This window comes from Chryseobacterium sp. GTID13 (assembly GCF_056172655.1).
Map to the genome: position 1 here is coordinate 461,374 of NZ_JAOCMB010000002.1, position 57,671 is coordinate 519,044.

Consider the following 57,671-nt stretch of genomic DNA (forward strand, 5'->3'; position numbering starts at 1 on the left):
CTCTATCAAAGATATCAAAGCAGCCAATCCTTCCGAAGGAATTGTAAGCATTGCACCGCCATCTCCCAACAGTATGGGAAGTGTTACAACAAACTTTCCAATCAAACTTCCTGCCGGTAGAGCAGGAATGCAGCCTTCTTTAGGGGTAAGCTACAGCAGTGAAGGAGGAAATGGCTGGATGGGACTAGGTTGGGATATGTCTATCCCATCAGTAAATATTGATACAAGATGGGGGGTACCAACATATGGAGATTTTGATGGAGATACTGTTGATGATGGAATAGAAACAGAAATCTATTCATTAGGAGGCGAGCAGCTTACTTTTGAAGTAAGTCCGGGTGTTTTTGCCATGCCAAACAGAAATGAAGGATTTAATAAACCAAGGCAACCGAACAGACAGTTTTATCCTAGAATAGAAGGCTCTTATAATAAGATAATAAGAGAAGGCGCTACTTCAGATAGGTATGTTTGGGTAGTTACCTCAAAAGACGGGACCAAATCTTATTTTGGAGGAGATGAAACGGGAGTAAAAGATAATGCAGTATTAAGAGATATCAATGGAAATATTGGGCATTGGGCTTTATATAAAACAATTGATACGAATGGGAACTATGTGTTATACACTTATGATAAATCAACATATTCGGGAAATCCCGGAACTGGTGGTCAGGAATTGCACATCTCTGAAATAGATTATACATTACATACCTCACAGAACCCGGCAAAAAAGTATAAAGTTTTATTCACAACAACTTCCGGAAGAGAGGATGTTCAGATTAATGGACGACTGGGATTTCTTCAGATAGAATCAAAAAGATTAAGCAAAATAGAAGTTAAATATGGTGATGAAAATGTAAGAAGCTATGAGTTTGAATACAAAAATGATGATAAAACCTTCAAAAAGTCACTGTTAAAAAGTATAACGGAGAAAGATGCGGCAGGTGCTGTTTTCTATACTAATAAGATAGAATATAATGAAGCTCCTGATGCTGCAAATATGTTTGGTGCACCTATAAACTGGGGAGCTCCGGATCATGCCAGCTTTCCCGGCTTGCTTTCTTCAGGGCAGTTATTCCAGGGGTATACCATGCTTTCCGGAAGTCTCGGAAAATCTACAGGAACAAACTTTGGAATCAGTGTTGGGGCATATAATTTATCTTCTCCTCCCACAAGTGATACCAGCTTATTTAGTTTCAGAAAAGGAACGGTAGGAGCTCATGGATCTATTACGAATTCGTCCTCAGAAAATCAGATTACTTTAATAGATATAGATGGGGATAACCTGGCAGACAGAGTATATCAGAATAACGGGGTTATTTCTTATTCTAAAAATTTATCAACGGCAACAAACGGGGTTCAGGCATTTGGACCTGTGGTAAATGTTGGAAATCTACAGGATATAGGAAAGTCCAAGAACTCATCGTGGGGAGTAGGAATTGATGCTAATTTTGGAGGGGCAAGCCTTGGGTTCGATTACTCCAATAGCACCAATACCACCTCATCCTATTTTATGGATTTCAATAACGATGGGCTGGTAGATTTTGTTAAAAATGGAAAAGTATACTTTAACAGGCTTGTAGGAAATGTTCCTTCATTTGACCCGAATAGTGGTTTGACGCCATATCCTATTAATGTTACAGCGACCGGTGTGCAGCCTTCAGTCTCATTATTTGATGATCAGGATAAAGCAGAGAAAAAGATGATGCTGGAACAAAATCCACTGCACGATGTCGTTCGTGTATGGGTTGCTCCAAAATCCGGAACGATTACAGTTAAAAATGCTTTCAAACTGAATCAGATATCGTGTAATCCGGAAGAAGACTGCAGTAAAGCAGATGGAGTTGCAGTCTCTTTTCAGTATAAAGATAATGATCCGCTGGTTAATAATATTAATGCAGGAGATTATAGTTTACATTCTTTTGGAGATCAGGTAATAAATATTGGAAAAGGAGAAAAATTATATTTCAGAGTCTCTTCTAAATATGACGGGACAATGGATCAGGTTACATGGAATCCTGAAATCACCTATTCAACCCCAAATATTCCAGCTGTTGATAGTGATAACAGAGACTTGTCAACCTATAAATCACAAGAAGATTTTGTAAACTCCGGGACCAGCTCTTTCATGGTAGGAAATGCCGGGACATTAAATTTATATTTAAACAAGACAATCCCGCTGTCAGATGATGCTAAAATATTTCTGACAATCAATGATGTGGATTATCCTCAGTTCCCGATGACCATTGCCTCCGGTTCTACTTATAACAATAGTGTTATTGGTTCACAGGTGAATTTGAATCCTAATGATAAAGTATCTGTAAAAGTATATACTGATACCCAGATCGATTGGTCAAACTTTAAATTAATTCCTGAGTTTACCGAAACTTCAACCGGTGAAAAGACCTATTTGCAGGTAGAGTACAGCATGTATAATGATAGAGGAAATTTTGTAACCTATACAACCCAATCGGGAGATATCGGGAAAAAGATTTCTGTAAAAGCATCATCCCTTCCTAATTTTAATGGTAAAAGCGGAAAAGTTGTTATCTCGGCAAAAATTAAAAATAAATTATTAACCAAGACAGTTTATAATGTTGTTAATGGTAATGTAACTCCGGCTTTTGGAACACCATATACTATAGTTTCTCAGGATTTGAATGAGAATATATACCTGGAAACAACAGTAAGTAGTGACGACAGAGACTTTATCAATAATATAACAAGCATTAGCGGTACCCTGATCAACAATGGTCTCAATTATATAGACAATCCGAATAATTTATCGGTACAGTTATCCGGTTCAAATACCGTACAGCAAACAGGAACAATTGTAATCAGTCAGGCTACAATGCTGAAATTTGAATTAGGAAATTATGTTGCTGCAACATCAGCAACCCTTGGTATAAATACCTTTTTCCCTAACGGAACTTTATCCGGGCAATCAGGAATGCCTGTATATTCGGAAACAATGCTTAATCCGGGGACTTATACCTATACGCTGACATTTTCTCCTGGTGGAGCACCTTCAGCATTTACAAAATTATATATTGAAAATCCGGGAAGTGAAACTACCATCACCAGTTTTACAAATTCACCGCCGCATAAACCAATTTGGGGGCCGCAAACACCAACATCCGCATTAAACTCAAATGAATGTGACAGCAGATTTGGTATATTATATCGCGGTTGGGGTGGATTTATCCTGAATGGTAATAATTTAAGCAAGAATACAGTTGTAGAAGCATATGACATTAACAATAACTATGCTAATGGAGGCACTGTTGCAGAAATGAAAGTGGATGAGACGCGCCTGAAACTAAGCAATGCTTATGGTACAGATCCGGGTACAAACCCTACAATTAATAATCCTACGGTAGATCCTAACGGAAATGTTACAATCGTAGATAATGACGGAGCACTATCAAAGAACTATTTCCTGACGATCAATTCAAATATTAATAATACTGATAAAGGGAGATTGATAGATGTAGATCCAAGCATATATATTGCTCAAAATACAATCAATGCTTCCCGTTTAGGAGTACATAATATAGATTCTAACTTTAATAATAATTCATTAAGCCAGGCTGTCGGGTCTGAGCTGAACGCGCCAAATATCCAGCTTAAAAATCAAAGTGTAAGTGTTGGGGCTGGAGTAAGTCCGGGCTTCGCCGGAGTGAACTTTTCACAAACTCTTTTTTCTGAAGCCAAATCGATCCGAAATGTTTTAGATTATAATGGAGACGGATTCCCGGATGATTTTAATAAAACCAATGTCAAAATAACGTATCCGGTAGGGTTTTTATCAGGAAATTCTTTAAACGTTGGAAGCCAGTCAATTTCAAAAGCCAGCTCTACAGGTCTTTCATCAAGTTATTCATTTGTACATGGTGAATCTACCAGAATGGCTTTTATACAGACGACAGGGGAGAAATCAAAAAGCAGAGCATTTAATGATAACTTAATCAAGAGTTCAGTTGACAGTAAAGTAGCTGCTACTAAATTATCTGTCAGTGCAAATGGAGAAACTTCTACTGAACATTCAAAACAAACATTCCTGGATATTAATGGAGATGGCCTACCGGATAAGTTTAATACAAATAATTTTGAACTGAATATAGGGAACGGGTTTGCAGGAAATGATTCCTGGGGATCAGATATTAAGCCGGAGGGTGTAGGAAATGGATTTGGATTGGGAGGAGGAATCAGCTTATTCAGAGGAAGTTTTGAGTTCGGGGTTAATTTTAGCTCTAATACAAGTAACACCACTAAAGAGCTGGTTGATATTAATGGTGATGGATTGGCAGATAAGGTTATATATTCGGGAAATACAGCGACAGTATATCTTAATTTAGGAGATAGAATGTCCACCACTCCGCTAAATTTAAGTTTCCAGAATGTGAATGATGTTCATAAAGATGCATCGATCAGTGTTGGAGGAAATGCTGCGGGAACTATTTTAATCCCTATTCCTATTGTTGCAGGAGTAAGCGGGCTAAAGCTAAACGTAACTCTTGGAGTTTCAAAAGGAGCTTCTACTTCAAGAACTCACGCTACATTCAAAGACATGAATGGAGATGGATATCCGGATTTTGTAAAGTCAGATGATACAGATAATGTTACTGTACAGCTGAGCCAGATTGGTATTACAAACCTTCTTAAAAAGGTAACTACACCAATGGGAGGTTCCTGGGAAGTTTCTTATGAAAGAGTAGGGAATACTTATAATATGCCTCAAAGTAAATATGTATTAAAAAGTGTAATTACGAATGATGGATTTACAGGAGATAGTGCTTACAGCCCGGATGTAACTAAAGTGACTGTAGATTATCAGAATCCATATTATAGCCGTTGGGAAAGAACGTTCTATGGTTTCAGTCAGGTAAAAACCAATCAGATTGATACTAAGCAGGGAGGTATTGCTTCTAATGTGATCTATAGAAAAACAATACAGGATTTTAATAATCAAAGTTATTACCTTAGGGGGCTTTGCTAAATGAAAAATTATTGGATGCCAATGATATATTATGGACAGAGAAAAGCAATACATATAGCCTTAGAAGAATTAGTAATACGAACTTAATACAAACTCTGCTTTTAGGAGAAAATGAAAAAAATATAAATAATCATGCTGGTTTTATTGCTTTAACTATAACAGCTTCAAGGTTCTATGAAGGAATAGATAGTGATCCTGGTACTCCTGCTGTACAAGATTATGGTAAAGAAACTTATACAAGAATATACCAATATGATCAGTGGGGGAATGGCACCAGTGCAACTGATTATGGAGATACTAATATTGGTGCTTCAGAGACTTTAATAAGTACGGTAGTTTATACATTAGTTAACCCATCTGCTTACATCATCATGCCAACATCTGTAAAAAATACGGCAAGCGGTGTAACCAGAGAGAAAAAAGCAGAATATAATACTAATGGTGATCTTTTGAAGATGAAAATTCTTAATCAGGGAACCGATTATTCAGTTTATGACTTTGAATATGATATTTATGGGAATTTAACCAAATCTACAGGGCCTGCCAATGCACAGAACCAAAGATTCTTCCATCAATATACTTATGATGAAAATGTAAAAACCTATCAGATAAAAGTTCAGGACGCATTTGGATACAGCAGCAAAACTCAGTATGATTTCCGTTTCGGAGTGCCTACATATACTGAAGATAGAAACCTGCAGCCAATGAAGTATGTATATGATGCCAAAGCAAGAACTACGGAGATTACAGGACCATACGAATTATTTAATAATATTCCTTGGACTATAAAATTTGAGTACAATCCGATTACAGATGCTCCACTTAATGCTACCAACGCACAATCTTTTGCAGTAACGAAGCATTATGACCCGGAATATACAGACAGCACCATTAATACCATTACCATTGCAGATGGTTTAGGAGGAGCAGTTCAGGTAAAGAAGACAGGAGATATCTATAATGAAGGGGTAAAATATATTGTAGCAGGTAAAGTAGAAGAAGATGCCTTTGGAAGAGCTTTAAAAACCTACTATCCGACAGTTGAAAGTGTTAGTTCAAATAATACACAATATAACGCCGCTGTAGATACTATTGAGCCAACAATCAGTCAATATGATATATTAGACAGAGTGGTTTATACTAAATTACCGGGAGAAAACCTGTTCTCAACTATTACTTACGATTTTGAAACGGATGTACAGGGAAGGAAGATGTTTGAAACAATTTTCAAAGATGAATTAGGAGGTGTAAAGAAAACATATACAGACATCAAAGGAAGAACAACTTCTGTTCATGAAGTATCAAATACTGGTGATATCAAAACCCAGTTTACCCATGATGCCATTGGCGAAATTCTTCAAGCAAAAGATGTAAATGGTAATATTACAACATCAGTTTACGATGATTTGGGAAGACGGATTTCTTATACTCATCCGGACAGTGGAGTGACTACTTATAAATATGACCCGGCAAATAACATGACTTCCAAAACCAATGCAGCTAATGAAACGATAGAATATAAATATGATTATTCAAGGCTGAAAGAAATTAAATATCCTTTATATCCTGAAAATAACGTAAAATATTACTACGGAAATGCATTAGACGCTGCAGCAATGGATAATAATGCAGTAGGAAGATTATGGTACCAGACAGATGCTACAGGAACGCAATATCTGAAATATGGAAGATTGGGTGAGCTTACTTACCAAAGACGTTCAGTAGCTGTTCCGGGAGCGCAGGTTTACTGGTTCGGAACAGAATGGCAGTACGATACATGGAACCGTGTGAAAACCATTACGTATCCGGATGGAGAAAAATTAACGTATAAGTATAATAGAGCAGGGAACTTAAATAATGTAGCTTCTGTAAAAGATGGCAATCTTTATAAAATGATCAATAATATTGGTTATGATAAATTTGAACAGAGAATAGCATTATATAATGGAAATGGTACAGAAACAACATACGAGTATGAAACCAACCGTAGAAGACTGTTAAAGATGTACGCCAAAAATGCGAATAGATTCTTCATGCAGAATGTGTATCAGTATGATGTGGTATCTAATGTAATGCAGGTTCACAACAATGCCCCTGTTGTAGACGGTATAGGTGGAGGAACAAATTATGCCTTCGGATATGATGATCTTTACCGTCTGACTTCTGCTTCAGGAAACTGGAGAGGGATCAACACTCAGGCCGAAGAAGAACGTCACCGTTACACTGTTGCTATGTCTTATGATAATATGCACAATATCATGAGCAAAACTCAGAAGCATGAATGGGCAACCGGAGCGTCTAGCAACAACTGGGCAGCAATGGAGCCAACATCTTACAGACTGAACTATAAGTATGAAAATGCTGCACACCCACATGCACCGACAACAATTGTAGATGAGCCTAATTTGGTACCATCATCCACATGTTGTAATCCTGATGATCCGGGAGTGAAATTCCAGCATTATAAATACGATGCAAAAGGAAATCCATTGACTATTGAACAGGAGTCGTGTACTTATACTGAAGCAAAAGCAGTATACCAATGGGATGAAGAAAACCGTCTTCGTTTTGTAGATACCAATCCTTCTACACCAGAAGTTGACGGTGCGGCAATCTACACCTATGATGCGGGAGGTGAAAGAATTATTAAAGATGTAATGTACTCAGGAATGTTGTTCAGAACAAGAGGAGAGCAGACCAACACCTGGCCGCAGACAATTCTAACCTCTCACTCAGCAACCATTTATCCAAATGGATTGTTGACAATGAGTTTGTCTTTTGATAGCCTTGGTGGGGTATCACTTCCACGCTATACAAAACATTATTATGCAGGAAGTCAGAGAATTGTAACTAAAAATGGAACTAGTGATAATATTGGAGTATTTGATTGTAACTGGTTGATCATTCCGTTTGCAGGAAGTACGCCACCGATTAACCCTGTTAACGCTTCGAACACGATTCTGCAGACAGCTACTCAAACCACTATGACGGTAATGCAGCAAAATAATATCACACCGCCTCCTAACTATGGGCAAAATGCCGGATATAATGGAGCTTGTGTTAATGATTATACAGGTGATAGAGAAAAAGAAATCTATTGGTTCCATCCGGATCATTTAGGATCCAGCAGCTATATTACAGGAGCAGATGGAGAAGTAACTCAGAATATAGAATACTTCCCAAGCGGTGAAGTCTTTGTAGAAAATCATAGAAACAGTAATTATAGCCCTTATAAGTTTAATGGCAAGGAACTTGATGCTGAAACAGGGTATTATTATTATGGAGCAAGGTATTATAATCCTAGAATCTCTCTTTGGCTGAATGTGGATCCGTTAGCTGAGAAATATCCTAGCTGGAGCCCATATAATTATACTTTTAATAATCCAGTAAAGTTTATAGACCCAGATGGAAGAGACCCTATAACAGGATTAATTGATGCTTTGTCTAGTTTTGCTTTAGATGTAGGGATGGACTTCTTTGGAGGTATGTTGATTGAAGGTAAATCTGCACAAGATTCTTATAATGATATAGGTTGGTGGTCGGCCGGATTAAATGCAGCTGGTGCCTATGCTGTGTCATCGGTAACTATAACTGGTACAGCAACAACTTTAAAAATTGGAAGGCTACTGGCAAATAAAAAAGTAAGAGAAACAGCAAAAGTTGTAGTTGCAATTGTAACTAAAATGACAACGAAGGCCATTGATAAATATAGTCAAGGAAAATATGACGACAAAAATGGAGAGTTTGATTTTGATAATGTTAAAATTAAAGAATTGTTCTGGGAATCAGCTATAGAAGTTCTACTTGAAAAAGGATTTGGTGGTAAGGCAGATGAGCTTATGGAAACAATTGGAAAACAAGAAAAAACAATAGCAAGAAAGATGAGAACATTGGAAAGACAAGTAGCAAATGGGGCATCTCAAAGAAGGACCAGAGCTTTGGCTAATGATATTAAGAGGCTTCAAAAAGAAACTTCTAAAACATTCCAGAAACAAATGAAAACTAAAGTTGGTGAAAAGATTATTATTGGAGGGGCATCGAAAAGGCTGAACTCGGAAACTAATCCTTATAGTAAATGATAAGTAACTTATTATCCAAAAATGGATATATATAATAATGGCATGTTTATTAGCCTTTTTTCTCAGAGAAGATAAAATGATTTTAGGCATGCCCGTTATTATAAGTATTGTGTTGTTTTTTATTCCTTTTCTAATCATATTTTTTTATTCATATTCAAAGGATAGTAAAAATGAGGAATTTCGTATTATTATAAGTTTACTGAATTCAACTGTAATCTCTTTCTTTATATTTGTTATATTAAAAATGGGAGTGAACTTTTATATTAAGAAATATTCTGAAACACAGAATATGAAAACGACAGTTATTCCTATAAACAATTTTATATCTGGCCGATTAGATTTTATTTATTTTAATTTTAACAAAAAGGAATACAGCTTAAGATATACCAATAGTAAGCACTTGAAAAAGAATGAAATAATCAATAATTATAGCCTGAAATTGGATTATAGCAGATCAATTTTTGGAACTTATGTAATTAAAAACTATTATGTAGTAGATAAATAATTTAAAAAATGAGAAACTTTATTTTTATATTAATCTGCTTAATGTTTTGTAAGATCAATTCTCAATCGTTCGAAGGCAGATTAGAGTATCTTGTGAGTAGCGAGATTGTTGGAGATAGTATTGTTGGGGGCTTAAAGAAGAAAGATTTGATAGATAAATTAATAACAGATGGAAAAATTTCTAATGATACATTAACTTATTTTTATTCCAAATCGGGGAATTTTTTGTCAATGTCTAATAAAGATGGTATTGATTTTATTACAACTTACTTACAAAAGAATAATTTGATATATCAGTTTACAGGGGAATCAAATTTTGTTTCGGTAATTAATGCTTCTATTGATTTAGGAGAACAGTTAGGTACCCCTCCAGAAATAAAAGTTTTAGAGGGAAAAGAAAAAATAGGAGATTTTGATTGTTCAATTGTAGAAGTTAGGTGGAAATCAGGAGTATATAAATATTATTATTCCGATAATATTCTTAGAATAAACCCTGAGCTATATAAAAAGTATAACTATGATCAATTCTATAGTTTTTTAAAGATTTCTAATTCCCTGCCCTTAAAAATAGAAAAGCAAATTAATAACTTTTACAAAACTACTTATGTTTTATACTCCTATACTGATGAGATAGTAAACGAAAAAATTTTTAATATTCCTAAAATGAAGGAAAATAAAGAATTAAGTAAAGTATTCCCTAATAAGAAAATCTTTGTGATCGAGGAATAAAATTACTTTCAATATTAAATATTATTGAATCTGTTAATTTGAAAACCCCCGCTCCCGCACGATTTCATCGTGTGGCAGATAATAAGACCCCTTGTACTAGACGTACCAAAAGTTTAGACAAAATTAAACAATATTTTATTGTAAAGAATTCGTATTATACCGGACTCTTTCCTTTTAGACTTAATTTTATTATTTCATTATTATAATAATTGATACATTCTTTTATTTCTTTTTAAGCTTTTCAATGGTTGCGAACTTTTATGATGTAAAACATTTCAGACTTTAGTGTTCCAAAGAAATTTTCGATCACAGCATTATCCAGGTGTAATCTCAGCAGCTATATTACAGGTGCAGACAGAGAGGTAACCCACAACCATAGAATACTTCTCAAGTGGTAAAAACCTTTGTGGAAAACTACAGAAATAGTAACTATAGTCCATACAAATTTAATGGTAAGGAACTTGATGCAGAAACTTGGAGCAAGGTATTATAATCCAAGAGTTTCCCTTCAGTTAATGTGCATTCGTCTACGGAAAATAGCTCATGGCTCTCTCCATTGGATTAGGGAATAGTATAAATAAACTAACAACTAAGCCAGTTGAGAAAATGGAAGTAGTTGTAATAAAAACAGCAAATTATAAGCTCTAGACCCAGCAAGAGATCTTGAGATTCAGCGGATGAGGCAAAGAGAAGCTGAAAAGCAAAGACAGATAGAACGAAAAAATTAGATGAAGCAATTAGATTAGAAACAGGTAAATAAGCTATGGATTATTATTTAAAAGAACATTTTGTTGTTAAGTTTTTTTTATTTTTATTACTTGGATTTGGTATATTAATATTTTCATATAGAATCTTCAAATCTTACAAAAAGGAAGATTTAGAACCAATAAAAGAGAATACCTACAGCCGGATGATTTATTGGCGTTCAATAGGAGGAATGCTTTTAGGGGTGTTCATTATTGGCATGTCACTATATATGTTGTTTGAAGATTTAACTAAACCTATAGAAGATAACGGTAATAAATTTGAAAAAGTTTATGTCAAATAACTAACAGAAAAGAACCGCCACAACATTGTAGCGGTTCTTTTCATAAAGCAAATAATTCTCTACATTTATCATTCAAAAATAAAAATACCTCCATCAGAAAAATATCCCGTTCATCATTACCTCCAAACAGTTTCAGCTGATGACTGGAACACGGGATTCTCGTATTCAGGTAGAACCAAATATTTTACAGTGGCAAAAGATGCGGTTTTATATGGTAATTTCCAGATGATAAAACATTTTTAGAAATCAGAACAAAAATAAAAATGTGAATAAATGAATAAAAAAATAATACTATTCATCAATATAATTATATTGGTATTGATGTCTTTGATTTCTCTTTTATGCTATAGGGAAGAAACGATAAAGAAACAAAATTTACCTATTGTTTGTTCAGTAGTTCAAATGGATTGTGCCGGTTCATCAAGAAATCATCCAAAAGTATATATACAATATAATCAAAAGAGAGAATCTGTGGATGTAACGAATTGTAATAATTTAAAGGTAGGGCTAAATAAAAGAGATTTTTTTATGATAAACTGTTGGATAGAGTATTTTATATAAATTCAGGAATAAAAAAAGGATGGTTTGTTGCATTGGGAGTTTTCATATTTTCTCTGTTATTTTGGATTATTCCTAAAAATCGCCTTTGATCAGTTAAATTAATACATTGTAGAAATACAATACATATTTAATCTGGATGATGGTAGTGGATAATTAAGTAGTAATAAACTAATTAGAATAAGAAAATTAGATGAAGCAACGATTAAATAAATTATGGGATCGTTATTTGAAAAAAACCTTAACCTGAATAAATGAAAGCTGATAAGAATTTAATTAAAAAAATATTGTTAACTATATCAATAGTATTCGCTTTATACTATTTTATAAGTTTAATAATTTTTAGAGGAAACTTCATTGTCGAACATTATTATTCTTTTAATTCTAAAGAAGATAGTAGAAAAAATGGGGTCTTACTTTCAGATAATCTTGATCTGAAAATTAAGGGAGATTCTTTAATGAAAATTCCCAACTTAGATCAGAAATTTTATTCTAATAAATCAACATATCAAAAATTTTATGGCTTTTTGATTTGTATAAATAATGAAGATACTGAATATCGTAGAATAGCTTGGGAAGAACCAATAGAAATGTCTGAAAATAGAAATTGGATAATTAAAAATAATGGAGTGTATAAAGGAGAAGCTTTCTATGTTGGGCATTGTGATGCAAAAATTGGAAGTACTATTATTTTATCTGTAGAAAATCCTAAAACAAGCAATAAAATTGGTTTTATTGAAATTAAAATTCATTAATTAAGATTCCTAATTTTTTCCTTTTAAAGTGCCATTACAATGTTTTGGATCGTCCTTTTATAAGTGAAAATTCTCTACATTTATCATTCAAAAACAAAAATGGCTCCATCAGAAAAAAACATCCCTACCCATCACCTCATCACCGAACAGTTTCAGTTGATGACTCTGGACACGGGTCATCCGGAGAATTTTAATGATATTCACCGGCATAATTTCTTTGAGATCATATGGTTTCAGAAAGTGAAAGAAAACAGCAGCCTGGAATTGGATTTTGAAAGTTATAGCCTCGAAAATAACCAGATCTGTATCATTGCACCCGGCCAGGTATTCAATATGAAGCTGAGAGGAGAAAAGGGGTATGTAATTGCCGTTAGCAGAGAAATATTTAAAGAAGCGTGTGATATTGAATCCATCTTGGCGGGAGGAACAATTCCTTTCTTATTGGATGTAGAAAATGAGACAACCTGTAGTATGGTTATTTCGCTTATAGAGAAAGAATATAATGGTATGTCGAGGATCGGTTTATTAAAAACTTATCTGAGAGCATTCTGTATTATTATTACAGAACAGATCAGCTTGCAGGATCCATCAATTAATGACAGACAGCGTATCTATCAGCTGGTAAGCCTGATCGAAGAACATTATACAGCTGAAAAAGATACTCGTTTCTACGCAGATCAAATCAAAATAAGCACACATCATCTCAATGATATTGTCCGCCGTTCAAGAGGAACTACCGTGAAAAGAATGATTGCCCAGCGTCTTTTGCTGGAAGCTAAAAGGGAACTGAGCTTTGGAGCATTAACTATTAAAGAAATTGCTTTTAAACTTGGATTCAGCGATGCTTCCTATTTTTCCCGCTTTTTCAGAAAACAGACAGGTCAGAATCCTGAAGGATTTAGAGTGGAAAAGGATCAAGGAAAATGAACGGTCAATTCTACTGCGTAGGTGAAATGTGAATCCCTGCAACCCTAAAGCCTGCACCCCGAATCCCGGAACTCATACCTCGAACCCACATCCTCAGTTTGTACCGGTATTCCTTCAGTTCCTGTATTGAGTGGCTTTACTTTTTAAGGAATTTTGCCGGCAGAAAAACCGCCTTTGCGGATTGTTTTTACTGACTTACCCTTTATGAGAAACTTAAGTATCGTAGTGTTTATTCTGGCACTGCTCAACACCCTTGAATCACTGAGTATTGATCTTTATCTCCCTGCTTTTCCAAGTATGGCGCAGATATTTCAGACTGATATCGGGCATATCCAGATTTCAATTTCCGTATTCTTTGCAGGATTTGCTTTCGGGCAGCTTCTTTGGGGACCTTTATCGGACAAAACCGGACGAAAACCAATGCTGTACTGCGGACTTTTACTGTTTATCGCAGGAGCCACTGCCATCTTCTTTACAGAAAATATTTACGTATTGTGGGCCATGCGTTTTTTGCAGGCATTCGGAGGAAGTGCAGGAATTGTAATAGGCCGGGCCATTGTTATTGACCTGTACGACCGGCAGAAATCTGTAGCCATCTTTTCCCAACAGTCCCAGATAAGCGGTATTGCTCCCATTATTGCTCCATTACTAGGAAGTGTTTTTCTTAAATTCTGGGGATGGAACAGCTCCTTTGCTTTTTTAACTATTCTTGGACTGATCACCCTGTTTATGGTGTTTAAATTTGTTCCTGAAACCAATTCGAAGAAGCCCCTTTCCGATCATTCAGAAGATGAAAAAAGTTAAAAGACCATCTTAAAACCATCATATCCAACAAAGAATTCATCAGCAGTACCATGATTGGAAGTATCGCATTTGCTTCCCTTATTATTTATATTTCCAATGCCCCGTTTTTATTTATGAAGCTTCACGGATTCTCCAGCGGTGTTTTTAGTCTGATATTTGGATTCAATTCATTAGCCCTGATAACAGCCGCCTACCTCACCCCTAAGTTAATAAAGAGAATAAGCGATACAAAGCTTTTATTAACGGCTACCCTGATATTGCTGGCGGTATGCAGTCTTCACATCCTCATCGCAGCCGCAAACCTTTCAGTAATACTGGAAATTATGATGCTGTACCTGTCATTGCTGGCCATAGGAGTTCTCTTTCCGATTACTTCTGCTCATGCTTTATCACCTTTCAAAGAAGGACGTGGGACCGCCGCTGCTGTAATGGGCTTTATGCAGCTTATGGTTACCTTTATACTTTCAGGACTTGCCGGTTTTTTAGAGGCAGATTCCATTATACCGATGGTTCTGATCCGGGCAGGTATTGCCTGTATCGCAGTTTGGTTTGGCTATCGTTCATTTAAAAATAAAAAAGCGGCTCTATAATTTTTACCGGAACAGGAAACCATTTTACGTTATCAGGCTGTTTCTCCGTTTGGTCATACCATCCGGGCACTTAATCAAGTAATTTTTGTAAACCATCCCCAAAAGTCTCTCTTTGCATAAAATTTAAAATATGAAAAGACATCTTTTGGCAGCTGCTGGCTGTCTGCTTGGCTGTTGGGTCAGTGCACAGTCGGGAATATCCGGCGAGCTTAAAACGGAATATATTCCCTTCTCCAGTTATATCCGTCCGGAGGATAGTGTAAAAACAAATTCTAAAAGTAATTTTAAGCGGGCAGATCTTAACCTGAGCATTCCGCTTTCAATGAAGAAAGACAGCAGCGGAAGAGTAAAGGCCTGGTCTGTATTGCTCAGCGGTTCTTATGCAAAAATGACGCACAAAGACTATGAGAAACAGCTATTTCCTGATCAGATGCTCAATGCGCAGGCCGGAATTCAGCACATAAGACCCCTGGGAAAGAAATGGAGCATGATGATGATGGCTTCGGTCGGAATTTATACAGATCTCGAGCAAATAAGTTCCGATGATATCCTGGGACAAGGAGGAGTATTATTTATAAGACATTTTAATCCTAATCTTGCTCTTGGAGCTGGTCCGGTGCTTACAACCGCGTTCGGGGTTCCCATGATCCTGCCATGGATCTATTTCGATTGGAAAACAAACGGAAAAGTTAAGCTGAACATCAACTTCCCGGAAGGAATGGAAGCCGGCTACCTGTTTTCAGACGGATTTGCATTGAAAGCCGTTGTAAACCTCAGCGGAATGACTGTAGAAAGAAATAAAGACGGGAAGTCAATGCTGCTGGGCTATCAGCAGATAACAGCCGGAATTAGACCGGAAATAAAATTAAATGATAAGCTTAGCCTCAGCCTTACAGGAGGAACAGCCCTGCTGAGAAGCTTCAGTGAAAACGACAGAAAAATCAAAAGCATTTTTAAAGACAAAAAAATGGATGACCCGAAATTTGCCACCACATTTTATGCAGCCGTATCGCTGAAGTGGAATCTGCCATAAAGAAATCAATGGAAGATGGGAGAGAAAAATTAATATCCAACGTCTATTGCATGTCTTCACCTATTAAAATTATTCTTGTACAGATATTAATAAAAGGAAGTAGAATGATGATCCCCTTCAAAAAACTTCCCGCTCCCGTCTTCCTTCTAAGCTATTTACTGATAAGCTTCTTATACACCACCTGATTCAGCAGTTCCTCCTTTCGGGTACGGGAAATAGGAAGCTCTGTTTTATTGATAAACAACCGGCCGCCTGAGATCATATCAATATGGGTAATATTGATCAGGAAAGATTTATGGATCCTGAAAAAATGTTCAGTCGGCAGAGATTCCTCAATGGCTTTCATCGTTTGGTGGATCACCAGGGATTTATCTTTAAAATGAAGCTTTGTATAGTTCTGCATACTTTCAATGTATAAAATATCCACCCAGGAAACCTTTATAAAGGTGTCAGACTGTCTTACATACAGAAATGGATCATCCAAAGGAGAATTCTTCTTCATCTTTTCGGACACAATGAACTGCTGCTGAGCTTTGTTTACGGCCTGGTAAAAACGGTTAAAAGCAATCGGCTTCAAAAGATAATCTACAACCTGAAGGCGGTAACCTTCCAATGCATATTCTGAATAAGCGGTTGTTAAAATACACAAAGGAGGATTTTCCAGTTGTTCCAGGAATTCCAGGCCGCTTAAATACGGCATATTGATATCAAGAAAGAGAAGATCAATTTCCTTTTCCTTTACCACAGTGCCGGCCTCCAGAGCGCTGGCGCAGGTTCCTTCAACCGTTAAAAAATCAATCTGACCGGCCAGTTCTTTCATGTGAAATCTTGCAAGAGGTTCATCATCTATAATCAGGCATTTCATTTTAGGAACATTACTCATTTTCGTTCGACAGTTTTAAGGTTAATGTTACTTTGTACACGGTATTATCAGATTCAATTGTAAGATCATGGGATTCCGGGTATTGAAGTTTCAGGCGTTTTTTTATATTTTGAAGACCTATACCGCTGGATCCTTCTTTCCTTTTATAGATTGCCACATCTGAATAGCTGTTTTCGGCATAAAACACAAGAATTCCGTCTTTTTCAAGGCAGGAAATTGCCACATAGCCCTTTTGCCCGGGAAGTCTGCAGACGTATTTAAATGCATTTTCAATAAGAGGGACGAGCAGGAGAGGAGCGATGAATGCCCCTTTACTTTCGATGTTCCATTCCGCTTTTACGTCCAGCTCATTGCCCCACCTCAGTTTTTCTACCTCTACAAGATTCTGCAGATGCTCAATGTCCTGGATCACCGGGACCAGGTTCTGGCTGCAGTGGTAAAGCTGGTAACGCAGAATATCCGAAAACTTAAGCAGTAAATAATCCGCAAGTTTCGTATCGGTTTTCATTAAAATATGAATATGGTTCAGGATATTGAACACCACATGGGGATTGATCTGGTCCTGCAAAAGCTTCAGCTGATTTTCCAGATGAGCCTGCTGAAGAAGGATATGGTCCCGCTCAATTCTTCCGTGCTCCTGATAAAACTTGATACCGCATGCAGATCCGTTGATCAGAAAAGAGGCAGGGATAGACATATAAAAACCTTTCCATAAAACAGGAATATGATTCCGGAACCCGGGAGGAAGCTGGTTTTTAGATTCAACTTCGATATAAGTGAAAATGACAGCATAGATCAGGCTCAGGAGAAGAATGACAGCAGCAGCCTGAAAAAGGAATAGCTTCATTTTTTTTAATCTTAATGCTCTTGGAAGAAGTTTTGTGGTAAGCGCATGTGTAAAAAGAAAAGAGACAATAACCAGCACAACGGTTTGAAGGAAAGCCGTATCACGGTCGCCGCTCGATTGAAAGTTCACGTACACCGCAACAGCAAACACCAGCCAGAAAATGGTAACAAAAATATATTTTCTTAAAATAAATGGTTTTGTCATGGATAAGATAAAGTGGATTTATAAAAAATTAGAAACTGCAGGACGCAGTTTCTAATACGTAAAGATAATTCAAGTTTTTAGAATAAGAAGTATCCTATCCCGAGCGTAAAGCTGTGCGGCTTGGATTTAAATTCCTTACTGATGCTTGACAGACCGGTTTCATACCTCAGATCTGCCGTGAAATTTTTATAGTCAATTCCTATACCTCCCGTAACCCCGATATTGGATTTATCAAAATTTTTAAAGCCATCCTGCAATGCTTTAGAGGTTGATAGGTTATTTTTAAAAGCATAGCTGTAAACGCCTCCGGCAAACGCTCTTACATTAAAATCCTTATCGTTGATAAGTTTATAACCGATAACGATCGGAATATCTACTGAATTCCAGGTCAGTTTCGGAGAACTCCCGTCTTTGGAATCAAATGATGTTTTTCTTTTGTTGAATAAAGCCTCTCCCTGTACATAAAGCCTTCCGATATCCATCCTGGTCATAATTCCACCCTGATACCCGAAGCCGTACTTTCCTTCCAGTGAGGAAGATTCCGTTGAGGTTTTGGTAAAATTGGCACCACCCTTGATCCCGATATGGAAAGCCGGGGTTTGCTGTGCTTTGGTTTCTACCGAACAGGTAATACATAATAAAAAAGTGCTTAGTGCTAAAATCTGCTGTTTCATAAACTGTTGTTAATAATTTGATGCAAAACAACAACGATCAGGATGCTTATGAAACTTTATTTGATGAACGGCACAGATGCTTTGACAAGGATCTGTTTTTGGATGAATGAAATAAAAAAACCGGAAGCAGATCTTCCGGCGGTTGTATTAAAAAGGTTCTTCTTCACAAATGGTGGGTGGAATGCAGCCTCCGCCTCCGCCACCCGGATTCCCTCCGCCTACCGCAATACATGTTCCCGGATTTCCGTCAGCATCCATTTCACAGGCTTTTCCGAAAGTACAGTCACAGTCTGTCCAGCAATAGGCAGAATCGCCGCTCATATGGCATCCGTTGCCTCCTCCGCCAAGAATCAATGCAAGATTCTTTCTTGAAATTTTCTTAATGTTTCTCATAATAATTTGATCTTTAAAGTTAGTAATCTGGTATTTACGTAAATATACCAAAAAATAAATCATTTCATCAGAAAGAGAAGTAGGATAGAAATTGCAAGTAAAAGCCAGGCTAAGTTGGCAAGAAATCAATGTCAATTAATTTGGTCAACTTGAATATGTCCGTTTTTAGATCAAAACTTTGCGTTGAAAAGCTCTCAGAAATAAAAAACCGCTGTTCTCACAACGGTTTAAAATTATTTTTTACTGAAATTTAACTGTAAAGGAAGACTGACTACAGAAAGGACAGGTCTGCCATTGGACTCTGCCGGCTTCCATTTCCCTTTGTCCTTGATACGGTAAAAAGCAGCTTCTATAAAAGCATTCACATCTTCATTACTCCCTTTTACCCTTGCATTAAAAACATTTCCATTAGAATCCAGAGTGAATTTCAAAGTAATCTTATAAGGATTTACTGCAAAATTCAGGAAAGTAAGGTCTACAGCTTCATTTAAAAGTTTTTGAAAAGAGGCTTTTCCGGTTTCATATTCGGCTTCCTTTGTAATTTTGGGAGCTGCAGGAGGCGGAACATCCGTAAAAGTTTTCTTTTCCTCCTCGGAAATTTTCTCTAAAGCATTTTTGTATGCCGAAATCTTTTCCTCTGTGAGAAGCCATTCCTGCTTGGTTCTTTCATCATTAGGCTTCGGATATTTCTTGTACAGAGACTTGATCTTTCTTTCATACCGGGAATCTGCTTTCTGAAATTCAGAAACCTGGGCATAGCTGAAAGAAAAAATGAAAATAAGGGCTAATGCTGAAAGTTTTTTCATCAGGATTAGGCTTTTACAATATTAATGATTACTTCAGTTGCTTTTTCCATGCTTTCCAGGGCCACATATTCGTAAGGTCCGTGGAAGTTCATTCCTCCTGCAAAAATATTCGGACAAGGAAGTCCCATGTAAGAAAGCTGGGCTCCATCCGTTCCTCCTCTGATCGCTTTGATTAAAGGTTCAATACCCGCTTCTTTCATTGCTTTTGCAGCAAGGTCAATGATGTGCATTTTTCCTTCAAACTGCTGCTTCATGTTTCGGTACTGTTCTTTAATCTCCACTTCAGCGGTTCCTTCTCCGTATTTCTGGTTGAATTCAGCCACTTTTTCCTCCATGAATTTCTTTCTGGCTTCAAATTTTTCTTCGTCGTGATCACGGATGATGTATTGTAGTTTAGCCTCAGAAATATCAGCTGTAATGTCCATTAAATGATAAAACCCGTCAAAACCTTTTGTCGTAGCCGGAGTCTCATTGGCCGGAAGCAATTGTATAAATTCAGCGGCCAGAAGAGCTGCATTCACCATTTTTCCGTAAGCATAGCCCGGGTGAACGCTCAATCCGTGAATTTTTACCACAGCTCCTGCGGCGTTAAAGTTCTCATACTCAAGTTCTCCCACTTCGCTTCCATCCATCGTGTAAGCCCATTCAGCACCGAATTTAGCTACATCAAATTTATGGGCGCCTCTTCCGATCTCTTCATCAGGTGTAAATCCTACAGCAATTCTTCCATGTTTTATTTCCGGGTGGGCAATAAGGTATTCTGCAGCCGTTACAATCTCTGCACATCCTGCTTTGTCATCGGCTCCAAGAAGCGTGTTTCCGTCTGTAGTGATCAGCGTCTGGCCAATATATTTTTTTAAACTTTCAAATTTTGAAGCGGATAATGTAAATCCGGTAGTTGGGTTTAAAAGAAGATCACTACCATCATAGTTTTCCCAAACCTGCGGCTTCACATTCTCCCCGCTGAAATCCGGAGACGTGTCATAATGTGAAATAAAACCTATCGTAGGTCTGTCATCATTCTCCAGGTTGGAAGGAACATATCCCATGATATAACCATTGTCATCAATAGAAACATTTTCCAGGCCTATCGTTTTCAATTCTTCAGCAATATATTTTGCAATATCCCACTGTCTGGGCGTAGAAGGTGTTGTTTCACTTTCTGCATCGCTGGTTGAGTATATCTTTACATAGGCAAGAAAACGGTTCAGTAATTTCTCTTTCCACATCTGGTTAAATTCGATTGCGCTCATGAATTTTAAATTTCAACAAATATACAATGTAAATTTTTCAAATTCTGGTTTTAAAGGAGAATTTCAACCCTGGATGCGATTTCATTTCCTAATCCGGAACCACAATTTCGATAATCAAATAAATTGTTATAACTTGCATCAATTATGATGTCCAAACGTTGCAAATATGCTTTGAAAGCAATGGTTAGATTGGCAAGAAACTACAATCAGGGATTTTTGTCAACCGCTATTATTGCACAGGATGAGAATATTTCCAAAAAATTTTTAGAACAGATCCTTCTTGAGCTGAAAAGAGCCAAGTTGGTCAACAGTAAGCAGGGAACCGCCGGAGGATATTACCTACTGAAGTCGCCTGATGATATCTCGTTGGCTGATATCTATCGTATTTTTGAAGGTCCTATTGCCTTAACTCCTTGTATTTCAATAAATTTCTATGAGCCTTGTGACGACTGTGTAGACGAGGCGACCTGCTATCTTAGGAATGAGCTGATCATTGTAAGAGAGAAAACAAGAAAAAGCATGATGGAAGCCACTCTTACTTCTTTCATCAAAAACAGCTGAATTTTTTTTAATTTTTATATCCTACTAATTTGGTAGGATAAATAGGATTTATATATATTTGCAGAAGTTAATTTCAATTCACAATGGAAAATACTCTGAAAATAGAATTCGATAAATTGCTTGGAGAGGCCTCTGGGGGCACTTTTGCCAATGATTTTTTAGAGGTTCTTGCCAAAAAATTTCCTGCAGAAGTCATCTTTTCTACCAGCTTCAGTTACGAAGACCAGGTAGTCACCCACCTGATAAAAAATCTTGATATTGATATTTTTACGCTGGACACGGGAAGACTTTTTGAACAGACTTACGAAACATGGGCCTCATCCAGAGCGTTCTTTAAAAAAAATATAAAAGCCTATTATCCGGATCCGGAATCTCTGCAGCAATTTGTTTCAGAAAACGGGCCGGATTCTTTTTATCAGTCCGTAGAGCAGAGAAAAGCTTGCTGCAATATCAGGAAGGTAGTTCCTCTCAAAAAGGCACTTCAGGGATATAAAGTCTGGATCACCGGATTACGTTCGGAGCATTCCGCGGGAAGAGGACAGATGCCGCAGCTGGAATGGGACCCGGATCATCAGATTATAAAATTCCATCCCATCCTTCACTGGACAACGCAGCAGGTCGCAGAATATGTTCAAAATCATCAGTTACCTTATAATTATCTTCATAAAAAAGGATTTGTAAGCATCGGATGCGAACCGTGTACAAGAGCGATCAAAGAAGGGGAAGATTTCAGAGCAGGCCGCTGGTGGTGGGAAGATGCAGATAAAAAAGAATGCGGTTTACATGTTCATCAATAAAAAATACAATATGTCATTATATCATTTAAATTATTTAGATCAGCTAGAAGCAGAATCCATCTATATCCTGAGGGAAGTGGCAGGGCAGTTTGAGCGTCCGGCTTTATTATTCAGCGGAGGGAAAGACAGCATTGTATTGGCTCATCTTTCGGCAAAGGCATTTCCCCACGGGAAGATTCCTTTCAAATTTGTTCATGTGGATACGGGGCACAATTTTCCGGAAGTTTTAAGCTTCAGGGATGAGCTGGCCACAAAACTGAATGTAGATCTGGTGGTAAGGAAAGTAGAAGATACCATTCGGGAACGAAAACTTACAGAGCCGAAAGGAAAATTCCCAAGCCGCAATTGGTTGCAGACCTTTACATTACTGGATACCATTGAGGAATTTGAATTTGATGCATGCATCGGAGGAGCACGCAGGGATGAAGAAAAGGCCAGAGCAAAAGAGAGAATATTTTCTGTAAGGGACGAATTCGGACAATGGGATCCCAAGCTGCAGCGTCCTGAACTTTGGAATATTTTCAATGGAAAAATCCACAAAGGAGAAAATGTAAGGGTTTTCCCGATCAGCAACTGGACAGAGCTGGATGTATGGAATTATATCAGAAGAGAGAAAATTGAACTGCCATCTATTTACTTCTCTCATGAAAGGGAAGTCGTAGACCTCAACGGGCAGTGGATCGCGAATTCTGAATTTGCCGTACTGGAAGAAAGTGATACCGTAACAACAAGAAGAATCCGTTACCGTACCGTAGGAGATATGACCTGTACTGCCGCAGTAGAATCTGAAGCAGCTACCGTAGACAAAGTCATTGAGGAGATTGTCGCCACCAGAATTTCAGAAAGGGGCGAAACCAGAATTGACGACCGCGTGACCGAAGCCGCAATGGAAGACCGTAAAAAAGGAGGCTACTTTTAATAAGTAATGAGCGATGAGTAATGAGAAATAATAAAGTACAAACCCATTACTTATTACTCATCATTTATCATTCATCAATCATCATTTATAAAAAACTCGTGGATATATTAAGATTAATAACAGCAGGAAGCGTAGATGACGGTAAAAGTACCCTCATCGGAAGACTGCTTTACGATAGCAAGAGCATTTTACAGGATCAGCTGGAAGTGCTTGAGAAACATTCTAAAAACAAAAATGAAGACGGTGTGGATCTGGCTCTTTTAACGGATGGGCTCCGTGCAGAAAGAGAACAGGGAATCACCATTGATGTCGCCTACCGGTACTTTTCGACATCCAGAAGGAAATTTATTATTGCAGATGCTCCGGGACATGTTCAGTATACCCGAAACATGATTACCGGAGCTTCCAATTCCGACCTGATGATCATCCTGATCGATGCCCGGAAAGGAGTTATCGAGCAGACAAGAAGACATTCCATCATTGCTTCATTGCTGAAACTGAAAAAGGTAGCCGTTGCCATCAATAAAATGGATATGATAGACTATTCGGAAGAAGTCTTTGAAAACATAAAAGCAGATTATTCCAAAATTGCTGAAGAACTGGGTCTGGAAGATGTTACCTATTTCCCGATTTCAGCATTGAAAGGAGATAATATCGTTTCATTGTCGGCCGTTACCGATTGGTATAAGGGAAATTCCCTTCTAGAATATCTGGAAGAAGTGGAGATTGACCTTGAGCAGAACAGCGGAAGCCGTTTCCAGGTACAGTATGTCATCCGTCCCCAGACTGAAGAATTACATGATTACAGAGGGTACGCAGGGCAGATTGTAAGCGGAAATTTTCAGAAAGGAAGCAAGATCGCTATTCTGCCGGCAGGGATTATCACCGAAATTTCATCCATAGAAGTCAATGGAGCTGAGGTTCAGGAAGCTTTTGAAGGGCAGCCGGCTGTTATTCAGCTCAAAGATGATATCGATGTCAGCAGGGGAGATTTCTTCACCTCAGCAGAAGAGCTTCCGAAGGTGGAAAAAGAGATAGAGGTTTTACTGTGCTGGCTGGATCAGAAAGGGCTTCAGCCCGGAAATAAATATGTTTTGCAGCATCACAGCAGACTGTTGAAAGCAGTGGTAAAACAGGTAGAGTACAAAATCGATGTCAATACACTGGAAAAAGAGACTGCAGATGAAGGGATCAAGCTCAATGAAATAGCAAAAGTAACCATACGTACAGCACAGCCTTTGGTATTTGATGATTTTGTAAGCAATAAAAAAACAGGTTCGGCCATTTTAGTGGATGAAACGTCCAATACGACCGTTGCGGCATGTATAATTCAGTAGATGATGGCAGTTTCAGATTATTTTATTAGCAAAGTCCTTGAGAAAAAGAAAAGCAGTTCGGCAGGCTTCTTTGATAAAATCAAAATGGAAGATTTCGTCACAGAATTATACAGTTCACTGTTTCTTTCTCAGCAGTTCGATACAGCAGATCAGCTTCAGAATGATTTTGAACTATTGGAGCAGCTTCTTCTGGATTTGATTAAAAGCATTAAACCGGATAAGGTTGCAGCTGAAAAGCATACTCAGGATTTCTTTCTTGCACTGCCGGAAATTTATAGTAAACTCATCCTTGACGCTGAATCTATTCTCGAATTCGATCCTGCTACGGAATCTCTGGAAGAAATCCTTCTTTCCTATCCCGGATTTTTTGCAACATATGTTTACAGAATTTCCCATCAGCTGTGGATTCAGAAAGTGAAAACCCTGCCCCGTGTGATATCGGAATACGGACACAGCAGGACAGGAATAGATATTCATCCCGGAGCGGTCATCGGAGAACATTTCTTCATTGACCACGGAACGGGAATCGTCATCGGAGAAACCACCCGTATCGGGAATCATGTGAAGCTGTATCAGGGAGTAACCCTCGGCGCTTTGAATGTTTCAAAAGATAAAGCCAACGAAAAAAGGCATCCCAATATTGAAGACCATGTCATTATTTATTCAGGGGCAACGATTTTGGGCGGAGAAACAACGGTAGGAAGAGACAGTATCATCGGAGGAAATGTATGGATTACCCAAAATGTACCTCCCAATTCTCTGGTCTATAATAAAAGTGAAATAAAAATAAAAGACAACGGGCCGCTCCCGGAATCTTTAACATTTGTGATATAGTAAGGATAAATTTTAACCGTTAAGAATGAGTTTCTTAATCATTTTAACAGTCTAATTAATCCTTAATGATAAAAAATTCATGATTTAAAATTTAAAAAACAACATAAAATTGAGTCGGTATGAAGTTCCAGAACACATTAGAAACCATCGGAAATACCCCGGTCGTTAAAATTAATAAACTTTTCGGTACAGAACACGAAGTTTGGATCAAACTTGAAAAATCCAATCCCGGAGGAAGCATCAAAGACAGAATTGCTTTATCCATGATTGAGGACGCAGAAGCTAAAGGTCTTTTGAACAAAGACAGTATTATTATAGAGCCAACCAGTGGAAACACCGGAATCGGGCTGGCTTTGGTTGCTGCCGTAAAAAATTACAAGCTGATTCTCGTGATGCCTGAAAGTATGAGTCTGGAACGCCGCAAAATTATGGAATCATACGGAGCAGAATTCGTTCTCACTCCCAGAGAAAAAGGAATGAAAGGGGCCATTGAAAAAGCCGAAGAGCTGGCTCAGCAGACCCCGAACTCATGGATCCCGAGACAGTTTGATAACCCTGCGAACGTTAAAGTGCATGTGGAAACCACTGCCCAGGAAATCATTAAAGATTTTCCTGACGGACTTGATTATCTGATCACCGGCGTTGGAACCGGAGGGCACATCACCGGAATTGCGAAGGTTCTTAAGCAGAAGTTTCCCAATATCAAAGTTGTTGCCGTAGAACCGGAACTGTCACCTGTCCTTAGCGGAGGAGCTCCGGCACCGCATCCGTTGCAGGGCCTTGGCGCCGGATTTGTTCCATCCATTCTTGATACCGCTCTTTTGGACGAGATTGTTCAGATCGGAAAAGAGGAAGCTTTTGAATATACCAAAGAAGCTGCAAAGAAGGAAGGCCTTTTCGTTGGGATTTCTACCGGAGCCGCTTTAGCTGCAGTCGCAAAAAAACTACCTGAAATACCAGCAGGATCAAATATTCTGACCGTAAATTATGATACCGGCGAAAGGTACCTGTCCATAGAAGGACTTTTCTAGACGTCACTAATAAAAAGATTTAAAATGAAACAAAATAGCAATTCGCCACAGGTTTTCCTGGTAGGCGCAGGACCCGGCGACCCTGATCTGATCACTGTAAAAGCCGTAAAAGCCATTGCTTCAGCCGATGTGATCTTATGTGACCGTCTGGTAAGCCCTGAAATTATAGAACGCTACGCTCCTAAAAAAGCTGAAATCGTATATGTGGGAAAAGAATGCAGTAAAAATGCTTCCACCCCGCAATCCCGTATCAATACCCTGATTGTTGAGTATGCCGCTCAGGGAAAGACCGTGGTCAGGCTCAAAGGAGGAGATATCTCTTTTTTTCCAATGTCTTAGACGAATTGATAGTATTGAAGCAATATCAGATTCCATTCGAAATAGTGCCGGGAATCACAGCGGCTTCAGGGGCGGCGGCCTATGCCGGAATGCCTTTAACAGCAAGAGGTTATGCGACATCAGTCCGTTTTCTCACCTATTACAAAACCGAAATTCTCAGTGATGATTACTGGAAAGAGCTTGGAACATCAGAAGACACCCTTGTTTTCTATATGTCCAAAGGAAACCTGAACGGACTGGTAGATCAGTTTTTATCAGTAGGAAAAACAGAAGGCAAAAAGATCGCCGTCATTGAACAGGCTACCACCCCTTACCAGAAAGTATACACTTCATCTCTGGAAGATTTTCACGAGAAATTAGGAAATAAAGATTTTGTATCACCATCATTGGTGGTAATCGGTAAAGTAGTGAACCTGCACGAAGAGTTTTCCTGGCTACAGGAGCCTACACAGGAAGGGATTTATTTTAAATCTGTAACGAACGGAACTGTAGTGTCAAACCCTCAAAATATTTTTCAATATGCTGTCTGAAACCAAATTAAATGCTCTCAAAGAAATATCCGGCAGCTTCTCCAGAGATGAAGCCGTCTGGGCCAGTGGTTTCCTGGCAGGCCTTGCCGGGTCATCAGTTGCGGTGCAGGAAATTATTTCTCCTGCAGCTCATGCTGAAACATTTTCTCAGAAAAAAATTACACTTGCTTATGGTACCGAAACCGGAAACAGCAAAAAGCTGGCGGTAGAATTGGCAGGAGTCATTAAGAAAAAGGAGTTCAGGTAAAGCTGGCAGATCTTTCCCAGTATAAGCCAAAAGATCTTTTGAAAGAAGACTTTTTCTTTATCATTATCAGCACCCAGGGAGAAGGAGAACCTCCGATTCTTGCAAAGAAATTTTACGATCATCTTCATGAAAATGATCCGGATCTCAGCAACCTGAAGTTCGGTGTTCTGGCACTGGGAGACAGCAGCTATCCTCTGTTTTGTAAAACGGGAGAAGATGTGGATTCACGTCTTGAAGTATTAGGAGCACAGCGGATCATTCCTTTAAAAAAATGTGATGTGGATTATGAGCAGGAATCCCACAGCTGGGCTGAACATATCTTGAGCGTGGTCAGTAAAACAACAGAAAGCGGCCAGAAAAGTACTGCAGCGCCAAAGGTTTCCACCGGAAGAAAAAATACCAGGGAAAAGTTTCATCCATCATTAATCTGAATGACATTGGGTCTGATAAGGAAACCTACCACATCGAAATAGAAACCGAAGAACCCCTTGTCTACAGCCCCGGAGATGCTCTGGGAGTGATGGCTTTCAACCCAAGAACAGAGGTGGATGAAATCATTTCATTGACAGGGATTGATCCACAAAAGCACATTACAACTTCAAAAATTACAGCCAGTGCAGAAGAATTGCTTTATAAGCATTTGAATATCAGTTATCTTCTTAAATCTACAGTCGCTCAATATGCACGGATCACCGGGCAGCATATTCCTGAAGTACGCTTAAGCCTTCTTGATCTGCTGAAGATCTATCCGGTAAAAAATGCTGAAGAATTTGAACAGGTGATCTCTGTTTTAACAGGCCAGTCGCCCCGTCTATATTCCATTTCATCATCTCTGGAAGCGCATGGAGATAGTGAAATTCACATTACCGTAGCCAAATCTGAATTCCTGGTCAGCGATAAAAAGCAAAATGGTCTTTGCAGCGGTTTCCTGGCAGCATTTAATGAAGGAGAAGAACTTGAATTTTACATTCAGGAAGCTAAGCATTTCAGACTTCCGAAACAGGAGAAAGACATCATTATGATTGGGCCCGGAACCGGAATTGCTCCTTTCAGGTCTTTTCTTTACGAACGGGATGCTACCGGAGCAGAAGGAAGAAACTGGCTCTTTTTCGGGGACAGGAACTTTGTCTCAGATTTCCTTTACCAGGCTGAGCTTCAGGACTTCCTGAAAACAGGAACGCTTACCCATCTTGATCTTGCTTTTTCCAGGGATACGGCAGAAAAAGTATATGTACAGCACAAGCTTGAGCAGAAAGCACAGGAAGTATATCACTGGCTGGAAGGAGGAGCATCCTTGTACATATGTGGAGCCAAAGATCCTATGAGCAAAGATGTGGAAAAAACAATTCTGGACATCCTTCAGGACAAGGGAAAACAGACCCTGGAAGAAGCGCAGGAATATCTGGAGGAGCTGGAACTCAGTGGCAGATATGTAAAAGATGTGTATTAAATCATAAACGGATAACAATGACAGATAAAAATAACCTTTCTCCCGTAGAAAGAATAAAAACAGCAAGCAACGGCCTTAGGGGAACCTTGAAGGAAAGCCTTTTGGACGATTTTACCGGAGCCATCCGGGAAGATGACCAGACCCTTATCAAATTTCACGGAATGTACCAGCAGGATGATAGGGACAGACGTGAAGAAAGAGTAAGAAAAAACTGGAATGGCTGTATTCCTATATGATCCGCCTCAGACTTCCGGGAGGTTTTTTGACCCCGGAACAATGGCAGGGTCTCAACGATATTGCAGGCGACCATTCCACGGGAGTGATTAAAATAACCACCCGCCAGACCATCCAGTTGCATGGGATTTTAAAATCACACGTAAAACCTACGATTCAGAGTTTCAATCTTCACCATTTGGATTCTATAGCAGCATGCGGTGATGTAAACCGTAATGTAACGTGTACTTCCAACCCTTCCGAATCACCTCTGCATAAGGAAGCCTTTGAACTGGCAGGAAAGATCAGTGAAATGTGCCTTCCGAAAACCAAAGCCTACTATGATCTGTGGATTGATGACGAGTTAGTTATCAACAGCAAGGAAGAAGAAGACCCTTTGTACCAGGACAGGTACCTGCCGAGAAAACTGAAAATAGGAATTGCAGTTCCTCCCAATAACGATGTAGATGTTTTTATCAACGATATTGGCCTGATTGCGATCATTGAGGATGATAAAATTGTAGGGTATAATATTGCTGCTGGAGGCGGACTTGGTGCTACCCACGGCAACGAAGCTACCTATGCTCGTCTGGCGTCTGTGCTGGGATTTGTGGATACGGAAGAAAAGGTATTGAAAGCTGTATATGAAATCATCACCGTACAGCGTGATTTCGGGAACAGGAGCGACAGAAAACTATCAAGGTTAAAATATACGATTGATAAATTGGGTATTGATGGTTACAGAGCAGAAGTAGAGAAAAGATGCGGCTTCAGCTTTGAACCTGCACGGGACTTTAAATTTGAACAAAGAAAGGACCGTTACGGATGGACGCAGAATCATGAAGGAAAATGGTTTTATACCTTATTTGTAGAGCACGGAAGAGTGCTTGATATAGAAGGATATCCTTTAAAATCAGGGCTTTTGAAAATTGCAGAAACAGGAAAAGTAAATTTCCGGTTTACCTGTAATCAAAACTTAATCCTGTCTGATATTTCAGAAAATGATAAAGCTGAAATTGAAGCTCTTCTGAAGGAATCAGGAATTTCCGGACATACTGATAAAGTAAGTGCCCTTCGTAAAAACTCCGTGGCCTGTGTTGCCCTGAATACCTGTTCACTGGCATTGGCCGAAGCGCAGCGCTATCTGCCGTCTTTGGTCACTAAAATAGAGCCTGTTCTGGAAAAATACGGTCTTCAGAATGAAGACATAACGATCAGGATGACCGGCTGTCCCAACGGCTGCGGAAGATCTCCCAATGCCGAAATCGGATTTGTGGGAACAGCTTACGGAAAATATAACCTCCACATCGGAGGCGACAGGCTGGGAATGCGATTGAACACAAAATTTAAAGAAAACATCGGCGAAGAAGAAATCCTGCAGACGCTTGATGAACTGTTTGGTATTTATTCTGAACAAAGAAATCCCGGAGAAACCTTTGGTGATTTCTCTTATCGCTATTTACAAACCGCAAAATAAAAAATATGATCAACTTTCTTTACAGGCAGGAAATTGGCCGAAAACATGACCGGAATCTTTTAGGAATACGAATGTGTATGTGCTGTTCTTTAAGAGACGACGCATACATCATTTTTAAATCCTAAAATTATATACAAGTGAAATCCATACACCAATATTCTAAACAGAAATTATATTTTATTCCTTTTTTTATCCTTTTCTTCACTGGCTTTTTGCAGGCTCAGCAGCTGATTGAAGTCAGTGGAATCATCAAGCATACAGATACCCAAAAAGGCATCGCCGGAGTACAGATCCAGGTTGAAAAAACTCAGGATACCGCCATAACAGATCAGGATGGGGCCTTTACGTTGAGAACAAGGGTGAAAATCCCTTTCAGAATTGTCATCACCAAAGATGGGTTTGCCGGGCAGACCACTGAAATACTCTCGCTGTCCAATAAAATTTCAGTAGACCTGAATCCTCAGAATACCATTATCAATGAAGTCGTGGTTTCAGCCTCACGTGTTCCTGAGAAAATCCTGAAATCCCCGATTGCGATTGAAAAAATTGATATTAAAACCATCCGCGAAAGCCCTGCCGCCAGCTTCTACGAAACATTGGAAAATGTAAAAGGACTTCAGCTTTTAACCTCAAGTCTTACCTTAAAAGTTCCCAATTCCCGGGGATTCAACTCTCCGAATAACTTCCGATTTATGCAGCTGGTAGATGGAGTAGATGTACAGTCTGCCACACTTGGAGTTCCGCTGGGAAATGCCATTGGGCCTACAGAACTGGATATCCAGTCCATGGAGATTACACCCGGGGCAGCTTCCGCCCTTTACGGAATGAATGCTGTTAATGGGTTGGCCAGCCTTCAGACAAAAGATCCTTTTACCTCAGAAGGAGTAAGCCTGTATTTCAGAGGCGGTGTGAACCATGTCGACAATGTCAGTCATAAAATTGCTGCTTTGGGAGAAAGTGCATTCAGAATTGCGAAGGTTATCAATAAAAACTTTGCGGTAAAAATCAATGGTTCCTATTTCAGTGGGATCGACTGGATTTCGGACAACCGCACAGACCAGAACCCTAACTCACTGATCACCGCCAATCCCAACTTTTCTTTAGCCGATAATCCTGCTGAAGATCTCTGGAATAAATACGGGGACGAAAGAAATAACCGGACTTCTGTAAAAGTGAATTATAATGGAAAGCCAACGACCTTTAATGTTTCCAGGACGGGTTACTATGAAAAAGATCTGATAAGCCCGGAAGTGAAAAATATAAAATTTGATGCCGGATTATATTACCGTTTCGGGGATCAGTGGAGAACTTCCTACGTCTATCGGTACGGTCTGCTGGATGGAACTTTCCAGCGGGGAAACAAGATCCGTTTGCAAAATGCCACCGTTCAGAATCATAAGGTGGAGCTTACAGGTAAAGAATTGACATTCAGATCCTATGTGTCCATAGAAAATACAGGAGACTCCTACAACCTGAAACCTCTGGCAGATAATCTGGACCTTACCAACCTTTCCAATAATAACTGGAAAAATATATTTCAGTCCGCTTTACAGGACAGGCTCAATGCCGGCGTAAACCTGAATGATGCCTTTATTCTCGCCAGACAGGAAGCAGATAAAAACAGAGTCGTGCCCGGGACAGCCGCTTTTGAACAGTTAAAAAATACAATTATTGGCATTAACAACTGGGATTCTGCCAATTCGGGAGTTGCAGGAGCTCCGGCCACCGGAGGGGCAAAGCTTGACCAGAGATCCCGCTTTTACCAGGGAGAAATCACTTACGACTTCAGCAGATTTGTCAAAGTATTCAGCTTGCTGGCCGGAGCAGATTACCGCCTTTACAGCATCACACCGGACGGGAATAATTTTGTGGATTTCGGAAGACCTGTCAGTGAAAGGAATATTCCTTTGCCCGACGGTACTTTCGGAAAAAATGTGATCTATCAGAAATACGGAGCTTTTGCACAGCTTACCAAACTTTTTTCAATGATAAATTAAAAGTGAATCTGGCTTTACGTGCCGACAGAAACCCGGAATTTGAAACCAAGTTCAATCCGCGGATAAGCCTTGTATATTCTCCGGTTAACCAGCATAATTTCAGAATATCTTTCCAGAACGGTTACCGTTTTCCTTCCTTATTTGAAGCTTTGTCTTTTGTCAATAACGGAAATGTAAGAAGAGTAGGAGGTCTCTCTATGGCCAACGAAGGATTGGGTTACCTCGAAAATTCTTACACGCTGGCCTCTATTGATCAGTTTACAGGGGCAGTGAATAAAGATGTGGATGGAGGGCTCAGCCAGAACCAGGCTGCTTTGAAGAACAGAAATCTTTTAGTCGCAGCCAATCTGCCTAAATTACAGCCTGAAAAGGTAAATTCTTTTGAAATTGGATATAAATCAGCCCTTTTTAACAGCAAACTGGTCATCGACTGGGACTTTTATTACAATGTTTACGAAGGCTTCCTTGGACAGGTGGAAGTAGCTGTACCTAAAAATGAAAACATCGGTAGCGATAATGCTGTTTTGGCTATGCTGGATAGAAGCAAGCAGGACCGGTACAGGGTGTACACCAATAGCAATACTATCTACAAGAGCCTGGGAACGTCTTTAGGAATCCGGTATAACCTGGTAAAGAATTATAATGTGAATGTGAATGTATCCTATAATGATCTGATTTCTACCAATACTTCAGATCTTTTTATTACAGCATTCAATACCCCTAAATGGTCTGTGAACCTGAGTGTAGGAAACAGGGAAATTATCAAAAACATTGGTTTTACCATTGCTGCAAGATGGCAGAACAGCTTTTTATGGGAAAGTCCGCTGGCTTCAGGAAACATTCCGGCTTATTATACCATTGATGCTCAGGCAACATGGAGAATCCCAGAAATTAAAGCAAATATAAAGATCGGAGCTACCAATCTGCTGAACCGCAGGTATCTTCAGTATGCAGCAGGCCCGGAGATCGGTGGCCTCTATTATTTAGCGTTTACCTACGATTTAAAACTCTGAGAACCATGAGCAATACCTTATATCCTATATTTTTAAAACTCGATGAACTGTCTGTGCTCATCATTGGGGGCGGAAATGTTGCATTGGAAAAACTGCAGTCGGTTCTGGGAAATTCTCCCGGAGCCCGTATTAAGCTGGTGGCAAGGGAAATTAGTGATCAGGTTAGAGATTTAAAGCAAAATTATCCCAATCTTACCCTCCACGAAAGATCTTATACGGATAATGATTTTAACAGTGCGGATATTGCGATTGTTGCAGTCAATGATATTTTCGTGGCAGAGCAGATCCGGGACAGGGCTCATCAGAATAATACTTTGGTGAATATTGCCGATAAACCTGATCTGTGTGATTTCTACCTCGGCTCAATTGTCCGAAAAGGAGATCTTAAAATTGCAGTTTCTACCAATGGAAAATCCCCGACGATAGCCAAAAGAATCCGTGAAATCCTGACAGAAACCATACCGGATCAGGAAATGGACGGACTTCTGGACAATATGCAGGATATCAGGAACCGCCTGAAAGGAGATTTCACCTATAAAGTGAAAGAGCTGAACAGGCTCACCACAGAATATCTGGGCGAGCAGGAAATCCATCCCGAAGAAACAAAGCTGGAAATGGAAAAACTGATCAATATTACCAAAACAGTACAGCGCAGAGCCAATATCTATCTTGGAATCATTGGTGTTCTGGCACTTGTCGGCATATTGGCATTAATTATCTATCAATTTAATCTGTCGGGAGATATTCAAAACTTTCTCAGTAAAGACGGGTATATTTTTTACTGGATGCTGCTGGCAGGCTTCCTGGCTGAAATCGTTGCCGGATCAATGGGAATGGGCTATGGTGTGATTTGTACAACCATATTACTTTTACTGAATGTTCCGCCCCCTGTGGTAAGTGCAAGCATTCATTCCGCAGAATCATTTACCTCGGCAGCGGGAAGTATCAGCCACTACAAACTGGGGAATGTCAATAAAAAAATGGTGTGGGTTTTATTTCCCGTGGCAGCAGTGGGTGCGTTTATCGGAGCATTTGCGCTGTCGCATTTCGGGGAATATTATGCCCATATTGTAAAGCCGGTTATTGCATGCTATACTCTTTATTTAGGGATCAACATTCTTAGGAATGCGTTTAAAGGAAAAGAAAAACTGGAAAACAGACTTCGTAAAAGAAAGACCAATCTCAGAATATTGGGTCTGGCAGGCGGTTTCATCGATTCTTTTGCCGGAGGAGGATGGGGCCCGTTGGTGACCGGAACCCTGATCAAAGAAGGCAGAACACCGCGGTATGTAGTGGGAAGCTCAACCATGGCCAAATTTTTACTGACCATTGTAAGTGCTGTGACGTTCATTTTTACCATCGGAATTCATCACTGGAATATAGTGCTAGGACTTCTTCTGGGAGGTGTTTTTACCGCTCCTTTTTCAGCCATGTTTGCCTCCCGGCTGCCAGCAAAGAAAATGTTTGCAGTAGTAGGTGTGGTGGTTATTATTATGAGCCTTATTACTATTGTGAAATCATTAACATAAGTGTCTTTCAGCTGCATAAAGTTCAGATTTCATTTCCTGATTACCTGATCCGGGGCTGTATATCAGTTATCGAAATTTTAAATCGGATATAAATTATTGAAAATCAAAATAATATTAGCTTTGTATAAAGCCTGTACAGAATAGTATAGTTTTATTATATTTGAGAAAATCAAAAAGTAAAAATGTTTCTAACAGAATGTCCTAGAGATGCCATGCAGGGTTGGGGTGAATTTATCCCGACCAGTAAAAAAATAGATTACATCAATTCCCTGATGGAAGTTGGTTTCGATGTACTGGACTGTCTGAGTTTTGTTTCCCCGAAAGCAATTCCGCAGATGGCCGACTCTGATGAGGTTGCTGAAAATATTGATAAATCTCTATCCGATACCAAAGTCTCTGCAATCATTGGGAACTATAGAGGTGCCGAAAAAGCATTAAAACATCAGTCCGTAGATATTCTGGGCTTTCCGTTCTCTATTTCGGAAACATTTCAGCACAGGAACACCAACAAAAGCCAGGAAGAAGCGTTTGCAGAAATCATAAGAATGCTTGAACTGGTTAAAAGCGAAGGAAAACAGCTGAATATTTATTTTTCCATGGCTTTCGGAAATCCTTACGGAGAAATGTGGAAATGGGAAGATGTGGATTTCTGGGCAAAACGGTTTTCAGAAATAGGAATTAAAGACATTCTGCTTTCCGATACTACAGGCGTTGCCACTCCTGAGACCATCGCACTTTTATTTGAAAAAATTCCGGCAAAATATCCGGAGATCAACTTTGGAGGGCATTTTCATAACCGTTACGAAGATTCTTATTCAAAGCTGAAAGCAGCGTATGATCAAGGTTGCAGAAGATTCGACAGTGCCATTAAAGGAATCGGCGGATGTCCGATGGCAAAAGATGATCTTGTAGGAAATATGCCGACGGAACAGGTCATCAATTTTATGAGCGTAGAAAAAGCTGCCCATAAACTGAACCTGCTGAATTTTGAAAGCTCTTACAATAAAGCAAAGGATATTTTTCATTTTTAATGATTCAAGGTCCACAGATTTCCCTGATATTATAAAATCATCTACTTATCTGTGCAATCCGTGAAATCTGTGAGAAAAAATCAATAAGAGCGGGTTTTAACCCGCTCTGTTATATTAAAAGATTCAATCCGGCTTTAGCCAAAACCTATTTTACCATTAATTCCAAAATCAATAAAATATGTCACCCATCATTTCATCATCAGAATTAAAAGATATTTTCCAGAATCCTAACCTCATCATTCTTGATGCCAGAGCGGGAAAAAATATGTATCAAGCCTACCTTGAAAAGCACATTAAAGGTGCCTGGTTCATAGATTTGGATAAAGATCTTGCCGAGATAGGAGACGACGCTGCCTTTGGAGGAAGGCATCCTCTTCCGGAAATTGAAAAATTTGCAGAAACACTGGCCGGATTGGGCATTTCCGAAAATTCGCATGTGGTAATCTATGATGATAAGAATGGAGCTAATGCCGCAGCAAGAGCCTGGTGGATGCTGAGATCATTCGGACTGCAGAATGTTCAGGTTTTGGATGGCGGAATTCAGTCTGCAGAAAAAGAAGGACTGGAATTTTCATCCGGTGAAGAGACTTTTGAAAAATCAGATGTAATAAAAAAAGAAAACTGGCTTCTTCCTTTAAAGAGCTTGGAAGGTGTTGAAAATGAATTGATAAACCATTCGTCAACCGTTGTAGATGTAAGGGATGCTTACCGTTACAGAGGAGAATCTGAGCCGATTGATCTGGTGGCCGGCCATATCCCGGGAGCCATCAATATTCCTTTTTCAGAAAATCTGGACGAAAACGGAAATTTCCTGAAACCCGAAGTTTTAAAAGAAAAATATACACAGATTTTAAAAGATAAACCTCAGCATCTGATCATCCATTGCGGATCAGGCGTTACTGCCTGCCATACTATTTTAGCGCTGGATTATGCAGGTTTACCGATTCCGGATCTGTATGTAGGCTCATGGAGTGAATGGAGCAGGAGAGAAGGAAAAGAAATTGCAAAGGAGAGTTAAAAGACAGGAAGTTATTTAAGTATAATTTCCAATCAATATTCTCTCTTAAAAACAGAAATATTTTAAGATTATAGAACAGAAAAATCCGTCTCAGTCGTGAGACGGATTATTTTTTGATTACTGCAGAAACTGGGCGTTTCAGAAGCTCAATTTTATAAATCAATAGACTTTGAAAAGAAAGATTTAATACAATGTTGAAGCTAATTGGGTAAAAAGGTCTAAACCATTGATTACATGAAGCTAAAAGTTCACTTTAAAACATCGAGCCAGGCACTTCAAAAGCAATTTTTAATGAATCGTAGTTTTACTACAATTATGCAGATTTTAATAGAATTATATATTTAGCGTTCAATTTTTTATCTAACTTAGGTGACATAATATAAAAACACACCCAAAATATTATGAAAAACACCTCAAATTCTAATAAGATTTCAGAAAACCATATTTCGGGTATTAACCGTGTGGTCAAACTGGAAATTGTGATTGAGGGCAAGGTTGTCAATCACTTTAAACACTTTCGTTTACAGCAGAGTGCAAGAAAGCACCATGATTTTGAACTGGTATTGGCTCATGACTCTTTAGGGGAAGCACAAAATCACAACCTTGAACAAGCCCAGAAGTTTTTAGGGAAAAGAATTACCATTGTTTTTAAATATAAAGATGCTGAAGATGACAGCCCTGAAAGAACATTTGTGGGTCTTATTACCAAAGTAGCATTCAGTCAGGAAAAAATGAGCCTGGGAAATATTATCTTAAAAGGAAAAAGTCCTACCATCCTGATGGATTCTGCGCCACATACCCAAAGTTTCGGGGGAGGGCAGGAAGTGAATACAAACATTATTGCCAACCGTATTATCAATGAGACATTAGGGTCAAATAAATTTGATTTCAGGATAGATACCCAGAACAAAAGCTATATCAGTTACAGCTCACAATACAACGAAACCCATTACAATTACCTTACAAGAATTGCGGAGGCCTACGGAGAACAGTTTTATTATGATGGAGAAATCCTTCATTTCGGAAAGCTACCGGCTTCTGAGAAACCTATCCAGCTGGTGTATGGAAGCAATGTAACTGATGTGAATGTTGAGCTGAAGGCCGTTCACACCAAACCGGAATACTTTGGCTATAACAGCAGCAGCCATACTAAAATGGTTGGTGCTGATGATCCAGTAAAACATGTAGGAGAATTGTCTTCCAAAGCTTATCAGCTAAATGATACTATTTTTACTACCCGATCACTGACTCCTACTCCCATTAATGCCAATATGTTCCGCGATGTGGATGATTCCCAGAAGAGTGCAAGGGGAAGTAAGGCAGTAGAGGTTTTTACCGTTACGGGACATACAACAGTTCCATTCCTGTATATCGGCTGTGTTGCAGATTTGGCTATGAGAAAGACGGACAGCAACGAAACCTCACATTTTACAACCCTTATGATTACAGAGGTAAGTCATGAAGTTAATGCAAGAGGATATTATACAGGAAGTTTTGAAGCTATTGCTGAAGGCACCGGGTTTATGCCAAAACCTGATTTTGAAATGCCCAAAGCCGAACCACAGGTCGCCACTGTTATATCCAATGTGGATCCGTTGAATCAGGGCAGAATACAGGTCCGGTTTGACTGGCAGTTAAATGATACTACCCACTTTATCAGAATGATGAGCCCAGATGCAGGAGGTACTGATGCCGTTACCCAAAACCGGGGTTTTGTTGCCATTCCTGAAATTGGCGATCAGGTGATGGTAGGATTTGAATACCACAACCCCGATTTTCCATTTGCAATGGGAGGAATGTTTCATGGCCAGGTAGGCCTGGGCGGAGGTGTAGACAATCATCTGAAATCCATACAGACCAGAAGCGGTATTAAAGTTTTAATGAATGATGCAGAAAAAAGTGTGACCATTAAAGATCCAAGTGGGAATACCTATTTTATGGATGGGCAGGGGAACATTCATGTTACGGCGCCGAAGAATATGACCTTTACAGCAGGTGAAGATATGCATATTTCTGTGGGAAGGAATATGACCACCAAAATTGGGCAGGACAGCACTCTGCATATTGGAAATGATCATACTGAATCTATTACAAAAAGATATATACAAACTTCTGAAAATAAAATAGTTACTGTTAAACAGGATCAGACGGAAAGCACAGGTAATAAGTTTAAAAGCACTTCCGGGGAAGCCGATATACAGACCTCTAAAGGTGATTTAAAACTGAGAGGAACATCATTGGCCGTATTCCAGGGAGGAAAAGACGTTAAAGTAAGTAAAGGCTAAATCTAATAAGATTCCAGCCTTGCAATTGAATCCAATCCAAAAAACTAACACATGGCAGATCCAAATACTTCAGCGCACGATCAAAAGCTTAACCAAAAAAGAATAGAGCAGCAAAAGAAATCCAGCGAAGATTCTCCTGTAGAAAAAAGAGAACAGGTAATGCATGGAGCAAAGCTGAAATGCCCCTATGCTCAGGCACCCGGAGATCTGAAGGTGACCTCTAACGAAATAAACCTCCAGGATCAGCCATTTGCAACAATAGGTGATGGTAATAACATGGTGAACCTTCAGTTTAAAGGAACCTGCGGGCATCCAAAATGGCCTGCAAGAAATATGTCTCCCCCACCATGTATGAGCGTTATAAAATTAAGCCCCTGGCAAAATCCGGGAACCTCTATTATACAGGAACAAAAGGTTTTGGTAAAAGAATCTTTTATCACTTGCGATCCTGAATTTAATTCTGCCTCTCCGTCGCCGATACCGAAGGTGGATAGGATTTTAACACCGGAAGATAATATTTATACGGTTTCAGTTTATTATAATGATGTAAAAATTGATCCCGAGTCTTTTGTTTTTATTTCGCCAGAGCCCGCAATGCCTAAAATAAGAATTGAAGTCTATATAGGAAAGGATTGTATACATAAAAGTTTGAGATTTAGATTAAAGACGGAATTTAAGTTTAAAGCAAGTGCCACACTCTATGACAGAAATGATGTTGATTATTTTCCGGCAAAGTCTGATGGTGGGCCTGCATTTATGATTGCCAATAAAGGAAAAACCAAATGGGATGTTGACTTCCGGGGACTATTTAGAGGAGGAACTGCTACTGTAGAAGTATGGAATGAAGCAAAAACTTCGATGGTAAGTAGTTTTCAATTTTATATAAGAGGAAAAAATCCTACTAAGGAGGTAGTAAAAAAATATTTTACGGATAAAGGATACTTATCTAAATACTGGTTTATCTATAAAATGGCAGTCAGTGAATCCGGAAGTGAGGGTATTCCATTAATGAAACAATTTTGGGATCCTGAATTTGTGGGGAAAGGAAAAAATAGAAAAGAAGCAGTATATGGACCTTCCGGAAGAAATTCTGAAAGTAAAGGTATTCCCAACTATGGTTATCCTGATGGATGGGGAATATGCCAAATAGATTTTAAATATGAGAAAAATAACTTAAGTACAACATCTGCAGAAACAAAAAAAGCACTTGAAAATCCTGATTATATCTGGAATTGGAAGGAAAATATTGCAGTGAAAATGAATATAAAATTACCGGAAAAAATACGGGCTGCAGTTAATCATATTCGTCGTCTTTTAAAAAATACCAAACAATTAAAATCATATTCGATTAAGGAAGGAGATTTAACCTATAAAACATGTCCGAGCACGGTCCCGGAATTGCAACAGTTTAGTGGATATTTACCGGACACCTCTACAAACCAGAACGAAAAATCAATATTGGATGCAGAAATAATTAAATTATACAATGGCGGTCATTACATTGTTGGGGTTTCTAAAGATGGAACGTTAAGTATAGAACGAAAAAATAGTTTGGATTTTAATTATAACGAAAGAATAGGAAAAATCAACGAATAATTTTTATGAAAACACATAATTTAATAATGTTCCTTTCTTTAATATTTTTTATAAATATTAATTGTTCATGTAAAGATGCACACACTAATCTTCCAGCCAATAATATTAAGGTTAGAAAGAAAAAAGCATCAGATTCTTTCACGTTTATTATTCCTTTAAATTACAATAATAAAGAATATTCTATCCAATTGGTATGTGAAAGAGATAGTATTTATGCAAATGTATCAAGCATTACAAGTAATCTTCCTTTACCGAAAGAATTTTATGCAATATTACAGGGCAATTTTGATTCTGCATCTGGATTGATTAATTCTGATTATAAATCTGCTTACGAAAATTATAAAAATTTGAAATTTAAGAGGACGGATTTTGTAGAATACGAGAAAAAATATATTAGAGAATTTCCGTCTAAACTTTTATATGTTTTAGATGTTGATCAAGATGGGTATGAAGATATTTTACTTCTTGATCTTCAAAACAGTATGCAGGATAAAGATGTGTACGTTATGTTCAAAGGAAGCAATAATGGAATTTCACTTGAAGAAAATTTTTTCAATAAAGCCGCATTCTATGGATGGGACAAAACAGGGAAATATCTCATAACAGGAGTGAGCGATACTAAAGAAAGAAAACTTTACAAAAATAAAGTTGTTGGAGGCCAGCTAAAGACTGTTGATCAATGTACAGAATATGCAGTATCAGATAAACTTTGCTGGTAAAGATGGTAAGGAAATTTATTAAAGATCTGGAAACAAAATATAAGAACTCAAATGATTTTTACTAATCGGCTCAAAATAAAACGTCATGAGTGAAGTACAACAAAAAGATGATTATGCTGCAAACCCCAATCAAAAATCTTTTGATATGCCCCATCAGGTAGATCATGAAGTGAATGTGGTGAAAATATACTTTGCGAAGCAGGTTCCTAAAATGACCTGGGAAAAGAAAGAAGAAACTTATCCTGTAAAAAGTGGCGGGCTGGTGTCTGACGTAAAAAAGAAGTATGAAAAAAAGGAAGAAGAAACATCCAGGCCGATAAAGAAGATTCTGTAAAATTAAAAGCAAAAGATGAGGTGAAAATTACCTGGGAAGAGGAAGTGCAGGCGAAAAAAGCTGATGGAAGCCCGGATTTTGATTTTGAAAGAATAAACAGTACCACCATTAAAAAGAAAGTATGGGTGGTAGCCAATTGTCAAGGCGAAAGCGGAAAACTCTCTGTTGAGATCCATGAAAATAAATTGAAAAATGCAGAAAACATCTATGAAAATCCTGTCAAGTTTTTGGATGGTGAAGAAGAGAAAAGTAAAATAGAATTTACGATCAACGGAAAGCTGGAATATGCAAAAGAAATAACGATGCGTCCCAAAAGTGACGAAGATTTAAAAAAACTGATAGATAAATTTAATAAAAGAGATGACAGGAATGCCTTCCTGTATTTCAAAGCTGAAGTAACAGGGACAGAAGATGAAGTGAAGTTTCCTGATGAAACACATGAGTTTTTAAATAAGGACAATGAAAGGTTTGAGATCAGATACTGTAATTGTGGAAGTAATTATGATATTACCTGTACCCGATACAGCAAAAGATACGGACCTGCCTACTGGGGATCGAAAAAACTTGAAAATTATGCCGATTGGGATACGTTAATTGCAGACAATAAAATTACTACTGAAGAAAAGGCTATCCTGGTAGGAATGTCTGAAAATGAAGGTAAATTAGATTCTGTGCAGTCCTATGACTGGGATCTCTCCGGTGAACAGATGATACTGACTGCCGGAGCCATGCAGAAAACAGTGGATCATACCGGAACAGGTGAATTCACAACGCAAGTTGAAGAATTTAAAGCTCAGTATCCTGAAAAATATGAAGAGTTATTTGTATCATGCGGATGGACGGTTGAGTCCGGGGTTCTGTATTATAAAGACCCATCAGATTCCAAAGCAGAAAAAATTACAGGAAATACATTATCAAACAAAATCAGGGAAAACTGTAAAGAATCCCTGTTTGGAAAAACAGTGGAGTGTAAACCTCTGCAGCCCATTGTAAATGCTGTTATTGACAAAACATTTCAGGAAAAACAGGTATTGGATTTTATCAAGAGATTAAAAGAGGTAGTACTTCCTTTAACTCCTACAGGCTATTCATATAAATTGTCAGACTATTTAAAATCAAAATTAGGTAAAGCCACCGTACTGGATCATCATATTAACAGGCCGGGATTTGTAAAAGACGATTTCGGAGCTGCACTAGGTCGGTTTTTTGCCAAAAAAGATGCGGATACGGCCAAACAAAATAAAACTAAAAAAGAAGGCGAAAAATTAGAAAAACTATCAAGAAATCCTGGTGACTGGGGGAGATGCACGGTAAATATGAGCAGGAAATTCTTGATGATTATGGTAATGCAAGAAGAGGTACCGATATGGATAAACGGTATGAAAAAATGAAAAAAAATTCGAATCTGTCATGAAAAAAATTACATCTATCGTAATGATTTTAATCATTTGTATTACGTGCGGAAACACTGCTTCGCACCGGAATCATTACGTTCAGAATAAAAAGATAAAGAAAGATACCATTATAACTTTAAATGATACTTTATCATTATACTATGCTTCCTACAACAACGATACTAAACTGTGGTATAATCTCTATATCGTTAAGAAAAAGAAGCGTATAAAAGTCAGTAAAGGAAGTGAATATAAAGGCACCGGAAGTGAGCTCTTTTCCAAGTTATCACCTAATGCCAATTATGTCGTTGTAGATGCTGTCATCAAAGATTATGTGCATGAGAGTGATAAAGATAGCACTCTGCATGAAAACTACACCTGTGCCATTATCGATCTGAAAAAGGTAAAAATAGTCAAACAGATGCAGCAGGACTGTGATGGATCATGGAACAAAAAAAGCCAGTGGGTTTCCTCCGGTGGTAAAGTAGTTTTTAAATAAAAATAGTGCGTGAAAAATCATGGAGCCGGTATTTCCCATAGACGTTAAATTAAACCTTCACGAAGGGAAAAAATTTTACCGCTATACCTATAACGAATATACAACGGTTAATGGACAAACTCACAGAAGCGAGCTCAACAAAAATTTTCATGTTACGCTAAAGCTTTTAGAACAAGAAAGATTTGAATACCATATTGAAATTTTTGACAGGGTTCACCGGGATAAGGAACTTTCACTGTCCGAAAAAGATTTTTTAGACAAAATTGCAGCGATCAATAATGATGTAGTGCTTATAACAGATGAATATGGCAGATTAAAAAGCTTACAGGGACTGTCGGTTCTTCAGGATAAAGTAGAAAAAACGGTAGAAAAGCTTTCCCGATCCTTTGTCGGTAAACAGGCAGAAGATCTTTATCGGTTTTTAAAGGAATTTTACCGGAAGGAAAAATTAGTCTGTACCGATTTTTTAAAAAATAATCATTTTGGAATGATCCTCCATAAATTTTATGGAAGGTATGAGAAGGAAAATGAGGTAAAGCATACGGTACGCTACCGTAATTTTATGACCAATACGGTAATAGATATAGACGAGAGTATACAGACCGAGGCAATGCGCTGCGATGATGAATTATTACTATTACAGTATACAGGCCATATCCCTTCAGATAGGAACTGGGAAATGTTTTATGGAGAAATGCAAAGAAAGGAAATTGCTTACCATGAGGAAACGGATGTACCAAAACTCGATAAATATAAAGGACAGATGTTATTGGATTTTGAAACCAAACAGGTTCTGGAGCATAAACTTACCATAGAATTTTCCCTTGGAGAAAACTATCAAAAGAAAATCATCTATCATATAAAAGAAATAAGTCATGAAGAGCTTTAAAAAATAAGATGAACTGAAGAAATGCAGTATCGGTTAGATCAAAATAAAATTGCGATAATTCTCGTCAGGAAATAGCAAAAACACCCATATTAAAAAAGAAAAATCTTAAGATGGCAACACGTATTACCATAACAGATTCCGGACAAACCCAAACCTTAAATAGTCCGTTGGCTCCGGATACTCCCGATGACTCATTACAGCGCATCAGTGACGTTTATTTTGCCAAAAAAGTGACAACAGACAATGGAACAAGAGTAAGTTTCACAAAGATTGATTCTGCCCACGTACAGCGGGATCACCAGAATCAGGAAATTCCCTACGATTCCATATTGGGAAAAACAGTATATCTGATCATAGAAACCAGCAATATGGCTACTTTAAGTATAGATGCTGTGATAAGGCCTTCCGCCAATACCATGACAGAAAATACGGATACATTACAGCTCATGCGTTTTGTATCTCCAGACCGGTATGAAGCACAGAGGCTGTTTACCGTACAGGTAGGAAATTTTGATGCCCTGAATAATAAAGACGGCAGCCATGCCCATTATACTAATTTGCAGGCCGATCATATCAATAAAGCTATTATTAAACTGCAACTCAGACCTGATGGAAGAGCTGTTTTTGATGAATGGACCAGAAGACTGGCAGAGGGCAGTATTAATTTGGAAGTGGCAGTAGAAAGAACAGACAATAATCCCTGCGCCTATAAAGATGAACAGCAGGAAGTAAACGGAGCCGGTATTTTCTTAAATGATGATACTGCAAGGTTCAGGGTGGTCAGTAAAAATATTTATAACATTCATCATGGCAGTAATACCTACAATACTTTAGCCGTGATCAGTACAAATCCGGAAAGAAGAAGGATTCAGAAAGTGTTGAATAACCATTCTACCGAAGTTGTTTTTTTCTACTATGACCAGAATGATAATGAACACAGGATCTGTTCCAGAGTTAAAGAAACTGTGACCAGAAAACGAAGAGTCAATACCATTCCACCGCTTGCCCAGAGAGGAACTCTTTTACAAACAATAGATTACACGGCAAACAGAGCCGCCGGGGAAAATATTGATGCCCATCAGCTACTAGTGTATTCCAACGGAACTCTCGGTGACGGGGCAACCGACAAATGGTATGCTAACCAGCAGGGAAATGTAGAACTGGTGAATATGGATATTTTAGGGAATGCAGGAGTGGGACCACAGATTTTTGAAGCATTTAATTATAACCAAAACGGAGTCATTATCCGTTATGGATTCCAGCATACGAGAAGAAGAAGCATTCAGCCGGATTTATTTGCCGGTTTTCTGGGATCATTAGCCCAATTCAGGCAGGAAGGACACAATCATTATATTGTTTCCCAGGGGTTTTCTTATTCTGACGCATCGTGTTACCCCAGTGCAGAGCACGTTAATGGGGAAGCAGGGGATCTGAATTTACTGACCACCCAGCAGGATGGAGTCAATACGATCCTTACGGCAGCGAATTTCGATTATGATAACGCAGTCATTCTCCGAAACATTCTCTATGATTTTGGATTTTTATTGGGACGCTCAGAGAATTTTTCCAATACCGCAAATGCCAGTACTGCAGACAATGCTAGTACACGGTTACCTCATACAACCCATACAGCCACTCCGAGACATAATAATCATTTGCATGTTCACGGTTTCGCTCAAATACCAGATATATATGCGTAACATTAACAGAGCCTGTTTTTTTGCCTTATTTTTCATTCTTTCTTGTATGAGCAAATCTCAGGTAGGAAATGAAAAAGGAATAAAGACAGAAGCATATTCGGCAGAAAAAGAATCGCTTTTTAATACCAGTAAAGCTGATTGTATAACACTGCCATTCGGCTACGACAATATTTCAAAGCTTACGACTGTTGAATCAGTTTTGTCTGCAATACAGGATGAAAATAAGCTGAAAGAAATTGAATCATTGAAATTTGATAAGGATATAAAAAAAGACCTTTTATTGCTTCCTGAAGAATACAATGCTTTCCTGCCTTTTGATAAAAATGTTAATGAAAAATTCGACCGGATCAAAATTGCAACTGACTATTTGTGTTACGGAGAATATTCATTGTACTTTATTGGTGTATTGAATACCGTTCGTTATGCCGAACCCTATATGGAAAAGATCTATCTGGTTTCAATGAAGAATGATCACCTGATTGATATGAAAAGAATATACCTGAATCATCAGGGGGAAATGGGATTTGCCAATTATACCTTGTTTAACATAGATAAAAATTATATCATCACCCTGCAGGACTATGAATTTACCGAAAGTCCTTTTAAACTAAAGCCTTTAAATAAGTACCAGATTCTTCCCTCCGGAAAATTTTCCGGATATTATGATCATGACGGCTCTTATAAAAATGAAGAAGAACAGGGCATCGTGAAAAATCATAAAAAAGAAGGGAAATGGGTAGAATTTAAGTCAAATGATCATATAGATTTAAAAAAATACCCTGAATTTACAGATTCATACACTTATCTGGAAGCTGAATATAAAAACGGTTTACCCGTTGGAAAATGGAAATTTTATAAATTATTGCAGGAATATAATGACGAGACAGGTGAACCAATGATAGAGACGAGGAAAAAAGGCAAATTAATATATACTGAGATCTACAAAGACGGAGTCGTGGAAAAACGAGAATTTTATTAAAGATAAAACTTGTTTTTCTTAGGTCAATAAAAAAGGCTCAGATTATACATCCAAGCCATTATTTTATAATTACCAGATTTAAAATAAGGATATTATTTCTTCAGGTTTTTACAACTTAAAGCATTCCCAACTCAAACTTCGCTTCTTCGCTCATCATATCCTTGTTCCAGCTAGGCTCGAAAGTAAGCTCTAAATCTACACTTTTTACGCCTTCCACATCTCCCACCTTATCCTTTACCTCCTGTGGCAGGGATTCTGCAACCGGACAGTTCGGGGTAGTAAGGGTCATTATAATTTTTACATCGCCGTCTTCGGAGATCTGTACATCATAGATAAGGCCTAATTCGTAAATGTCAACCGGAATTTCCGGGTCGTAAACGGATTTTAAAACCTTGATGATTTCCTCACCAATGTCAGCAATTTGATCGTCTGTAAATTTCATTTTTTAATCTAGATTGATATTCCTTTTCAACAAATCTTCCTGACGCATACGTCGGAAAACATTTGCCAAAGTTAAGACATCTTTTTCACAATAGTCAACTATTCGCTGCAAGTCTTTTTCTATGTAGTAGATTGATGAAACCATTGAGCCGTCTATATCATCTTTGGGAGTAGGAATTCCGAACACATGAGCCAGCAATTCAAGGGAAACAAAACTTTTATAATCCCCGAATTTCCAAAGCTCCATGGTATCAATATGGGGAATCTCCCAAGGCTTTTTCCCGAACATCTGGAACGGGATGGGAGGTTGAATTCCATTGATCAGATATCTTCTTGCGATCCATGGGAAATCAAATTCCTTCCCGTTGTGGGCGCAAAGGATTACATTATTCAGTCTCGGGCTGTTGAAAATTTCTCCAAATTCCTGAAGTATTTTTTCTCATCGTGACCGGAAAAGCTCTTGATTTTTAAAGTTTCATTCTTTTCTACCATTCCGATCGTGATGCAGATGATCTTTCCGAACTCGGCCATGATGCCTGCCCGGTCATAAAATTCTTCAGCAGTTACATCTTCTTTTCGTTGAAACCTTGTTTTCTTGTCCCAGAGTTTCTGTTCGGCTTCAGGCAGTTCGTTCCAGGATCCTGAACCCGGAACTGTTTCAATATCAAGAAATAAGATCTTTTCTAGTGGAATGTGCTGTATCATATGTGTTGGTGTTTTTATCCTACTGGCATGCCGTTTTTTACAGGCAGTGACGGTGTTAAAAGAGTAACATCTTTTTTATCTTCCCCATAAACTCCCATTACAAGACACTCACTGAAGAAATTGGCGATCTGCTTTCTGGGAAAATTCACTACGGCCATTACCTGCTTTCCGACCAGCTCTTCTTTTCCGTAGAGGGAGGTGATCTGTGCTGAGGATTTTTTAACGCCAAGATCCCCGAAATCTATTTCCAGCTGGTAAGAGGGGTTTCTTGCCTTCTCAAAATCATTTACGGAAATGATTGTTCCGCATCGGATGTCTACTTTTTCAAAATCTGCCCAGGATATTTCCGGCTTTATGGTCATGGTAATGAATTAATTAAATGTTCTACTTCTGCTTTCTGTGCTTCGTATTTTTTCTGAAGTTCAGACCCTTCACCCATTCTTCTGTAATATTCCAGCGCCTGGCCTCCGAAGAATTTCTTATAGTGATCTGATAATTCGGGGATCAATGGAAATACTCTATGAAACAACATTTCAGAATACGCCTGGAATTCCCGTTCGTTTTTATCTTCGATGACCTGTCCGGGAGCTTTCTGACGTACATGAAGCATTTCATGGGCAACCATATTCAGGACAAGATTAAGATCAAAATCAAATAAATTCTTTGGAATCATTACGGTTTGAGGTCCGCCTAATACCCCTTCTGCCGTTAAAAGCATAGAAGTGGGAGAGAGCTCCTCCCTGAATCCGAAACCGGCAAAATTTTCATGCTCCAGATCAAAAGAATGGATCAGAAATTTGGCGGCATCCAGGATCTGGTTGTGCTCCTTATAAGCCTCAAGATGTAAGTTGATCTGCTCGAAATTCATTCAGAATATGTTTTAAACAAATGTATTAAAATATTTATAGTATTGCTTTCTTAAAATAAATTTACAAAGGTTTTGTCTGTACTGTTAAATACAAAAGGAGCTGATAATTTGCAATATAAAATCAATCATATTGTGGTTTTTTAAGTATAAAATATTGAATTATAATAATTTGTCATTAAAATATTATACTGAATGTTGAAATTTATTAACTTTGCAAAAAACATACATCATGAAAAAATTTAATCTTTCCCTATTTCTTCCTGCAAGAAAATCTCAATTGAAATTATCCCTCAATCCTTCAAACTTTAAGAGTAGTAAAAAATCTATAGACACATCGAAATATATCGATATGTTATTTTTTGATCGGTTGCTGAAAATCGACAATTTTGCAAAAAATTATTCTCAATAGCTGGAATTAAATAGTTGCATTAATAAAGTAAGATTCTAAAAGCACATTAAATCAAAAGGAATTCAACTATAAAAGCTATAATTTTTTAGAGTAAAGTGTATTATTAATTACTTGCCGGAATTATTTAAGCTTTGCCAATCCCTCAAAAGCAAAGCTTTTAAAATTTGACCGAAGTGGCACATCAAATATAAAGTTACCATAATTAATGTACATTCTGCTAAGTATTAAAATGATGTATTGGATGTTATCTGATCTTATTTATTTAGGTATAAATGAAGATTAACGGACTACTAAATTTAATTATTACTTTAAATTTTAAATTATGAATATGAGAAAAGAAATACGCAAAACATTGATACTTCCCGTCTATTTCCTTATTAATACATATAGTGCACAAATTGGAATTGGGACAAGCAACCCGCAAGGGATTCTACACGTAGATGGGGCAAAGGATAATCCGGCTTCGGGAACATTAACGCCAACACAAATTTCCAATGATGTTATTATAAATAAAACAACAGGTTTTATTGGTGCAGGAGTTCTGAATCCTCAGGTTCAGCTGGATATCAGGTCAGCAGGAAGTGAAAACGCTCTTGGTTTAGGAACAACTACGATGTCGGCAGCAACAGCGGGTGCGGGAGCTACACGATTCGACGTTAATAGTGTACCGGTAGGAGCTAAAATAGAAGTTTCTGATGGTGTGGCGTGGAACAAAGCTTATATTGCCCCTCAAAAAGCGGTGGTGGTTCTTCGTAAAGTTTCAGGTCAGTCAATACCAACAGCTACAGCTACAACTATTACTAACTGGAGTGAAGTACGTGACATGAGTAATAGTTTCGATCCTGTTGCCGGTGAGTTTACAGCTCCCCGAAACGGGACCTATACTTTTTTATTAACATTCAATTTTAGCGGTGCGGTTATCAGTGACGGTTCCAGAGTTGAATCCCAATTCTATAATCCTACAACAAGCACTGTGCTTGCCAGCGTATACAAAACTTTCGGGCAGTCTATGACAGGTACAGCCGATGATGCAAATTCTACTCGTTCAACGCAGGCCGGAGGATCAAGTACCGTTACCCTTACTTTGACTGCAGGAACTAAAGTTAGTGTAAGATTATTTCAAAATCTTACCTCAGGATCTATTCCGCTTAGGGTGACCACCAATTCTTCTGATCCTGCCAATCCGGATGACGGATTTAATAATTTAACCATAATAGAACATTAAGATATAGATCATGAAAAAGCAAATCGGTATCAATTATAAACTATTCGCCTGTATTTTATTTTTTTCTGCAATTAAAACAACTGCACAAGTAGGATTTTTCACCTCAACTCCTTCGCAGCCTTTACATATAGATGCAGGGAAAGATAACGGCTCTGCTCCTGATGCAACAAAAATATCCAATGATGTGGTTATTTCACCGGCAGGACAGATAGGCGTCGGTCTTTTAAATCCAGTTACTAAAGTTGATCTGCGTTCTTCCAGCGACCAGAGAATTATTGGTTTAGGCACCAATACACAGAGTCCTTCTGCAGCAGGTGGAGGAGCAATACGTTACAACGCCGGTGGGTTTTTAGAATATTCTGATGGCGAACAATGGATAGCGTTACCCCTGGCTGCTCCAACCAAAGCATTGGTAAATGCCAGCAAATCTACTGCACAAAGCATTTCAAGTGCTACAACAACAGTTATTACAGGCTGGACGGAAACCGTTGACTTAGGTGCCGGGACTGCCGGTGATTTCGATCCTGCAACCGGAATTTTTAAAGCTCCACGCGATGGATTCTATCTGGTTTCTTTTAACATTACCCTGGCCAGTGGAAATATACCTAAAAACACATTTATAGAAGCCGCGATAGAAAGTAGTCAAAGCACGAATAACATCCCTGTATTTAAAACTGTAAATTCTTATCCTGCTTTTCAGGCTGGTGCAGTAAGTAATTTTATAGGAGGTAATTGTAATGCTATTTTCAATCTTAAAAAAGATGATACCATACAATTTACTGTAAGACATAATATAGGAAGTGCCCGCAACACTCTAAATGACGGAAAATTAAATAACTTAAGCATCAGTGAACTGTAAAAAATATATGATGATGGGACCAAAAAATAAAATAAAAAAATTAATAAGTGCCTTTATTGTTTTGCCAATTGCAGTAACGCAAATAAATGCTCAGATAGGAATAGGAGTACCCAATCCAAGTAATCCTGTCGAAATAAAAACAGATGCAGGTAATGTTATTATTAATAATTCCGGGAGAATAGGGGTAATGACAGCCAGCCCAAAAGTAGCCCTGGATTTACGGGGAGGTACCAATAATGGAACCATAGCCATTGGGAATACTACAAAAACGGCTTCTCAGGCTGGTGCAGGTGCACTACGATATGTGAACAGTCCTGCCATTGGTGTAAAGGGATATTTGGAATTTTCCGACGGTACAAACTGGGTAAGCTTTTTCCCTAAAGGAAAACCACGTATTATAGTAATGGCAAGTAAAACCACTCAGGATACCTATGTATTTGAAAGTGCAACCCCTTCGGAAATAGGCCCTAAATCTGGTATTGTCCAGAGAAGGTCTTCTTATTTAACTAACTGGACAGAAAAATTAGACTCTGATTCGGGGGTTCCAACTTCCAACTTCGATCCTGCTACCGGTGAATTTGTAGCACCACGCGACGGCGTATATTTTGCAACTTTTACCTTTGCATTACAATCCAGCCAGGTAAATACCGGTTCCAACAATCAGACAGAGGCAATTTGGGAGGTTAGAAATCCTGCTGGGACCATCACTCAAAGGGTAAAAACAAATAACGGATATTCTTCCGATACGGGAGCGAGCCCTAATGCCGTGCCTGTAGGCTCAGCATGTACCGTGAGCGTCTATTTAAATAAAGGCGACAAATTAAGACCTTTTACCTGGATTACCGTAGCATTTGATGGGACAACCAGTCAGTTTGATGTCTCAGGAGGTGGAGTTTACAATGCGCTTACCATTGTTGAGCAGTAAAATCATTAAAACAAAAATCCGGTAAATTGTAAAATTTACCGGATGAATATGAGCTATAAAATCTTTTTTAAGTAAAAACAGATCAGCACAGGTCATGTTTTAAGGCAAAAAGGACAAGCCCGGCTCTGTTCTTTATTTCCAGTTTTGTGAAAACTGAATCCCTGTAACCGTCGATGGTTTTAGGGCTGAGGAACATTTTATCCGCAATTTCTTTATAGGTAAGTTCACTGCATGCCCATTTAATGAACTCTTTTTCCCGGTCTTTCAATTCGGAAAGAAGGGATGCGTTCCTGATGTCTTCTGATTTTACCTTCAACAGTTTCTGGGCGACAAAATCTGTATAAAAACTGCCTTTATCAAATACAGTATCTATTGCCTGAAAGAGAATGGAAGGCTGCATATCTTTCAGCAAATACCCTTTGGCTCCCGCTTTCAGCATTTTAATCAGCACTTTTTCATCGTCTTCCATAGTCAGGGCAATGACTTTTATATCGGGATGATGTTCGGTTAGCCATTCTGTGGTTTCTATACCGTTTTTATAAGGCATATTGATGTCCATCAACACAACGGCCGGCAATTCTGAAGCATTCTCTATGGCAGCTATGAATTCTTCACCGTTGGGATGATTCATAATGACCCTGTACTGCGGGTTTTCCATGATCATATTCTCCAGTGCCTTAGACATCAGAGTGTGATCATCAACGATAGCTATAGGAATAGTTTTCATGGTATATGTTTATAATAAATTATTGAGGTTTGTGTTCCTTTATCAAGTTCCGACTGTATGGAAAATTCAGCATGGATTAGTTTTGCCCTCAGTTCCATATTCTTCAATCCCGAACCGTCCTGTATTTTAGAGGGATCAAAACCTTTCCCGTTATCCGAAATGTAAATTCGTAAAATTTCAGCGTCGTCTTCCAGCTTTATGGTTACGTTTTTGGCCCTGGAATGCCTTAAAATATTATTGATGCTTTCCTGAATAATCCGGAAAAGGATCAGTCCGTGTTTAGGTGAAATATCAATATCCTGTTTCTGGGTGATGAAGTCTATTTTTAATAATTTTAATTTCCGGATTCTTTTTACTTCTCTTTCTATGGATTCTGTCAGTCCGAAATGGATAATCTGTTCTGTGATCAGTGTTTTCGACAGATTTCTAATATCCTGGATGCATTCACCCAAAAGCTCACTTAATTCATTTAATTCTTCCTTCTCTGCATTTTTTAGTTTGGAAATCAGCTGATTTTGCCGCAAACGGACCACTGAGAGTTTCTGACCCACGTCATCATGCAACTCCTGACCAATATAATTCAACGTCTGTTCCTTTATTTCCACCTGTGAAGTGGCCAGCTCTTTCTCGAACCGCATGTCTTTTTCTTTTTGCGCTATCAGGAGGCTTGTTTTCTTTTTGATAAAGACCACATAGATGAAGATCATCATTAAAACGACAATAAGTAAGGTAATGGTAAAGGTAATAACCAAATTATTTTCTTCCATACTTCAAAAAATACTTATCTAAGTCTGCCCTTTTTTGTTCCAGATCAATCCTAGTATGAGGATCCCGTTACTGATCAGATTCAGCATAAATAAAATGAAAAAATAAATATGTTCTGAAACGGTAGTCCTGAAATACAGGATAGGAATACTCCCGATAAAAAGAATCAGCAATGAAACTGAGATCCAAAAAGGAAGGTAATTATTGAGTTCCAGTATTTTATCGGAATTAAAGGTCTGGTACAAAAATAAAATAATGGAAAACATTAACAAGAGGATGTTGATATACAGCATATTAAAAGAAAAATGATGAAGAAGGTCATCCTCTGTATAAAACATCACAGCAATATTGCCAACAAAAAGAATCAGTAAAAAAAGCTGTAATTTTTTGAGAACCGGCCAATACAACAGCTGAAAATAATACAGCAGGTACATACAGAATACAACCATTAAAAAGCCAATCACATAAAACATTTCGGTAGACCGATGAGTAGATTTAAAATAGAAATAGCAAAAAATATCAATCAGGGAGAACAAGATATATCCTGCAATAAAAAACAGATTTTCTTTCCCGATTTTCCTGTATCTGATAACCATTAAAGCGATCACCAAAAGGGATATCATCATAGATATTTGCTTCCCTATTTCTATGTTCCAGTTCATGACTTTTATTTTTAAGGCATATCGGCTGTAGACACTTTAGGAGGGGGAGCCAGGTTGGTCATATTCAGAACTTCCATGTCCGTCAGGTTTTTATTTTCATCCGTCGAAATAATTGCCCTGAATTTTACATTGGGACTGTCATTTTTTAGATCTTGAGCAGTTGGCACCAGAAATATGGTCTGATAGCCTGCATATTCAGGTTTTGCCATTTTATTTCTGGGGTGATTCATAGGGTATTTTCCCATATAAATCCGGATTCCGGGGTTTTTCAGATGTTGTTTTTTTTGCTGTTTCCTTTACATAATGAATATAACCCTCCAGATCTTCCACAGAAAACCAGTACCATCTTGAATCCGGTTCTCCGTTTCGGTATTTGGTAAGAACTGCATTATTGGTTCTGGAGTATTCATCATACAATATTCTGCCTTCACGATAGCTGATCAGTTTTTTTTATAACTGTCGCTTACAGGTTCCTTAGGAGGTTCGGAGCAACGGGTGCAACTTAACGCGCAAAAGCTTACAATAAGTACAACAAAAAGTGAACTTATGTTTTTGATTGAATAGAGAGTCTTCATTTTTATGGTTTTTAATTTTATAACAAAATTAGGTAACTGCTCAACTCTGCAAAAGGGGAAAACACTGTTTTTATATAATAAATTTACGATTTTTTGATTGATTTTCAGATATATGGATATTTATTGATTAATTTTTGTTAGCTATCTTCTATTAAGGCTAAGCTTCTTTGGTATTATCAACTATGTAGTTACTTTCTAGATAGATTTTATCGTAAACTAAATATTTAGTTGATCGTGAGGATTTGGTCGTAAATAATACGATGCCCCTTTAAACTTAGCTACTCTAGTGCATTACCTACATTCCCGTTTAATAATTAAAAAATAGTTAAAAACTTATTTTCAATACGTCAAGTTCTGTCGCTTCCGGCTCTGATATTTGCTTCAGAAACACACACAAATGAAAATAGACATTAAAAACCGAGGTGGACATCCATTAGCGGACACCACCTTAAAAAATAAGGCTAAAATGGCAAATCATAAGAAAATGATTGGCAACCTATTATTAATTCATACAAATTATCAAAATCACAAAAATGAACAACATTGAAAACGGTGCTGCCGAATTACCGGCAGAAAACACACCAACACAGACACTTTTCAGGTTTGTAAGCTTAAGAAGTCCGCAGCTCTCTGACGAAAATGACCAGGATAAAAGATTTATCCTTGCTCCACAACAATTAAAGGATGATGACACTTTTTACAGACCAGTAGTAGCTGCTTCAGGTTCAAAGTATAGAAAACTTCTTGAATGTGCGGCTGCTTTTGCCAATAACCCGAAATGTATTTCATCTGGGCCTAACAGTACATATGATCTTGAAAGTTTCAAGAGGAACTATTCTTTAGATCATCAATTTGCCGTCTGGCTGGCTAGAAACAAAGAAACGTGTACGTATGAAGAATTTACAGAAAAAAAGCTGAAATATATAACGGACAATTTAATATTTCTCCCGATCTGCTGGATCTTTGGAATAATTTAATCTATCAGGTAGCTGTACAAAAAGATTTTTATGTAAAGGAACTTATTATGCAGTTTCTTTTGGTAAGACATGTTTCCTCTGTTTCCAATGAAGAAGAATTTAAGCTTTTATTAAATGCTAAAGTTGTACTTCCTAAAGAATTGATGCTGGATGAAGCGGTTTCAGGATCGCAAACTCTTTCAAGGCTGGCAGAAGGTGAGTTTACAGAAACCCAACCTACTGAAGAAATGAGAAAGCAACAGCTGGTTTCCAAAGAAAAAATAAAGCTTGGACGATATGAAAGCCTTGTCAAAAATTTTTCTCTTCTGGAAAAACAATACAGGGAAGAATACCAAAAAGAATATGAAATCCGGTACGCAGAACATCAGTTGAGAATTGCACCTATTATTGAACAATATAACGATGATGTAGCGGCAAACAGGGAAAAATATTGTCCTGTAAGAGTCCCGGGAGAAGTTTATGACCCGAAAGATCCCTGTCAACAGATTCCGAAAGTTCCAGAACCTGTATTACCAAAATTTGAGGTAGGATTCCGTCCTGAAGTAGAAGCTGAATATCTTACAAGTGTATTAAAACCTGAAAATATGGATACTTTACTGGATATTTTAGGTTATGAGTTTCAAAATGAACCATCAGGTAATGAACGAATGGCAGAAGCAAGTGTTTCTGACCTTTATGAACTGCTGGAGGGAAGAAATACTTTTGCAGAAATCAACGCTCTGATCACAGAAT

The 57,671-nt window shown here is 38.2% G+C and carries 51 protein-coding genes and 4 pseudogenes (2 of these 55 only partly in view); 39 read left to right on the forward strand and 16 right to left on the reverse strand.

Going from position 1 to position 57,671, the window contains the following annotated elements:
- The 3 genes from N4G44_RS02440 to N4G44_RS02450 form a co-directional block, all read left to right on the forward strand.
- Positions 1–4,996, forward strand: partial view of a SpvB/TcaC N-terminal domain-containing protein gene (locus N4G44_RS02440; RefSeq protein ID WP_474924471.1) — the 3' portion only. The gene continues 1,205 nt to the left of window position 1, outside the view; only the last 4,996 of its 6,201 coding nucleotides appear in the window; the start codon falls outside the window, past its left edge; its stop codon occupies positions 4,994–4,996.
- An 11-nt stretch (positions 4,997–5,007) separates the two neighbouring features.
- Entirely contained in the window at positions 5,008–9,075 is a 4,068-nt protein-coding gene (locus tag N4G44_RS02445; protein WP_474924472.1) for an RHS repeat-associated core domain-containing protein, read from the forward strand.
- A gap of 597 nt (positions 9,076–9,672) precedes the next feature.
- A complete protein-coding gene (locus N4G44_RS02450) occupies positions 9,673–10,308 on the forward strand; it encodes a hypothetical protein (RefSeq protein ID WP_474924473.1) in 636 nt (211 codons plus the stop codon).
- A 154-nt stretch (positions 10,309–10,462) separates the two neighbouring features.
- On the opposite strand, the pseudogene N4G44_RS02455 reads toward N4G44_RS02450, so the two are convergent.
- Positions 10,463–10,630, reverse strand: a pseudogene (locus tag N4G44_RS02455) (IS3 family transposase); the annotation flags it as partial.
- A 441-nt stretch (positions 10,631–11,071) separates the two neighbouring features.
- On the opposite strand from N4G44_RS02455, the gene N4G44_RS02460 reads away from it, so the two are divergent.
- The 6 genes from N4G44_RS02460 to N4G44_RS02485 all read left to right on the forward strand — a co-directional run bounded on the left by N4G44_RS02460 (position 11,072) and on the right by N4G44_RS02485 (position 16,023).
- On the forward strand, positions 11,072–11,356 hold the full coding sequence (locus N4G44_RS02460) for a hypothetical protein (RefSeq protein WP_474924474.1): 285 nt from the start codon (positions 11,072–11,074) through the stop codon (positions 11,354–11,356).
- A gap of 812 nt (positions 11,357–12,168) precedes the next feature.
- Positions 12,169–12,669 (forward strand): hypothetical protein, encoded by a 501-nt coding sequence (locus N4G44_RS02465; RefSeq protein WP_474924475.1) that lies wholly within the window; start codon positions 12,169–12,171, stop codon positions 12,667–12,669.
- Positions 12,670–12,768: 99 nt separating this feature from the next.
- Positions 12,769–13,596: a helix-turn-helix domain-containing protein gene (locus tag N4G44_RS02470; RefSeq protein WP_474924476.1), complete on the forward strand. Its 828-nt coding sequence runs from the start codon at positions 12,769–12,771 to the stop codon at positions 13,594–13,596.
- A gap of 204 nt (positions 13,597–13,800) precedes the next feature.
- Positions 13,801–14,400 carry a Bcr/CflA family efflux MFS transporter gene (locus tag N4G44_RS02475; RefSeq protein WP_474924477.1) on the forward strand — a complete coding sequence of 200 codons (600 nt, stop codon included), beginning with the start codon at positions 13,801–13,803 and terminating at the stop codon, positions 14,398–14,400.
- Between the two features lie 17 nt (positions 14,401–14,417).
- On the forward strand, positions 14,418–14,990 hold the full coding sequence (locus tag N4G44_RS02480; RefSeq protein ID WP_474925032.1) for an MFS transporter: 573 nt from the start codon (positions 14,418–14,420) through the stop codon (positions 14,988–14,990).
- 130 nt (positions 14,991–15,120) lie between these two features.
- On the forward strand, positions 15,121–16,023 hold the full coding sequence (locus N4G44_RS02485; RefSeq protein ID WP_474924478.1) for a DUF6268 family outer membrane beta-barrel protein: 903 nt from the start codon (positions 15,121–15,123) through the stop codon (positions 16,021–16,023).
- Positions 16,024–16,174: 151 nt separating this feature from the next.
- Here the strand turns inward: N4G44_RS02485 and N4G44_RS02490 are convergent, their stop codons facing one another.
- The 6 genes from N4G44_RS02490 to pepT form a co-directional block, all read right to left on the reverse strand.
- A complete protein-coding gene (locus tag N4G44_RS02490) occupies positions 16,175–16,906 on the reverse strand; it encodes a LytR/AlgR family response regulator transcription factor (protein WP_474924479.1) in 732 nt (243 codons plus the stop codon).
- Positions 16,899–17,957, reverse strand: coding sequence for a sensor histidine kinase (locus N4G44_RS02495; protein WP_474924480.1), 1,059 nt, complete (start codon positions 17,955–17,957; stop codon positions 16,899–16,901). The genes N4G44_RS02490 and N4G44_RS02495 overlap by 8 nt, the downstream gene beginning before the upstream one ends.
- A gap of 77 nt (positions 17,958–18,034) precedes the next feature.
- A complete protein-coding gene (locus N4G44_RS02500; protein ID WP_474924481.1) occupies positions 18,035–18,631 on the reverse strand; it encodes a porin family protein in 597 nt (198 codons plus the stop codon).
- Positions 18,632–18,778: 147 nt separating this feature from the next.
- Positions 18,779–19,024 (reverse strand): hypothetical protein, encoded by a 246-nt coding sequence (locus N4G44_RS02505; RefSeq protein ID WP_474924482.1) that lies wholly within the window; start codon positions 19,022–19,024, stop codon positions 18,779–18,781.
- Positions 19,025–19,257: 233 nt separating this feature from the next.
- Complete coding sequence (locus N4G44_RS02510; RefSeq protein ID WP_474924483.1) at positions 19,258–19,830, reverse strand: energy transducer TonB; 573 nt, start codon at positions 19,828–19,830, stop codon at positions 19,258–19,260.
- 5 nt (positions 19,831–19,835) lie between these two features.
- Positions 19,836–21,083: a peptidase T gene (gene pepT / locus N4G44_RS02515; RefSeq protein ID WP_474924484.1), complete on the reverse strand. Its 1,248-nt coding sequence runs from the start codon at positions 21,081–21,083 to the stop codon at positions 19,836–19,838.
- A gap of 144 nt (positions 21,084–21,227) precedes the next feature.
- Here pepT and N4G44_RS02520 point away from each other — a divergent pair, with 144 nt between their 5' ends.
- The 25 genes and pseudogenes from N4G44_RS02520 (at position 21,228) to N4G44_RS02640 (ending at position 47,801) form a co-directional block, all read left to right on the forward strand.
- The gene (locus N4G44_RS02520) at positions 21,228–21,644 is read left to right on the forward strand and encodes an RrF2 family transcriptional regulator (RefSeq protein ID WP_083996783.1); all 417 of its coding nucleotides are present in this window, start codon (positions 21,228–21,230) and stop codon (positions 21,642–21,644) included.
- 83 nt (positions 21,645–21,727) lie between these two features.
- Positions 21,728–22,441 carry a phosphoadenylyl-sulfate reductase gene (locus tag N4G44_RS02525; protein ID WP_474924485.1) on the forward strand — a complete coding sequence of 238 codons (714 nt, stop codon included), beginning with the start codon at positions 21,728–21,730 and terminating at the stop codon, positions 22,439–22,441.
- Positions 22,442–22,451: 10 nt separating this feature from the next.
- On the forward strand, positions 22,452–23,360 hold the full coding sequence (gene cysD / locus N4G44_RS02530; RefSeq protein WP_474924486.1) for a sulfate adenylyltransferase subunit CysD: 909 nt from the start codon (positions 22,452–22,454) through the stop codon (positions 23,358–23,360).
- Between the two features lie 98 nt (positions 23,361–23,458).
- Positions 23,459–24,697, forward strand: a complete 1,239-nt coding sequence (locus tag N4G44_RS02535) for a sulfate adenylyltransferase subunit 1 (protein ID WP_474924487.1) — start codon at positions 23,459–23,461, stop codon at positions 24,695–24,697.
- Positions 24,698–25,531, forward strand: a complete 834-nt coding sequence (epsC, locus tag N4G44_RS02540) for a serine O-acetyltransferase EpsC (RefSeq protein ID WP_474924488.1) — start codon at positions 24,698–24,700, stop codon at positions 25,529–25,531. It abuts the gene before it with no gap.
- Between the two features lie 119 nt (positions 25,532–25,650).
- Positions 25,651–26,562 (forward strand): cysteine synthase A, encoded by a 912-nt coding sequence (cysK, locus tag N4G44_RS02545; RefSeq protein ID WP_474924489.1) that lies wholly within the window; start codon positions 25,651–25,653, stop codon positions 26,560–26,562.
- A gap of 24 nt (positions 26,563–26,586) precedes the next feature.
- Positions 26,587–27,431, forward strand: a pseudogene (gene cobA / locus N4G44_RS02550) (uroporphyrinogen-III C-methyltransferase).
- Positions 27,421–27,678, forward strand: coding sequence for a hypothetical protein (locus N4G44_RS02555; protein WP_474924490.1), 258 nt, complete (start codon positions 27,421–27,423; stop codon positions 27,676–27,678). The pseudogene cobA and the gene N4G44_RS02555 overlap by 11 nt, the downstream one beginning before the upstream one ends.
- Before the next feature lie 38 nt (positions 27,679–27,716).
- Entirely contained in the window at positions 27,717–28,109 is a 393-nt protein-coding gene (locus N4G44_RS02560) for a flavodoxin domain-containing protein (RefSeq protein WP_474924491.1), read from the forward strand.
- A gap of 5 nt (positions 28,110–28,114) precedes the next feature.
- On the forward strand, positions 28,115–29,128 hold the full coding sequence (locus N4G44_RS02565; protein WP_474925035.1) for a diflavin oxidoreductase: 1,014 nt from the start codon (positions 28,115–28,117) through the stop codon (positions 29,126–29,128).
- A 17-nt stretch (positions 29,129–29,145) separates the two neighbouring features.
- Positions 29,146–30,818, forward strand: a pseudogene (gene cysI, locus N4G44_RS02570) (assimilatory sulfite reductase (NADPH) hemoprotein subunit).
- Between the two features lie 137 nt (positions 30,819–30,955).
- Entirely contained in the window at positions 30,956–32,815 is a 1,860-nt protein-coding gene (locus tag N4G44_RS02575) for a TonB-dependent receptor plug domain-containing protein (RefSeq protein ID WP_474924492.1), read from the forward strand.
- 2 nt (positions 32,816–32,817) lie between these two features.
- Positions 32,818–33,828 (forward strand): TonB-dependent receptor domain-containing protein, encoded by a 1,011-nt coding sequence (locus N4G44_RS02580; protein ID WP_474924493.1) that lies wholly within the window; start codon positions 32,818–32,820, stop codon positions 33,826–33,828.
- A gap of 5 nt (positions 33,829–33,833) precedes the next feature.
- A complete protein-coding gene (locus tag N4G44_RS02585; protein WP_474924494.1) occupies positions 33,834–35,357 on the forward strand; it encodes a TSUP family transporter in 1,524 nt (507 codons plus the stop codon).
- Between the two features lie 182 nt (positions 35,358–35,539).
- Complete coding sequence (locus N4G44_RS02590; RefSeq protein ID WP_474924495.1) at positions 35,540–36,388, forward strand: hydroxymethylglutaryl-CoA lyase; 849 nt, start codon at positions 35,540–35,542, stop codon at positions 36,386–36,388.
- Between the two features lie 178 nt (positions 36,389–36,566).
- Positions 36,567–37,406, forward strand: coding sequence for a sulfurtransferase (locus tag N4G44_RS02595; RefSeq protein WP_474924496.1), 840 nt, complete (start codon positions 36,567–36,569; stop codon positions 37,404–37,406).
- Between the two features lie 401 nt (positions 37,407–37,807).
- Positions 37,808–39,691, forward strand: a complete 1,884-nt coding sequence (locus N4G44_RS02600) for a type VI secretion system Vgr family protein (protein ID WP_474924497.1) — start codon at positions 37,808–37,810, stop codon at positions 39,689–39,691.
- Between the two features lie 159 nt (positions 39,692–39,850).
- A complete protein-coding gene (locus tag N4G44_RS02605; protein ID WP_474924498.1) occupies positions 39,851–41,287 on the forward strand; it encodes a DUF4280 domain-containing protein in 1,437 nt (478 codons plus the stop codon).
- Positions 41,288–41,292: 5 nt separating this feature from the next.
- A complete protein-coding gene (locus tag N4G44_RS02610) occupies positions 41,293–42,006 on the forward strand; it encodes a hypothetical protein (protein ID WP_474924499.1) in 714 nt (237 codons plus the stop codon).
- A gap of 85 nt (positions 42,007–42,091) precedes the next feature.
- Positions 42,092–42,340 carry a hypothetical protein gene (locus N4G44_RS02615; RefSeq protein WP_474924500.1) on the forward strand — a complete coding sequence of 83 codons (249 nt, stop codon included), beginning with the start codon at positions 42,092–42,094 and terminating at the stop codon, positions 42,338–42,340.
- A gap of 20 nt (positions 42,341–42,360) precedes the next feature.
- The gene (locus N4G44_RS02620; protein WP_474924501.1) at positions 42,361–43,731 is read left to right on the forward strand and encodes a hypothetical protein; all 1,371 of its coding nucleotides are present in this window, start codon (positions 42,361–42,363) and stop codon (positions 43,729–43,731) included.
- Between the two features lie 19 nt (positions 43,732–43,750).
- Positions 43,751–44,233, forward strand: a complete 483-nt coding sequence (locus N4G44_RS02625) for a hypothetical protein (RefSeq protein ID WP_474924502.1) — start codon at positions 43,751–43,753, stop codon at positions 44,231–44,233.
- Between the two features lie 19 nt (positions 44,234–44,252).
- Positions 44,253–45,122 carry a hypothetical protein gene (locus N4G44_RS02630; RefSeq protein WP_474924503.1) on the forward strand — a complete coding sequence of 290 codons (870 nt, stop codon included), beginning with the start codon at positions 44,253–44,255 and terminating at the stop codon, positions 45,120–45,122.
- A 110-nt stretch (positions 45,123–45,232) separates the two neighbouring features.
- Positions 45,233–46,822: a hypothetical protein gene (locus N4G44_RS02635; RefSeq protein ID WP_474924504.1), complete on the forward strand. Its 1,590-nt coding sequence runs from the start codon at positions 45,233–45,235 to the stop codon at positions 46,820–46,822.
- A 46-nt stretch (positions 46,823–46,868) separates the two neighbouring features.
- Positions 46,869–47,801: a hypothetical protein gene (locus N4G44_RS02640; RefSeq protein WP_474924505.1), complete on the forward strand. Its 933-nt coding sequence runs from the start codon at positions 46,869–46,871 to the stop codon at positions 47,799–47,801.
- 115 nt (positions 47,802–47,916) lie between these two features.
- Here the strand turns inward: N4G44_RS02640 and N4G44_RS02645 are convergent, their stop codons facing one another.
- The 4 genes and pseudogenes from N4G44_RS02645 to N4G44_RS02660 all read right to left on the reverse strand — a co-directional run bounded on the left by N4G44_RS02645 (position 47,917) and on the right by N4G44_RS02660 (position 49,815).
- Positions 47,917–48,243: an SUF system Fe-S cluster assembly protein gene (locus N4G44_RS02645; RefSeq protein ID WP_048501455.1), complete on the reverse strand. Its 327-nt coding sequence runs from the start codon at positions 48,241–48,243 to the stop codon at positions 47,917–47,919.
- Positions 48,244–48,246: 3 nt separating this feature from the next.
- Positions 48,247–48,947: pseudogene (locus tag N4G44_RS02650) on the reverse strand (3'-5' exonuclease).
- Positions 48,948–48,961: 14 nt separating this feature from the next.
- Complete coding sequence (locus tag N4G44_RS02655) at positions 48,962–49,309, reverse strand: tRNA-binding protein (protein ID WP_474924506.1); 348 nt, start codon at positions 49,307–49,309, stop codon at positions 48,962–48,964.
- Positions 49,306–49,815, reverse strand: a complete 510-nt coding sequence (locus tag N4G44_RS02660; RefSeq protein ID WP_474924507.1) for a hypothetical protein — start codon at positions 49,813–49,815, stop codon at positions 49,306–49,308. The genes N4G44_RS02655 and N4G44_RS02660 overlap by 4 nt, the downstream gene beginning before the upstream one ends.
- A gap of 737 nt (positions 49,816–50,552) precedes the next feature.
- Here N4G44_RS02660 and N4G44_RS02665 point away from each other — a divergent pair.
- The 3 genes from N4G44_RS02665 to N4G44_RS02675 are packed head-to-tail and all read left to right on the forward strand — an operon-like array spanning position 50,553 to position 53,233.
- Positions 50,553–51,449 carry a hypothetical protein gene (locus N4G44_RS02665; protein WP_474924508.1) on the forward strand — a complete coding sequence of 299 codons (897 nt, stop codon included), beginning with the start codon at positions 50,553–50,555 and terminating at the stop codon, positions 51,447–51,449.
- Positions 51,450–51,459: 10 nt separating this feature from the next.
- A complete protein-coding gene (locus N4G44_RS02670) occupies positions 51,460–52,308 on the forward strand; it encodes a complement C1q domain-containing protein (RefSeq protein ID WP_474924509.1) in 849 nt (282 codons plus the stop codon).
- A 7-nt stretch (positions 52,309–52,315) separates the two neighbouring features.
- The gene (locus tag N4G44_RS02675; RefSeq protein WP_474924510.1) at positions 52,316–53,233 is read left to right on the forward strand and encodes a hypothetical protein; all 918 of its coding nucleotides are present in this window, start codon (positions 52,316–52,318) and stop codon (positions 53,231–53,233) included.
- Between the two features lie 82 nt (positions 53,234–53,315).
- Here N4G44_RS02675 and N4G44_RS02680 read toward each other — a convergent pair whose 3' ends face one another.
- The 5 genes from N4G44_RS02680 to N4G44_RS02700 are packed head-to-tail and all read right to left on the reverse strand — an operon-like array spanning position 53,316 to position 55,804.
- Complete coding sequence (locus tag N4G44_RS02680) at positions 53,316–53,960, reverse strand: response regulator transcription factor (RefSeq protein WP_474924511.1); 645 nt, start codon at positions 53,958–53,960, stop codon at positions 53,316–53,318.
- Positions 53,957–54,727 carry a sensor histidine kinase gene (locus tag N4G44_RS02685; RefSeq protein ID WP_474924512.1) on the reverse strand — a complete coding sequence of 257 codons (771 nt, stop codon included), beginning with the start codon at positions 54,725–54,727 and terminating at the stop codon, positions 53,957–53,959. The genes N4G44_RS02680 and N4G44_RS02685 overlap by 4 nt, the downstream gene beginning before the upstream one ends.
- Before the next feature lie 18 nt (positions 54,728–54,745).
- Positions 54,746–55,387, reverse strand: coding sequence for a hypothetical protein (locus N4G44_RS02690; protein WP_474924513.1), 642 nt, complete (start codon positions 55,385–55,387; stop codon positions 54,746–54,748).
- Positions 55,388–55,398: 11 nt separating this feature from the next.
- Entirely contained in the window at positions 55,399–55,596 is a 198-nt protein-coding gene (locus N4G44_RS02695; RefSeq protein ID WP_474924514.1) for a hypothetical protein, read from the reverse strand.
- 1 nt (position 55,597) lies between these two features.
- Complete coding sequence (locus tag N4G44_RS02700; protein ID WP_474924515.1) at positions 55,598–55,804, reverse strand: hypothetical protein; 207 nt, start codon at positions 55,802–55,804, stop codon at positions 55,598–55,600.
- A gap of 691 nt (positions 55,805–56,495) precedes the next feature.
- On the opposite strand from N4G44_RS02700, the gene N4G44_RS02705 reads away from it, so the two are divergent.
- Together N4G44_RS02705 and N4G44_RS02710 are read left to right on the forward strand one after the other, a co-directional pair.
- Positions 56,496–56,939 carry a hypothetical protein gene (locus tag N4G44_RS02705; protein WP_474924516.1) on the forward strand — a complete coding sequence of 148 codons (444 nt, stop codon included), beginning with the start codon at positions 56,496–56,498 and terminating at the stop codon, positions 56,937–56,939.
- A 47-nt stretch (positions 56,940–56,986) separates the two neighbouring features.
- Positions 56,987–57,671, forward strand: the 5' end (the start) of a protein-coding gene (locus N4G44_RS02710) for a hypothetical protein (RefSeq protein WP_474924517.1). The gene runs 2,480 nt beyond the window's last position; only the first 685 of its 3,165 coding nucleotides appear in the window; its start codon is at positions 56,987–56,989; its stop codon lies off the right edge, out of view.

Excerpts from the sequence above, each read along its gene's own strand:
- N4G44_RS02460 (WP_474924474.1), top strand. The coding sequence starts at position 11,072 with ATGGATTATTATTTAAAAGAACATTTTGTTGTTAAGTTTTTTTTATTT.
- N4G44_RS02465 (WP_474924475.1), top strand. The coding sequence starts at position 12,169 with ATGAAAGCTGATAAGAATTTAATTAAAAAAATATTGTTAACTATATCA.
- N4G44_RS02470 (WP_474924476.1), top strand. The coding sequence starts at position 12,769 with ATGGCTCCATCAGAAAAAAACATCCCTACCCATCACCTCATCACCGAA.
- N4G44_RS02475 (WP_474924477.1), top strand. The coding sequence starts at position 13,801 with ATGAGAAACTTAAGTATCGTAGTGTTTATTCTGGCACTGCTCAACACC.
- N4G44_RS02485 (WP_474924478.1), top strand. The coding sequence starts at position 15,121 with ATGAAAAGACATCTTTTGGCAGCTGCTGGCTGTCTGCTTGGCTGTTGG.
- N4G44_RS02490 (WP_474924479.1), bottom strand. The coding sequence starts at position 16,906 with ATGAGTAATGTTCCTAAAATGAAATGCCTGATTATAGATGATGAACCT.
- N4G44_RS02495 (WP_474924480.1), bottom strand. The coding sequence starts at position 17,957 with ATGACAAAACCATTTATTTTAAGAAAATATATTTTTGTTACCATTTTC.
- N4G44_RS02500 (WP_474924481.1), bottom strand. The coding sequence starts at position 18,631 with ATGAAACAGCAGATTTTAGCACTAAGCACTTTTTTATTATGTATTACC.
- N4G44_RS02505 (WP_474924482.1), bottom strand. The coding sequence starts at position 19,024 with ATGAGAAACATTAAGAAAATTTCAAGAAAGAATCTTGCATTGATTCTT.
- N4G44_RS02510 (WP_474924483.1), bottom strand. The coding sequence starts at position 19,830 with ATGAAAAAACTTTCAGCATTAGCCCTTATTTTCATTTTTTCTTTCAGC.
- pepT (WP_474924484.1), bottom strand. The coding sequence starts at position 21,083 with ATGAGCGCAATCGAATTTAACCAGATGTGGAAAGAGAAATTACTGAAC.
- N4G44_RS02520 (WP_083996783.1), top strand. The coding sequence starts at position 21,228 with ATGATGTCCAAACGTTGCAAATATGCTTTGAAAGCAATGGTTAGATTG.
- N4G44_RS02525 (WP_474924485.1), top strand. The coding sequence starts at position 21,728 with ATGGAAAATACTCTGAAAATAGAATTCGATAAATTGCTTGGAGAGGCC.
- cysD (WP_474924486.1), top strand. The coding sequence starts at position 22,452 with ATGTCATTATATCATTTAAATTATTTAGATCAGCTAGAAGCAGAATCC.
- epsC (WP_474924488.1), top strand. The coding sequence starts at position 24,698 with ATGATGGCAGTTTCAGATTATTTTATTAGCAAAGTCCTTGAGAAAAAG.
- cysK (WP_474924489.1), top strand. The coding sequence starts at position 25,651 with ATGAAGTTCCAGAACACATTAGAAACCATCGGAAATACCCCGGTCGTT.
- N4G44_RS02555 (WP_474924490.1), top strand. The coding sequence starts at position 27,421 with ATGCTGTCTGAAACCAAATTAAATGCTCTCAAAGAAATATCCGGCAGC.
- N4G44_RS02585 (WP_474924494.1), top strand. The coding sequence starts at position 33,834 with ATGAGCAATACCTTATATCCTATATTTTTAAAACTCGATGAACTGTCT.
- N4G44_RS02590 (WP_474924495.1), top strand. The coding sequence starts at position 35,540 with ATGTTTCTAACAGAATGTCCTAGAGATGCCATGCAGGGTTGGGGTGAA.
- N4G44_RS02595 (WP_474924496.1), top strand. The coding sequence starts at position 36,567 with ATGTCACCCATCATTTCATCATCAGAATTAAAAGATATTTTCCAGAAT.
- N4G44_RS02600 (WP_474924497.1), top strand. The coding sequence starts at position 37,808 with ATGAAAAACACCTCAAATTCTAATAAGATTTCAGAAAACCATATTTCG.
- N4G44_RS02605 (WP_474924498.1), top strand. The coding sequence starts at position 39,851 with ATGCATGGAGCAAAGCTGAAATGCCCCTATGCTCAGGCACCCGGAGAT.
- N4G44_RS02610 (WP_474924499.1), top strand. The coding sequence starts at position 41,293 with ATGAAAACACATAATTTAATAATGTTCCTTTCTTTAATATTTTTTATA.
- N4G44_RS02615 (WP_474924500.1), top strand. The coding sequence starts at position 42,092 with ATGAGTGAAGTACAACAAAAAGATGATTATGCTGCAAACCCCAATCAA.
- N4G44_RS02625 (WP_474924502.1), top strand. The coding sequence starts at position 43,751 with ATGAAAAAAATTACATCTATCGTAATGATTTTAATCATTTGTATTACG.
- N4G44_RS02630 (WP_474924503.1), top strand. The coding sequence starts at position 44,253 with ATGGAGCCGGTATTTCCCATAGACGTTAAATTAAACCTTCACGAAGGG.
- N4G44_RS02635 (WP_474924504.1), top strand. The coding sequence starts at position 45,233 with ATGGCAACACGTATTACCATAACAGATTCCGGACAAACCCAAACCTTA.
- N4G44_RS02640 (WP_474924505.1), top strand. The coding sequence starts at position 46,869 with ATGAGCAAATCTCAGGTAGGAAATGAAAAAGGAATAAAGACAGAAGCA.
- N4G44_RS02645 (WP_048501455.1), bottom strand. The coding sequence starts at position 48,243 with ATGAAATTTACAGACGATCAAATTGCTGACATTGGTGAGGAAATCATC.
- N4G44_RS02655 (WP_474924506.1), bottom strand. The coding sequence starts at position 49,309 with ATGACCATAAAGCCGGAAATATCCTGGGCAGATTTTGAAAAAGTAGAC.
- N4G44_RS02660 (WP_474924507.1), bottom strand. The coding sequence starts at position 49,815 with ATGAATTTCGAGCAGATCAACTTACATCTTGAGGCTTATAAGGAGCAC.
- N4G44_RS02665 (WP_474924508.1), top strand. The coding sequence starts at position 50,553 with ATGAGAAAAGAAATACGCAAAACATTGATACTTCCCGTCTATTTCCTT.
- N4G44_RS02670 (WP_474924509.1), top strand. The coding sequence starts at position 51,460 with ATGAAAAAGCAAATCGGTATCAATTATAAACTATTCGCCTGTATTTTA.
- N4G44_RS02675 (WP_474924510.1), top strand. The coding sequence starts at position 52,316 with ATGATGATGGGACCAAAAAATAAAATAAAAAAATTAATAAGTGCCTTT.
- N4G44_RS02680 (WP_474924511.1), bottom strand. The coding sequence starts at position 53,960 with ATGAAAACTATTCCTATAGCTATCGTTGATGATCACACTCTGATGTCT.
- N4G44_RS02685 (WP_474924512.1), bottom strand. The coding sequence starts at position 54,727 with ATGGAAGAAAATAATTTGGTTATTACCTTTACCATTACCTTACTTATT.
- N4G44_RS02690 (WP_474924513.1), bottom strand. The coding sequence starts at position 55,387 with ATGAACTGGAACATAGAAATAGGGAAGCAAATATCTATGATGATATCC.
- N4G44_RS02695 (WP_474924514.1), bottom strand. The coding sequence starts at position 55,596 with ATGGCAAAACCTGAATATGCAGGCTATCAGACCATATTTCTGGTGCCA.
- N4G44_RS02705 (WP_474924516.1), top strand. The coding sequence starts at position 56,496 with ATGAACAACATTGAAAACGGTGCTGCCGAATTACCGGCAGAAAACACA.